General features: G+C 67.2%; 47 protein-coding genes. 25 read left to right on the top strand and 22 right to left on the bottom strand.

All coding sequences use genetic code 11. From position 1 onward, the window contains the following. Window positions 1–231, top strand: a 231-nt coding sequence (locus ACFRAU_RS23075; RefSeq protein WP_378001649.1) for a hypothetical protein, incomplete at its 5' end; no start/stop codon positions are given. 72 nt (window positions 232–303) lie between these two features. Here ACFRAU_RS23075 and ACFRAU_RS23070 read toward each other — a convergent pair. Beyond that, window positions 304–489, bottom strand: coding sequence for a YegP family protein (locus tag ACFRAU_RS23070; RefSeq protein WP_377993398.1), 186 nt, complete (start codon window positions 487–489; stop codon window positions 304–306). A 142-nt stretch (window positions 490–631) separates the two neighbouring features. Between ACFRAU_RS23070 and nboR the strand changes: the two genes are divergently transcribed. Next, window positions 632–1,252: a nicotine blue oxidoreductase gene (nboR, locus tag ACFRAU_RS23065; RefSeq protein WP_378001648.1), complete on the top strand. Its 621-nt coding sequence runs from the start codon at window positions 632–634 to the stop codon at window positions 1,250–1,252. An 18-nt stretch (window positions 1,253–1,270) separates the two neighbouring features. On the opposite strand, the gene ACFRAU_RS23060 is transcribed toward nboR, so the two are convergent. From ACFRAU_RS23060 to ACFRAU_RS23030, 7 genes are all read right to left on the bottom strand, one after another. Then, window positions 1,271–1,921, bottom strand: a complete 651-nt coding sequence (locus ACFRAU_RS23060; RefSeq protein ID WP_378001647.1) for a uracil-DNA glycosylase — start codon at window positions 1,919–1,921, stop codon at window positions 1,271–1,273. Continuing rightward, a complete protein-coding gene (locus ACFRAU_RS23055; protein WP_378001646.1) occupies window positions 1,921–2,901 on the bottom strand; it encodes an aldo/keto reductase in 981 nt (326 codons plus the stop codon). The genes ACFRAU_RS23060 and ACFRAU_RS23055 overlap by 1 nt, the downstream gene beginning before the upstream one ends. Window positions 2,902–2,958: 57 nt before the next feature. Further along, window positions 2,959–5,829 (bottom strand): molybdopterin-dependent oxidoreductase, encoded by a 2,871-nt coding sequence (locus ACFRAU_RS23050; RefSeq protein WP_378001645.1) that lies wholly within the window; start codon window positions 5,827–5,829, stop codon window positions 2,959–2,961. A gap of 2 nt (window positions 5,830–5,831) precedes the next feature. After that, window positions 5,832–6,752 (bottom strand): FAD binding domain-containing protein, encoded by a 921-nt coding sequence (locus tag ACFRAU_RS23045; RefSeq protein ID WP_378001644.1) that lies wholly within the window; start codon window positions 6,750–6,752, stop codon window positions 5,832–5,834. Then, window positions 6,743–8,131 carry an XdhC family protein gene (locus tag ACFRAU_RS23040; RefSeq protein WP_378001643.1) on the bottom strand — a complete coding sequence of 463 codons (1,389 nt, stop codon included), beginning with the start codon at window positions 8,129–8,131 and terminating at the stop codon, window positions 6,743–6,745. The genes ACFRAU_RS23045 and ACFRAU_RS23040 overlap by 10 nt, the downstream gene beginning before the upstream one ends. 177 nt (window positions 8,132–8,308) lie before the next feature. Then, a complete protein-coding gene (locus tag ACFRAU_RS23035) occupies window positions 8,309–9,865 on the bottom strand; it encodes an NCS2 family permease (protein WP_378001650.1) in 1,557 nt (518 codons plus the stop codon). Between the two features lie 15 nt (window positions 9,866–9,880). Next, complete coding sequence (locus tag ACFRAU_RS23030) at window positions 9,881–10,375, bottom strand: nucleoside deaminase (protein ID WP_377996729.1); 495 nt, start codon at window positions 10,373–10,375, stop codon at window positions 9,881–9,883. 434 nt (window positions 10,376–10,809) lie between these two features. On the opposite strand from ACFRAU_RS23030, the gene ACFRAU_RS23025 reads away from it, so the two are divergent. Next, window positions 10,810–12,204 (top strand): 8-oxoguanine deaminase, encoded by a 1,395-nt coding sequence (locus ACFRAU_RS23025; protein WP_378001642.1) that lies wholly within the window; start codon window positions 10,810–10,812, stop codon window positions 12,202–12,204. A gap of 101 nt (window positions 12,205–12,305) precedes the next feature. Continuing rightward, on the top strand, window positions 12,306–13,544 hold the full coding sequence (ligD, locus tag ACFRAU_RS23020; protein ID WP_378001641.1) for a non-homologous end-joining DNA ligase: 1,239 nt from the start codon (window positions 12,306–12,308) through the stop codon (window positions 13,542–13,544). 97 nt (window positions 13,545–13,641) lie between these two features. Here the strand turns inward: ligD and ACFRAU_RS23015 are convergent, their stop codons facing one another. Continuing rightward, on the bottom strand, window positions 13,642–13,815 hold the full coding sequence (locus ACFRAU_RS23015; protein WP_377996726.1) for a hypothetical protein: 174 nt from the start codon (window positions 13,813–13,815) through the stop codon (window positions 13,642–13,644). Window positions 13,816–14,192: 377 nt separating this feature from the next. Between ACFRAU_RS23015 and pucL the strand changes: the two genes are divergently transcribed. After that, window positions 14,193–15,101 (top strand): factor-independent urate hydroxylase, encoded by a 909-nt coding sequence (gene pucL, locus ACFRAU_RS23010; protein ID WP_377996725.1) that lies wholly within the window; start codon window positions 14,193–14,195, stop codon window positions 15,099–15,101. 256 nt (window positions 15,102–15,357) lie between these two features. Next, complete coding sequence (locus ACFRAU_RS23005; RefSeq protein ID WP_378001640.1) at window positions 15,358–16,839, top strand: nucleobase:cation symporter-2 family protein; 1,482 nt, start codon at window positions 15,358–15,360, stop codon at window positions 16,837–16,839. A gap of 173 nt (window positions 16,840–17,012) precedes the next feature. Here ACFRAU_RS23005 and ACFRAU_RS23000 read toward each other — a convergent pair whose 3' ends face one another. Continuing rightward, on the bottom strand, window positions 17,013–17,768 hold the full coding sequence (locus ACFRAU_RS23000) for an IclR family transcriptional regulator (RefSeq protein ID WP_377996723.1): 756 nt from the start codon (window positions 17,766–17,768) through the stop codon (window positions 17,013–17,015). A 212-nt stretch (window positions 17,769–17,980) separates the two neighbouring features. Between ACFRAU_RS23000 and ACFRAU_RS22995 the strand changes: the two genes are divergently transcribed. The 6 genes from ACFRAU_RS22995 to ACFRAU_RS22970 all read left to right on the top strand — a co-directional run bounded on the left by ACFRAU_RS22995 (window position 17,981) and on the right by ACFRAU_RS22970 (window position 24,275). Then, window positions 17,981–19,438, top strand: coding sequence for an NAD-dependent malic enzyme (locus ACFRAU_RS22995; RefSeq protein ID WP_378001639.1), 1,458 nt, complete (start codon window positions 17,981–17,983; stop codon window positions 19,436–19,438). A gap of 23 nt (window positions 19,439–19,461) precedes the next feature. Beyond that, complete coding sequence (gene aceB / locus ACFRAU_RS22990) at window positions 19,462–21,060, top strand: malate synthase A (RefSeq protein WP_378001638.1); 1,599 nt, start codon at window positions 19,462–19,464, stop codon at window positions 21,058–21,060. Window positions 21,061–21,063: 3 nt separating this feature from the next. Further along, window positions 21,064–22,338 (top strand): DUF6986 family protein, encoded by a 1,275-nt coding sequence (locus tag ACFRAU_RS22985; RefSeq protein WP_378001637.1) that lies wholly within the window; start codon window positions 21,064–21,066, stop codon window positions 22,336–22,338. A 10-nt stretch (window positions 22,339–22,348) separates the two neighbouring features. Further along, window positions 22,349–23,161, top strand: coding sequence for a bifunctional allantoicase/(S)-ureidoglycine aminohydrolase (locus ACFRAU_RS22980; RefSeq protein WP_378001636.1), 813 nt, complete (start codon window positions 22,349–22,351; stop codon window positions 23,159–23,161). Window positions 23,162–23,329: 168 nt separating this feature from the next. Continuing rightward, a complete protein-coding gene (locus ACFRAU_RS22975) occupies window positions 23,330–23,686 on the top strand; it encodes a VOC family protein (protein ID WP_377996718.1) in 357 nt (118 codons plus the stop codon). Between the two features lie 316 nt (window positions 23,687–24,002). Next, on the top strand, window positions 24,003–24,275 hold the full coding sequence (locus ACFRAU_RS22970) for a hypothetical protein (protein WP_378001635.1): 273 nt from the start codon (window positions 24,003–24,005) through the stop codon (window positions 24,273–24,275). Between the two features lie 2 nt (window positions 24,276–24,277). On the opposite strand, the gene ACFRAU_RS22965 is transcribed toward ACFRAU_RS22970, so the two are convergent. Beyond that, window positions 24,278–24,964 carry an HAD family hydrolase gene (locus ACFRAU_RS22965; RefSeq protein ID WP_378001634.1) on the bottom strand — a complete coding sequence of 229 codons (687 nt, stop codon included), beginning with the start codon at window positions 24,962–24,964 and terminating at the stop codon, window positions 24,278–24,280. A gap of 35 nt (window positions 24,965–24,999) precedes the next feature. Beyond that, entirely contained in the window at window positions 25,000–26,805 is a 1,806-nt protein-coding gene (locus ACFRAU_RS22960) for a glycoside hydrolase family 15 protein (protein ID WP_377996715.1), read from the bottom strand. 186 nt (window positions 26,806–26,991) lie between these two features. Between ACFRAU_RS22960 and ACFRAU_RS22955 the strand changes: the two genes are divergently transcribed. Together ACFRAU_RS22955 and ACFRAU_RS22950 are read left to right on the top strand one after the other, a co-directional pair. Then, a complete protein-coding gene (locus ACFRAU_RS22955; RefSeq protein ID WP_378001633.1) occupies window positions 26,992–27,729 on the top strand; it encodes a DUF72 domain-containing protein in 738 nt (245 codons plus the stop codon). 52 nt (window positions 27,730–27,781) lie between these two features. Further along, the gene (locus ACFRAU_RS22950) at window positions 27,782–28,855 is read left to right on the top strand and encodes an App1 family protein (protein ID WP_377996713.1); all 1,074 of its coding nucleotides are present in this window, start codon (window positions 27,782–27,784) and stop codon (window positions 28,853–28,855) included. 35 nt (window positions 28,856–28,890) lie between these two features. On the opposite strand, the gene ACFRAU_RS22945 is transcribed toward ACFRAU_RS22950, so the two are convergent. After that, on the bottom strand, window positions 28,891–30,444 hold the full coding sequence (locus ACFRAU_RS22945; RefSeq protein WP_378001632.1) for a GH1 family beta-glucosidase: 1,554 nt from the start codon (window positions 30,442–30,444) through the stop codon (window positions 28,891–28,893). A 59-nt stretch (window positions 30,445–30,503) separates the two neighbouring features. After that, entirely contained in the window at window positions 30,504–30,902 is a 399-nt protein-coding gene (locus tag ACFRAU_RS22940; RefSeq protein WP_377996711.1) for a VOC family protein, read from the bottom strand. Window positions 30,903–31,040: 138 nt separating this feature from the next. On the opposite strand from ACFRAU_RS22940, the gene ACFRAU_RS22935 reads away from it, so the two are divergent. After that, window positions 31,041–32,633, top strand: coding sequence for an AAA family ATPase (locus tag ACFRAU_RS22935; RefSeq protein ID WP_378001631.1), 1,593 nt, complete (start codon window positions 31,041–31,043; stop codon window positions 32,631–32,633). Window positions 32,634–32,667: 34 nt separating this feature from the next. On the opposite strand, the gene ACFRAU_RS22930 is transcribed toward ACFRAU_RS22935, so the two are convergent. Together ACFRAU_RS22930 and ACFRAU_RS22925 are read right to left on the bottom strand one after the other, a co-directional pair. Further along, window positions 32,668–32,973 carry an MmcQ/YjbR family DNA-binding protein gene (locus ACFRAU_RS22930; protein ID WP_377996709.1) on the bottom strand — a complete coding sequence of 102 codons (306 nt, stop codon included), beginning with the start codon at window positions 32,971–32,973 and terminating at the stop codon, window positions 32,668–32,670. Window positions 32,974–32,978: 5 nt separating this feature from the next. Then, entirely contained in the window at window positions 32,979–33,755 is a 777-nt protein-coding gene (locus ACFRAU_RS22925) for a phosphatase PAP2 family protein (RefSeq protein ID WP_378001630.1), read from the bottom strand. Window positions 33,756–33,908: 153 nt separating this feature from the next. Here ACFRAU_RS22925 and ACFRAU_RS22920 point away from each other — a divergent pair, with 153 nt between their 5' ends. The 3 genes from ACFRAU_RS22920 to ACFRAU_RS22910 all read left to right on the top strand — a co-directional run bounded on the left by ACFRAU_RS22920 (window position 33,909) and on the right by ACFRAU_RS22910 (window position 36,161). Next, window positions 33,909–34,130, top strand: coding sequence for a hypothetical protein (locus tag ACFRAU_RS22920; RefSeq protein ID WP_378001629.1), 222 nt, complete (start codon window positions 33,909–33,911; stop codon window positions 34,128–34,130). 113 nt (window positions 34,131–34,243) lie between these two features. Next, a complete protein-coding gene (locus ACFRAU_RS22915) occupies window positions 34,244–34,441 on the top strand; it encodes a hypothetical protein (RefSeq protein ID WP_331575395.1) in 198 nt (65 codons plus the stop codon). A gap of 133 nt (window positions 34,442–34,574) precedes the next feature. Further along, complete coding sequence (locus ACFRAU_RS22910; RefSeq protein ID WP_378001628.1) at window positions 34,575–36,161, top strand: alkaline phosphatase D family protein; 1,587 nt, start codon at window positions 34,575–34,577, stop codon at window positions 36,159–36,161. A gap of 83 nt (window positions 36,162–36,244) precedes the next feature. Here ACFRAU_RS22910 and ACFRAU_RS22905 read toward each other — a convergent pair whose 3' ends face one another. After that, window positions 36,245–37,117 (bottom strand): NAD-dependent epimerase/dehydratase family protein, encoded by an 873-nt coding sequence (locus ACFRAU_RS22905; RefSeq protein ID WP_378001627.1) that lies wholly within the window; start codon window positions 37,115–37,117, stop codon window positions 36,245–36,247. Between the two features lie 288 nt (window positions 37,118–37,405). Here ACFRAU_RS22905 and ACFRAU_RS22900 point away from each other — a divergent pair, with 288 nt between their 5' ends. Beyond that, window positions 37,406–38,149, top strand: a complete 744-nt coding sequence (locus tag ACFRAU_RS22900; protein WP_377996704.1) for an ANTAR domain-containing protein — start codon at window positions 37,406–37,408, stop codon at window positions 38,147–38,149. 30 nt (window positions 38,150–38,179) lie between these two features. Here the strand turns inward: ACFRAU_RS22900 and ACFRAU_RS22895 are convergent, their stop codons facing one another. Further along, window positions 38,180–38,716: an Hsp20/alpha crystallin family protein gene (locus tag ACFRAU_RS22895; protein ID WP_378001626.1), complete on the bottom strand. Its 537-nt coding sequence runs from the start codon at window positions 38,714–38,716 to the stop codon at window positions 38,180–38,182. A 373-nt stretch (window positions 38,717–39,089) separates the two neighbouring features. On the opposite strand from ACFRAU_RS22895, the gene ACFRAU_RS22890 reads away from it, so the two are divergent. Further along, window positions 39,090–39,551, top strand: coding sequence for a hypothetical protein (locus ACFRAU_RS22890; RefSeq protein ID WP_378001625.1), 462 nt, complete (start codon window positions 39,090–39,092; stop codon window positions 39,549–39,551). Window positions 39,552–39,638: 87 nt separating this feature from the next. On the opposite strand, the gene ACFRAU_RS22885 is transcribed toward ACFRAU_RS22890, so the two are convergent. After that, complete coding sequence (locus ACFRAU_RS22885; RefSeq protein ID WP_377996701.1) at window positions 39,639–40,253, bottom strand: TetR/AcrR family transcriptional regulator; 615 nt, start codon at window positions 40,251–40,253, stop codon at window positions 39,639–39,641. A gap of 142 nt (window positions 40,254–40,395) precedes the next feature. On the opposite strand from ACFRAU_RS22885, the gene ACFRAU_RS22880 reads away from it, so the two are divergent. The 3 genes from ACFRAU_RS22880 to ACFRAU_RS22870 all read left to right on the top strand — a co-directional run bounded on the left by ACFRAU_RS22880 (window position 40,396) and on the right by ACFRAU_RS22870 (window position 41,982). After that, window positions 40,396–40,632 carry a hypothetical protein gene (locus ACFRAU_RS22880; protein WP_378001624.1) on the top strand — a complete coding sequence of 79 codons (237 nt, stop codon included), beginning with the start codon at window positions 40,396–40,398 and terminating at the stop codon, window positions 40,630–40,632. A 154-nt stretch (window positions 40,633–40,786) separates the two neighbouring features. After that, window positions 40,787–41,260, top strand: a complete 474-nt coding sequence (locus ACFRAU_RS22875; protein ID WP_378001623.1) for a sensor histidine kinase — start codon at window positions 40,787–40,789, stop codon at window positions 41,258–41,260. A 56-nt stretch (window positions 41,261–41,316) separates the two neighbouring features. Continuing rightward, window positions 41,317–41,982 (top strand): nucleoside/nucleotide kinase family protein, encoded by a 666-nt coding sequence (locus tag ACFRAU_RS22870; RefSeq protein WP_378001622.1) that lies wholly within the window; start codon window positions 41,317–41,319, stop codon window positions 41,980–41,982. Here ACFRAU_RS22870 and ACFRAU_RS22865 read toward each other — a convergent pair whose 3' ends face one another. Genes ACFRAU_RS22865 through ACFRAU_RS22855 form a run of 3 tightly spaced genes read right to left on the bottom strand, consistent with a single transcriptional unit; the run spans window position 41,983 to window position 44,099 of the window. Then, the gene (locus tag ACFRAU_RS22865; RefSeq protein WP_377996697.1) at window positions 41,983–42,228 is read right to left on the bottom strand and encodes a hypothetical protein; all 246 of its coding nucleotides are present in this window, start codon (window positions 42,226–42,228) and stop codon (window positions 41,983–41,985) included. 51 nt (window positions 42,229–42,279) lie between these two features. Continuing rightward, entirely contained in the window at window positions 42,280–43,011 is a 732-nt protein-coding gene (locus ACFRAU_RS22860; RefSeq protein WP_378001621.1) for a DUF4386 family protein, read from the bottom strand. A 41-nt stretch (window positions 43,012–43,052) separates the two neighbouring features. Further along, on the bottom strand, window positions 43,053–44,099 hold the full coding sequence (locus ACFRAU_RS22855) for an LLM class flavin-dependent oxidoreductase (protein ID WP_378001620.1): 1,047 nt from the start codon (window positions 44,097–44,099) through the stop codon (window positions 43,053–43,055). Between the two features lie 142 nt (window positions 44,100–44,241). Here ACFRAU_RS22855 and ACFRAU_RS22850 point away from each other — a divergent pair, with 142 nt between their 5' ends. Continuing rightward, complete coding sequence (locus ACFRAU_RS22850) at window positions 44,242–45,078, top strand: alpha/beta fold hydrolase (protein ID WP_378001619.1); 837 nt, start codon at window positions 44,242–44,244, stop codon at window positions 45,076–45,078. 323 nt (window positions 45,079–45,401) lie between these two features. Beyond that, a complete protein-coding gene (locus ACFRAU_RS22845) occupies window positions 45,402–45,917 on the top strand; it encodes a hypothetical protein (RefSeq protein WP_378001618.1) in 516 nt (171 codons plus the stop codon). Window positions 45,918–45,981 lie beyond the last annotated feature (64 nt).

Raw genomic sequence — 45,981 nt, 5'->3', positions numbered from 1 at the left:
ATCCCGAACGAGTTCGCCACCCTCGGCGCCGACGGCTTCGGCTTCTCCGACACCCGCGCCGCCGCCCGCCGGTTCTTCAAAAACGACATCCACTCCATCGTCGTCAAAACCCTCCAATTGCTGGCGGCGAGGGGCGAAGTGCAGGAGGGCGCGCCGTCGTACGCCATGGACCGCTACAAGCTCCTGGACGTCACGGCGGGAACAACAGGAGGAGCCGGCGGCGACGCCTGAGCACCGGAGCACAAAAAACGACGGCGGCCCGCACCTGATGGTGGGGCCGCCGTCGTGGTTTTTTTAGTTAGGTCAGGGACGCCGGCGGTCGACGACGAAGCCTGTGGCTGCACTCTCCCTGACTGCCGTGATTCCGGCGGTGACTGCCTTGATGTTGGAAAAGCTGGGCGAAACCGCAACCACGGTCCCGTCGTCAGCTGTCAGCCTGAACCGGTACTGTCCTGCGCCCGCCGTCTCGATTACGAATGATCCTGCCATATACGCTCCTTCCGCCAGCTGCACCGTTGCAGCTGCCATTACGACCCCCAATTGCCAACACGACATATCCGAGGTTAGCCGCCATTCACTGGACGAACCACCCCTACTACCGGGTAGCCTTTGCGCCCCTAAGGTGGTGACCATGGCTTCCCTACTTCCGTCCACCACGGGCGTCCTGCTGGCGGCGGGCGCAGGCACCCGCCTGGGCCACGGCCCGAAGGCGCTGCTTCCGTTCCGGGGACGAACCCTCGTGGAGGTACTGGCGGACATACTGCTCGACGGCGGCTGCCGGGAAGTTGTGGTGGTGCTCGGCGCGGGGGCCGGGGACGTCCGCGGCCGGACTGACCTCGCCCGGCACACCGTGGTGGAGAACCCGGGGTGGGCCGGCGGAATGGGCAGTTCGTTCCGGGCGGGGCTGGACCGTGCGCGCCCGGAAGACCATGTGCTGGTGGCGCTCGTGGACCAGCCCGGGCTGACGGCGGAAACCGTCACCCGGCTGCTGCGGGCGCACCGGCCGGGCCGGGTGACGGCCGCCGCTTACCGGAACACCACAGGGAAGCTCCGGCGCGGCCATCCGCTGCTGCTCGACGCCACGCTGCGCGCGGAAGCAGCGGCGTCGGCGGGTGGCGACGCCGGTGCCAGGCTCTTCCTGCAGGCCAGCCCGCAGCTGATCGACCTGGTGGACTGCACTCTGCCACCCGGTTCAGGCCAGTCCGGCGGCGAAGACCTCGACACCCCGGACCAACTGCACCTGCTGGACTAGTTCGGGCGCGGCCGGCACCTACTGAACCATCCCCGCCGCGAGAAGCTCCTGCAGCCCATGTTTGAAGCGGGCCCGCCCGCCGTGGGCCGGGTGCCTGATTTTCGGCACGTCCAGGCCACTGCGGCGGAGGCTGGTGTGCGCCACGTTCCCCACGGCCACCACGGTTTCGATGGGAAAGATCCCGCTGAGGGCCTGCCAGAACGGGGTGCCCAGCACCGCTTCCGCGCGCGTTGGCGTGCGGTTGGACAAAGGCTGTCCCGGCACATGGGTATGCCACGGGCAGGCGCTCCACAGCAACGGGAGGAAGCCGAGCTCGGCCAGGACCTCCCACATCACCGTGGCCGTCGGCTCGGCAGCGACACCGGCGGCCTCCGGCGGCACCACATACCCCGCCCCGGAACCGAACAAACCGAAGGGGTTGGCAGCCCCCTGGAACATGGTGCGGTTGGTGAAGGGAACGCCGGTAATACGCATGCCCCGGAAGCCGGGCGCCTCCCCCACGAGCAGCACCTTCGGTTCCCGCTCCAGCATGTCGCCGAGATAGGCGGCCAGGTTCTGCCGGCGCAGGGCGTTGGCGGGAACCGAGTGGTCGAAGAAGTTGTTGCATCCCGGAGGCGTTTCCACGGCGGCGAGACGGTCAATGAAGTCTTCGATCGACGGTGAGGTCATTACCAGCGCGGGTGGACAGCCTCGCGGAAGTAGTGGTCGTAGATCCAGCGGACGCCTTCGTCGAATTCCGGCGTGAGCACCGTGCCGGCTGCGGCGGCGTTGGCCCTGGCCTGCTCCACGGAACGGGCACCGGGAATGACCGACGTGACGCCGTCCTGCGCGGCGACCCACGCGATGGCAGCCTGCGCGGTTCCCGAGCCTTCGGGCACCAGCTGTTCGAACTCAGCCACGGCCTTGAGCCCCAGCTCAAAGTCCACCCCGGAGAAGGTTTCGCCGACGTCGAAGGCATCGCCGCCGCGGTTGTAGTTGCGGTGGTCGTCTTCGGCGAAGACGGTCGCCTTGGTGTACTTCCCGGACAGCAGCCCGGAGGCGAGCGGAACCCGGGCGATGATGCCCACCCCGGCGCTCTTCGCAGCGGGGAGCACCTCCTCCAGCGGCTTGAGCCGGAAGGCGTTCAGGATGATCTGCACTGACGCGGTGCCCCCGTGCAGAAGGGCTTCGAGGGCTTCATCCGTTCGCTCGACGCTGACGCCGTAGTTCCGGATGGCACCCTCGGCCACCAGGGTATCCAGGGCGTCGTACACCTCGGCCCGGCTGTACACGGCGGTGGGCGGGCAGTGCAGCTGGACCAGGTCCAAAGTTTCGGTCTGCAGGTTGCGGCGGGACCGGTCCACCCACTCGCGGAAGTTGGCAAGGTTGTAGTTTTCCGGACGCTGCTCCAGCCTGCGGCCCATCTTCGTGGCCACCGTGATGCCCGTGCCCGGGTTCTCGGCGAGGAAAGCCCCGATGGCCTGCTCGCTGCGGCCGTCCCCGTAGACGTCCGCAGTGTCGAAGAAGGTTACGCCGGCCTCCGCGGAGGCGGCGAGGATGGCCTGGGCCTGCGCCGGGTCAACGTTGCCCCAGTCCGCGCCGAGCTGCCAGGTTCCCAGTCCAACGACGGAAACGTTCCGTCCGGTCTTGCCTAAGATGCGCTGTTCCATCCCCCGACTATATGTTGCCAACACCACGCGGGGTCACTTCACGCCCTCCGTCGCGGTTCACGGGGCGAAAAGTGACTCCGCATTGCCTGGACCTGCAGGAACGCTGTCGGGAACAAGTCCCGCCTCCTTCAGGCCCAGGTAGATCTTGTCCCGGGCGATCGGCAGCTCCGCGAATCGCACGCCGGTGGCATTCCGGATGGCATTGGCCAGCGCGGGCGCCACGGGATTGAAGGGGCTTTCGCTCATGGACTTGGCACCCAGCGGACCCAGGGCGTCGTTGGTGCTGGCGAAGTACACCTCGCTGCGCGGCACGTCCGCGAAGGACGGGATGTGGTACTGCCGGAGGATGTCCGTGGTGACCCGGCCGGCGTCGTCCACCCGCACCTCCTCGTAGAGGGCGGCGCCCAGGGCCTGGGCAATCCCGCCCTCGATCTGGCCCCGGCACTGCCGCGGGTTCACCACCACACCGGCATCGGCTGCCTGCACGCTCTGCAGGATCCGCAGCTCACCGGTCCCGGTGTTCACGGCCACGCGGAAACCGTGGACGTTGAAGGCCACCGAACGCGGCGTGCCGCCCCAGCGCCCCTCGGCCTCAAGTTCGACGCCGGCCCGCCGGGCGGCGTCGAACAGTTCAGTAAGCGGCACCCTGGTTCCCTCACAGACGACGGCGTCGCCGTCGAGCACGCACCCGGAGGCCTGGATCTGCCGGACGCCGGCGGCGAAGGCCCGGATCCGGACGGCCAGTTCCTCGGCGGCGGCCAGCGTGGCCTTCCCGGCCACCACGGTGCCGGCCGAGCCGAAGGCACCGGTGTCGTGCTCGATCAGATCCGTGTCGGACTGCCGGACGGCGACCCGCGCGGCCACGGTGGACAGCGCCGTCGCCGCCAGCTGTGCGTGCACAGTGGTGGTGCCGTTGCCGAATTCGGCGGTTCCGACGTCGGCGGCGTAAGTTCCGTCAGCCAGGAGCCGGAGCTTGGAATGGGCGAAGTGGCCCCGCGGCGGGACGGTGTCGATCATGGACAGCGCCGTGCCCTCACCGGTGACCCAGTCCGGTCCCAGGTCGTCGAGGCCGGCGGCCCGGTAGCGTTCGCGGCCCCGTTCCAGTGCGTCCTGCACCAGGCGCGTGCACTGGTCCAGCCCGTAGCTGCCGTAGTGGACGTCCTCCTCCGGCTCGGAATGGGTGGAGAGCATGTCGTCGCCCTCGCGGACCATGTTGCGGCGGCGGAACTCCAGCGGGTCCATGCCGATGCCCGTGGCCAGTTCGTCGATGGCCGATTCGATGGCGAAGATCGTCTGGCTCAGCCCGTAGCCGCGGAATGCGCCGGACGGCACGGTGTTCGTGTAGGCCGCCACCGCGTCCACCTTCTTGTTGGCGCACTTGTAGACGGCCAGGGATTCGCCGCAGCCGTGGAACATGACACCCGGGGCGTGGTTGCCGTAGGCGCCGGTGTTGGTAACGACGTCCAGCTGCAGCGCCGTGAGCCTGCCGTCACTGCTGGCGCCCGCCTTGAGCTTGATGGTGAACGGGTGCCTGGTGGTGCTGGCGGTGAACTGCTCAGTCCGGGTGAACTCCAGCTGCACGGGGCGGCGCAGCTTCAGGGCCGCGAGCGCGGCGATGTCCTCCGTCAGCACCTCCTGCTTTCCGCCGAAGCCGCCGCCCACCCGGCCCGCCACCACGTGGACCTGGTCCTCCGGCAGCCCGAACACGCGGCAGAGCGTGCGGCGCACCAGGAACGGGACCTGGCTGGAGGTACGCACCTGCAGGCGGCCGTCGTCGTCCACGGAAGCGATGGAGGCGTGGGTCTCCAGCGCGACGTGCTGGACGCGCTGGGTCCGGTAGGTCTGTTCATGGATGAAGTCGGCGGCCGCGAATCCGTCGCCGGCGCTGCCGAGTTCGGAGTGCAGCTCGGCCACGATGTTCCGCTCCGGCCGGGCGATCCGGGCCGTGCCCGCGTCCTTGTCGCCGTGCACGGCGGGGGCGCCCGGCAGGATCGCGTCCTGCGGGCTGAACACCGCGGGCAGTTCCTCGTACTCAACGCGGACAGCGCGGACGCCCGCTTCCGCGGCGGCCACCGATTCGGCGACGACGGCGGCCACCCGCTGGCCCCGGAACCTCACCACGGTGTCCAGCAGCCGGGTGTCGTCGGGATCGTCGGTGTAGAGCTCGTGCTGGGCGCTGGAGTACAACTGCTCGGGGGCGTCCTCTGCGGTGAGCACGGCCACGACTCCCGGCACCCCCATCGCCGCCGCGGTGTCGACGGACAGGACCCGGGCGTGGGCATGCGGCGAACGAACGAGCTTCATATGCAGCAGGCCGGGCAGCGCCTCGGCCGGGACGTCCAGCGTGTAGCGTGCCTGCCCCGTGACCACCGCGCGGCTGGCGGGCGCCGGAACGTCGTCACCCAGCCGGCCGGGCTCCGGGGCGGGCTGCCCCTCGCCGGCAACTCCCGAGCCGGGGCCTTCCGGAGCCGGGTGGCCCTCGTGGCCGCAGACCGCATCCGCGATGGCCCGGTACCCGGTGCAGCGGCACAGGTTGCCCTTCAGGTTGCGGGGCAGGTTTTCCTTCTGGGCGTCGTCGAACGTGGCCGCCGTCATCACCATGCCCGCGGTGCAGAAGCCGCACTGGAAGCCCTGGCGGTCCAGGAACTGCTGCTGCACCGGGTGCAGGTCAGCTCCGTCGCCCGTGGCGGCCGGCCGCGTGGCTGCGAGGCCCTCGATCGTGGTGACCGCGTGGCCTTCGGCGCGCACGGCCGGGTAGATGCAGCTGTGCACCGGCGTGCCGTCCACGTGCACGGTGCACGCACCGCAGTCGCCGCCGTCGCAGCCCTTCTTCACGCCGAAGTTGCCCTGCTCCCGGAGGAACGTGCGCAGGCACTGGCCGGGCCGCGGCTGCGCCTGCACCGGTGCGCCGTTGATTTCCATGGCCATGCTCAGGCCCCTCTCTGCGTGTGCTGTGTCTTTTGCGGCGGCTGCGGCGGCCAGAAATCACCGGAAGCCGGCGCCGGCGCTCCGGCCGGCAGGCTGAGTGCCGCCCGGATTTCCTCGGCCAGGCGGTGCGTCATGTCGCGGCGCCAGTCGGGCAGCCCGTGGATATCGTCGTGGTACAGGCCCGCCGGGATGGCGGTTTCAAGTTCACCGGCCAGCTCCGGCGCGTCGGGCAGCGATGCGAAACGCAGCTGCACGGGCCGTTTGGTGGCGGCGGTGACGGTCAGCGTGAACCGGCCGCCGCCATCGAGCCTTCCGATCAGCAGCACCCCCGACCTGCCGAGGTTGCTCAGCGAGAGGCGGCGGAACGCCGCCCGGGAGGACAGGGCCGACGCCGGCAGGCTGATGCTGCGGAGCAGCTCGCCGGGTGCCAGGGCGTTTTGCCCGTCCCCGGTAATGAAGTCGGCCACCGGCACCTCCCGGCGGGACCCTCCAGGGCCGAGGATGGTGGCTGTGCCGTCCAGTCCGGCGCACAGCGAGATCATGGGGCCGGCGGGCAGGGATGTGCACAGGTTGCCGCCCACGGTGGACATGTTCCAGACCTTGAAGGACGCCACGAAGGAGTCGCAGCAGGGCCGGATCAGATCCAGGCCGCGCCAGTCCGTGCCGTCTTCCGCCAGCTTCTCCGGGAGCGCGTACAGCTCGGCGACGGTGCAGGTGGCGGCGAGCTCGATGCCGTCCGCTGTCACGGTCACGGGCTGCCAGCCGGCAGAGCCGAGATCCAGCAGGCGCCGCAGCGGCTCGGGCCCGAAGGCCGTGCTGCCGTAGGAAAAGAGGACGGTGCCGCCCGCGAGCCAGGCGTCGCCGTCGCGCCAGTCGGCGGGGTCGGTGGTGCGGACCACCGCCTCGATGGTGTTCATGTCCATGCGGTCTCCTGGGATGCCTGTTCTTTACTGAATGCCGGGGAAGTGCCGGCTGCCTTTGTGCCGGCGTTCCCGCCGGCGGGAAGGGTATGAATGGGTCCGGCGCCGTCCCGCAATGGAGTGCAGGCGGCGGCACCGGTGCGGGCCGCGATCAGCTCCGCGGTGATGGAAACCGCCACTTCTGCCGGTGTGACGGCGCCAAGATCCAGGCCGATCGGCGAATGCAGCCGGGCCAGCCGTTCCGGTGCCACGCCGGCCTCGAGGAGCCCGTCGATGCGCTGCCGGTGGCTGCGGCGCGAGCCCAGGGCGCCGACGAACGCAACGTCCAGCTCCAAGGCTTCCTGCAGCAGCGGAATGTCGAACTTGGGGTCATGCGTGAGGACGCAGATGACCGTGCGGGAGTCGGTCCTGCCCGCGGCGGCTTCCGCAGCGAGGTACCGGTGCGGCCAGTCGGTGGCCACCTCGTCCGCGGCAGCGAAACGCTCCTGCGCCGAGAACGCGGGCCGGGCATCGCACAGCGTGACGCGGTAGCCAAGCAGCTTCGCAGCAGGAACCAGCGCCGCGCCAAAGTCGTTGGCGCCGAACACCAGCAGCCGGGCCGGCGGCAGACGGCTCTCCACCAGCAGGGTCACGGGCTCCGGCCACGTCACCGCGCCCTCGGTACCGTGGGCGCCCCGCTCCGGAATGCCGTTGCATCCCTGCGGCGGCGCCAGCCGGACCAGCCCCGTCCTGCCGCCGCGCAGCAGCGGTTCGAGCTGGGCCGCCGCCGCCAGGAGCGCTTCCCGCCTGCCGTCAGAGTCCAGATCCAGAGCCTCCAGCCCCAGCAGTGCCGCGAGGTCGGCCGATCCCGCAACCTCAAAGGTGCCCGGGTCCGTAACCACGACGACGGAAGCCGGCTGTGAGGCCACAACACCCCGGGTTCCGGCAGCCCCCAATGCGCTGCCGGTCACGGCCCCGCCCGTCACGGCTCTGCGCGTCACGCCGTCGATGCGCCGGATCAGTGCCAGTGGCCGTTCCGGGTCCCCGGCGGCGAACTTCCGGAGGGCCCCAAGCCCCGCGGAACTGCCGTCCAGCGGCTGGATATGGACCTCCAGCTCACCGCCGCAGGTGAGCCCGACGGCGAACGCGTCCTCGGGACTGAAACCGAACGCCTCAAGGCGGGTGCCGCCGTCGGCCATCACCTCCAGCGCCGAGGCAACCACGGCCCCTTCAACACAGCCGCCGGAGAGGCTGCCGAGGATCTCCCCCGATTCGGACACCAGCATGGAGGTTCCGGGCGGGCGCGGCACGGAACCGCTGGCGGTGATGATGGTGGCGACGGCGCACCGTTCCCCGGACGCCGCCGGGCGCCAGCCGGCCAGAGAAGGCATCAGATCCAGCATGGCAGCACTCCCTCTTCCCGTGCGATGGTGCCCATATTCTCGTTCCTATCGTTGATGGTGGAAAGCGTACGACGCCGGCCTGGCCGAGCGACGCGCAAACGGTCCGGGGATGCGCGGATTCCCGTGTCCTCCGGCCGTTTGCGCGTCGCGGGGCAGTTTCCGCGTCCTGGCCGGGTCCTACGCCCCGAGCAGTGTGCTGACCGGACCCCGCGCGAAGTAGATCACGAAGCCCACCGTGACCACCCACATCAGCGGGTGGATCTTCTTCGCCTTGCCGGAGGCTGCGCCGATCACCGCCCAGGACACGAAGCCCACGCCGATCCCGTTGGCGATCGAGTAGCTCAGCGGCATGGTGACGATGGTCAGGAAGGCCGGCAGCGCCACCGCGAACTTGGTGAACTTGATCTCGCGGATCTGCGCCATCATCATCGCGCCCACCACCACCAGGGCGGCGGCAGCCACCTCGAGCGGCACCACGCTGGTGAGCGGGGTGAGGAACATGGAGCCCAGGAACAGCGCGCCGGTGACCACCGAGGCCAGGCCGGTGCGCGCTCCCTCACCGATTCCCGCGGCCGAGTCGATGTACACGGTGTTGGAGGAACCGGACGTGGCGCCGCCCACCACCGCGCCCACGCCTTCGACGATGAAGGCGGACTTGAGCCGGGGGAAGGTGCCGTCCTTGTGCGCCACGCCGGCGCTCTTCGCGAGCCCGGTCATGGTGCCCATGGCGTCGAAGAAGTTGGTGAACACGAGCGTGAACACCAGCATCGTCGCGGCCAGGCCGCCGATCCGGCCGAAGGCGCCGAACAGGTCGAACTGGCCCACCAGGCCGAGGTCCGGTGCTGAGACCAGGTGGCCGGACAGCACCGGCGTGTTCAGGTGCCAGCCGCCGGGGTTGGTTTCGCTGGCCGGTCCGATGTGCAGGAATGCCTCGACGACGGCGGCGAGCGCCGTGGTGGCCACGATGCCGATGAGCAGTCCGCCCTGGACCTTCCGTGCCACCAGGATGCCCATGACCAGCAGGCCCACGATGAACACCATGGTGGGGATGGAGGTGATGGAGCCGTTGTCGCCGAGCTGGACCGGCGGCCCGCCGGCGGTGGCCTTGACGAAGCCCGAGTCCACGAAGCCAATGAATGCGATGAACAGGCCGATGCCCACGGTGATGGCGGCCTTGAGCTCCTTGGGCACGGCCCGGAAGATCGCGGTCCGCGCGCCGGTGACGCCGAACAGGACGATCAGGATTCCGTTGATGACCACCAGGCCCATGGCTTCGGCCCAGGTGACCTCGTGAATAACCGCCACCGCGAGGAAGGAGTTGATGCCCAGTCCCGCTGCCAGGCCAAACGGCAGGTTGGCGATCAGGCCGAACGCGATGGTCATGACGCCGGCGGTCAGCCCGGTGACCGCGCCGACCTGCGCGGCTGAAAGCCAGCCGCCGGCGACGTCCGTCGGGGCGTTGTCCGCGCTGAATCCGCCCAGGATCAGCGGATTCAGGATGACGATGTAGGCCATCGTGAAAAACGTGACCAGTCCGCCGCGCACCTCACGGGCCACGGTGGAACCGCGCTGGGTGATGTGGAAGAAGCGGTCAAGGAAAGAGTTCGACGCCGGGGGCCTGGGCCCGCTGCCCCGCCGCGTTTTGCCGGTCTGCGGGCTCTGTTCGAGTGCCGCTGTCTGCCCTGCGCCCAGAAGCGCAGCCTGCTTTTCAGCGGTATTGTCCAGGATTGTCATCTCAGCCACCGGGCCCTAGTAGTCAATCCTGGAGTCGAGCGTGTTCCAGGTGTTGAACGGTTCCAGGATGGCCGGGGCGTCGGGGTGGCCCAGCTCGAGCTTGGAGACCGGCATCAGGGCGTGCCGGTCCTCGTTGTCGAAGTACTCGTAGAAGACGGCGTCGTCGAAGCCGACGGAGGCGGCGTCGTGCCGGTCCGCGGCGAAGACCACACGGTCGATGCGGGCCCACAGCGCCGAGGCCAGGCACATGGGGCATGGCTCGCAGCTGCTGTAGAGGGTGGCTCCGCGGAGGTCGAAGGTGCCAAGACCGCTGCAGGCGCGGCGAATGGCCGTGACCTCGGCGTGGGCGGTGGGATCGTTGTCGGCGGTGACCCTGTTGACGCCGTCGAACGCCTGACCGTCGGCGGTGACGATCACGGCGCCGAACGGGCCGCCGCTGTTAAGGACGTTGGCGGTTGCCAACTGGATGGACCTGGCCAGGTATGCCTCGGCCGTGACGGTGGTACTCATGATGCGACTCCCTTTGCTGTGGAAGCCGGTACCCCGCGGACGGAACGGAAGGACCAAGTGCGACGGTTACCAGGCTTCAGCATGTGCTTTTGAAGGTTAAGTTGCGCCTGGTAGATAGCTTCCCGGAGTCCGGGTGCCCGCCTTTGGCAGAATCGAGATTAGCACCGGAATGTGGCCCGCACCATAGTTTTCTGGAAATTTAATTTCGCAATGTGAAATGCGTGTTACGCGTGGCTCACGTCCGGCGTCCACCGCTGCCGGTCACAATCCGCCTCCCTTGACCGCCCTCCGGCGCCCGCCCTACGCTGGTGCCGACTCGCCGCCCGGTCGTTCCTGTCACCGGTCGTTCATGTTATAGGGCAGCGTGTCCCCTGGATCAGCAGACAGGACCACTGAGCTGGAAAGTATCAGCACGCTCAGACAAGGACCACCCCATGACCCAGCCCCACAACCTTCCGTCATCATCAACGGCGCCGGCCGGCGAGTCCCGGCTCTGGATCCGCAACCCGCTGGCCGCCTTCACCGCCAACAGCCTCGACGCCTCGGGCGGCCTGGTGGTCAGCGGCGGCACGATCGTGGAGGTGCTTGGCGCCGGCCAAACGCCCTCCGCACCCTGCGCACAGACCTTCGACGCCGGCAACCACGTGGTGCTGCCCGGCCTGATCAACACGCATCACCACTTCTACCAAACACTCACCCGCGCCTGGGGTCCGGTGGCCAACGCTCCCCTGTTCCCGTGGCTGCAGAACCTTTACCCGGTCTGGGCCAAGCTCACGCCGCGGGATCTTGAACTGGCAGCCACCGTGGCCCTCGCCGAACTGCTGCTCTCCGGCTGCACCACCGCCGCCGACCACCACTACCTCTTCCCCGCCGGGATGGAGGACGCGGTCGACGTCGAAATCGGCGCCGTCCGGCGCCTCGGCATGCGGGCCACGCTGACCCGCGGCTCCATGACTTTGGGAGAGGACGACGGCGGCCTGCCGCCGCAGTCGACGGTGCAGGCACCGGATGTGGTGCTGGCCGACAGCGAACGGCTGATCCGCGAATACCACGAGCGCGGCGATGGCGCCGTGATCCAGATTGCGCTGGCGCCCTGCTCGCCGTTTTCCGTCACCAAGGAGATCATGGCCGAAAGCGCAGCCATGGCGGACCGGCACGATGTCCGGCTGCACACGCACCTCGCGGAGACTCTCGACGAGGAGCAGTTCTGCCTCGAGACATTCGGCCTGCGCACCGTTGACTACCTGGACAGCGTGGGCTGGCTGACGGACAGGACCTGGCTGGGCCACGGCATCCATTTCAGCGACGCCGAAATTGCCCGGCTGGGAGCGGCGGGAACCGCCGTCGCCCACTGCCCGACGTCGAACATGCGCCTCGCATCCGGCACCGCCCGCGTGCTCGAGCTGGAGGAAGCGGGAGTGCCCGTAGGGCTGGGAGTGGACGGATCGGCGTCGAACGATGCCTCCAACATGATTCTCGAGGCGCGGCAGGCGCTGTACCTGCAGCGCCTGCGCTACGGCGCTCACGTGCCGGTGGAGCGGGCGCTGGGCTGGGCCACTCGCGGGTCGGCGGCGGTGCTGGGACGGCCAGACCTGGGCCAACTGGCGCCCGGCCTGCAGGCGGACCTGGCCCTGTTCCGGCTGGACGGCCTGCGGTTCTCGGGCAGCCACGATCCGCTCGCCGCGCTGCTGCTGTGCGCCGCCGACCGCGCGGACCGCGTGATGGTGGGCGGCCAGTGGCGCGTGGTGGACGGGCAGATTCCGGGACTGGACGTGGCCGGCCTGGTGGCGGAGCATTCGGCGGCGGCGCGGCGGCTCGTGAACGGCTGACGCCCCGCCGTTTCGACGGTTCCCTGCGCAGACGACGTTCCGCAACGTCGAGTGCGCACGGAACCATCGAAACGGGGCCGGTCAACTGCTAGCGTGGCGGCATGACTCCGTCGAAGACGCCGGCCGAGATCCTGGACATTGCCGGCACCGAGGTCCGCATCTCGAGCCCGGACAAGGTGGTGTTTCCGGAGCCCGGGCTCACGAAGCTCGACCTGGTGCGGTACTACCTGGCGGTCGCGGATGGCGCGCTGCGGGGTGCCGGCGGCCGGCCGATGGTGCTCAAGCGCTTCCCGAAGGGTATCGACGCGGAGCCGTTTTTCCAGAAGCGCGTGCCGGATAACCACCCCGAGTTCATCGACACGACCACGCTGCACTACGCGTCGGGGACGTCGGCGGAGGAGGCAGTCATCCGGGATGCGGCGGGCCTGGCGTGGGTGGTGAACCTTGGGTGCCTGGACCTCAACCCGCATCCGGTGCGCGCCGAGGACCTCGAGCACCCGGACGAACTCCGTGTGGACCTGGATCCGATGCCGGGGGTCGACTGGTCGCAGATCGTTGACGTCGCCTACGTAGCGCAGGAGGTGCTCGACGACGTGGGGCTCGTGGGGTGGCCGAAGACGAGCGGCTCGCGGGGGCTCCACATTCTGGTGCGCATCGCCCCGCAGTGGCAGTACCGAGAGGTGCGGCTCGCTGCCGAGACGCTGGCACGGGAGGTCGAAAACCGTGCCCCCGGCCTCGCCACTGCGCGGTGGTGGAAGGAGGAGCGCGGCGAGAGCGTGTTCGTCGACTTCAACCAGAACGCGAAGGACCGCACCGTGGCCTCGGCATACTCAGTGCGGCCCTTGCCCGACGCCCGGGTCTCGACGCCGCTCACCTGGGACGAGGTCCGCTCCATCCGGCCGGAACAGTTCACGGTGCTCACAGTGCCGGAGCGGTTCGCCGAGGCGGGTGACCCCCATGCCGGGATCGACGACGCCGCCGGCTCACTCGAGGGGCTGCTCGCCCTGGCCGCCGAACTCGGCCCTGCTGAGAAGGCGCCGCGCGCCGGCAACGGATCCGGCCGCCGCCAGTCGGTGATGCCGCTCATTGAGGTGGCCCGCACCAGAACCAAGCCCGAGGCACTCGCCGCACTCGACGAGTGGAAGTCCCGGCATGCGGACGTGGTCCCTGCGCTGCACCCGGCCGATGTGCTGGTCGACGGCATGCGGGGGTCGAGCTCGCTTTGGTACCGGGTGCGGGTGAATTTGCAGCATGTCCCGGAAGCGGAGCGTCCACCGCAGGAGGAGCTTATTGCCGACTACGACCCGTGGGCAGGCAGGGAGTGGCCGGGAACTGCCTGAGGACGCAGAAAATGTCCGGCGACACCGAAATGGTCCGGCGACACCCGAATGTGGGTGTCGCCGGACCATTTGCGCGTCCTGCGGCGAATAATGCGTCTTACGCCCTCCGGCCGAAGACCGGGAGCGCCCGCAGCCAGCGCGACAGGCCGCCGGAGCGCCGGTCGCAGTCGGCGGGGATGTAAAAGTCGGGATCCGTGGCGCCGAACGGCAGGTACAGCTCCTGGCCGGGTGCCGGGAATTCCGCGACGTTGTTCTTATCCTGCGAGTCCATCTGTTCCTCCTCGTTTCTTGCGCTGATCCGCTCAGTAGTTTCGCAAAGCGGAAAATAGTTTTTGATATGTGAAATCTTACGAATGCCCCCCGCGCCGCGTCAAGACCTCCGCAGCCCCGCCACCCGCCGTCGTTGGTCACAATCCGTTTTTTGAATTTGTGATGTACACCACCGGAATGCTGCGCTACGCTTTAAGGCAATTCGTGGCGCACGTCACGTAACCTGGGAGCAGCAGGCAGGGTCGTAATGAGCTGGCATCACAACTGATGTCGGCTCATTTTTTGTTTTGGGTCGACGCCACAGGAAACGCGTGGGAAACACGCACTTAATTTCTATGTGGGACTTTCGTTCCACATACCGGAAGTTGGGAACAGACCATGAGCAACAAGATCGTCCTCGGCCACAACCAGTACGGCAAGGCCGAAGTCCGCGTCGTCAAGATCACCCGCGACACCGACCGCCATGAGATCGAGGACCTGAACGTCACCTCGCAGCTCCGCGGGGACTTCGAAGCCGCCCACCTCGAGGGCGACAACGCCCACGTGGTGGCCACCGACACCCAGAAGAACACCATCTACGCCTTCGCCCGCGAAGGGGTCGGCTCCCCGGAGGCTTTCCTGCTGCGCCTCGGGGAGCACTTCACCTCCAGTTTCGAGTGGGTCACCGGCGGCCGCTGGGAAGCCGAGTCCTACGCCTGGGAGCGCATCCAGGCGCACGGCAGCGCGCACGATCACTCCTTTGTCCGCAAGGGCCAGGAAGTCCGCACCGCCGTCCTGGTCCGCGACGGCGCAGCCACCCACCTGATCTCCGGACTCAAGGACCTGACCGTCCTGAAGTCCACGCAGTCCGGTTTCGTCGGCTACCCGAAGGACAAGTACACCACCCTGCCGGAGACCACGGACCGCATCCTCGCGACCGACGTCTCGGCCCGCTGGCGCTTCAAGTCCGGCACGGACTTCAGCTCGCTGGACTTCAACAAGAGCTATGAGGACGTCAAGGGCCTTCTGCTTGAAGGATTCACCGAGAAGTACTCCCACGCCCTCCAGCAGACCCTGTTCGACATGGGCGCGAAGGTCCTGGAAGCGCACAGCGAGATCGAGGAAATCAAGTTCTCGATGCCCAACAAGCACCACTTCCTCGTGGACCTCTCGCCGTTCGGGCTCGACAACCCCAACGAGGTCTTCTACGCGGCCGACCGCCCGTACGGACTCATTGAGGCCACCGTCCTGCGCGACGACGCCGAAGCAGCCGACGCCGCGTGGTCGGGTATCGCCGGCTTCTGCTAAACCCCAGCCGATAAGGCCCGGCCGGCCCGCGGACGCCACCGCCCGCGGGCCCGCCGGCACCCCCAACAGCACCACCACAGAGTTTTTGTCCATGTATCGCGACTTAAACGCCCCTAAACCCCCAATAAGTGGACAAAAACTCCAAGCCCCGGGGGTCAACAACCGGCCCCGGCCCGAGGCGTCTACAAGACCCAAATTGTTAGCCAGACATTGTTAGCCAGACGAAGGCGTCTGCCATGAACCAAGAAAGTCTGCCATGAACATCACCAAGAAAAGCCGCCCAGCGGCAACCCGCCCGGAAGATCAGCGCCTCTCCCTCGGCAGCACTTTCGCCTACGGGTTCCAGCACGTCCTCACCATGTATGGCGGCATCATCGCCCCGCCCCTGATCATCGGCGCCGCGGCCGGCATGTCGTCGCAGGACATCGGCCTCCTGATCGCCGCCTGCCTCTTCGTCGGCGGCCTCGCCACCATCCTCCAGACCGTCGGCATCCGCTTCTTCGGCTCCCAACTACCGCTTGTCCAGGGCGTCTCCTTCGCCGGCGTCTCCACGATGGTGGCGATTGTCCACGGCGGCGGCGGAATCCAGGCGGTCTTCGGCTCGGTGATCGCGGCATCGCTGATCGGCCTGCTCATCACTCCGCTGTTTTCCAGGATCATCAAGTTCTTCCCGCCGGTTGTCACGGGCACGGTGATCACCACCATCGGCCTCACGCTGATGCCGGTGGCCGCCAACTGGGCCATGGGCGGCAACAAGGCGGCCCCCAGTTACGGCAGCATGGCCAACATCGGACTGGCGGCCGCCACCATGGCGATCGTCCTGCTGCTGAGCAAGGTGGGCAACGCCGCCATCTCCCGGCTGTCCATCCTGCTCGCGATGGTTCTTGGGACCGGCATCGCCTTCGCCTTCGGCATGGCTGACTTCTCCAAGGTGGGCACCGGCGAGATCGTCGCCTTCCCCACCCCGTTCGCGTTCGGTCCGCCCACGTTCGAGATTGCCGCGATCATCTCGATGCTCATCGTCATCCTGGTGACGCTCACCGAGACCTCCGCCGACATCATTGCCGTGGGCGAGATCGTGGGCACCAAGGTCGACTCCAAGCGGATCGGCGACGGTCTGCGGGCGGACATGCTCTCCAGCGCCATCTCGCCGCTGTTCAACTCCTTCACACAGAGCGCCTTCGCGCAGAACGTGGGCCTCGTGGCCATCACGGGCGTCAAGAGCCGCTTCGTCGTCAGCGCCGGCGGCCTCATCCTCGTCATCCTCGGCCTGCTTCCGGTCCTTGGCCGGGTGGTGGCGGCGGTGCCGACGCCCGTCCTGGGCGGTGCCGGCGTCGTACTCTTTGGAACTGTTGCCGCCAGCGGCATCCGGACACTCTCCAAGGTGGAGTACCGCAACAACATGAACCTGATCATCGTGGCCGCGTCCATCGGCTTCGGCATGATCCCGATCGCGGCACCGGCCTTCTACGACCAGTTCCCGTCCTGGTTCAGCACCATCTTCCACTCCGGCATCAGCTCGGCAGCGGTCATGGCCATCCTGCTGAACCTGCTGTTCAACCACCTCAAGGCCGGCAACTCGGAGAACCAGTCCGTGTTCGTGGCCGGCACCGGGCGCGTCGTCAAGGAGGAGGAACTGAAATGCCTGGCCGACGGCGACCGCTTCGAAGGTGGGAAGCTGATCGACTGCGACGGCAAGGAAGTCCCCATCCAGGCGTCATCCAACTCGGACCACTAAGGACCCAGCAAGCGCGAACGAACACTTAAGGGCCCCGTTTCTGCAGAGAAACGGGGCCACAAGTGTACGTTCGCGCTCCAACCAACCGAGTGCGAACTGGCAGCTAATGACCCCAAACGTGACTTTTGAGGTCATTAGCTGCCAGTTCGCGCCAAGAGAACGACGGCGGGAGGTCAGTTTTGGTTGAGCTCGTCCGAGATCGCCTGGGCTGCTTGGCGGAGGAGCGGGACGGCGCGGTCGGCGAAGGCCTGGTCCACACGGGAGACGGGCCCGGAGACGGAGATGGCGGTGGGCGTGGGCGCGTTGGGCACGGCCATCGCGAAGCAGCGCACGCCGAGCTCCTGCTCCTCCTCGTCGATCGAGTAGCCGCGTTCCCGGATCCGGTTCAGGTCCGCGATCAGGGAGTCGAAGTCGCCGATGCTCTTGGCCGTGGGCGTGGGCATGCCGGTGCGGGTCACGATGCCGCGCACCACCTCGTCGTCCAGTTGCGCCAGGATGGCCTTGCCCACGCCGGTGTCGTGGGTGTGGGCGCGGCGGCCCACCTCGGTGAACATGCGCATCGAGTGCAGCGACGGCACCTGGGCCACGTAGATGACCATGTCCGAGTCCAGCACGGCCATGTTGGACGTCTCCCCCAGCCGGTCCACGAGGGACTTCAGCTGCGGCCGGGCCAGGGCACCAAGCTGCTTGTTGGCGCCTTCACCCAGGCGGATCAGCCGCGGGCCGAGGGCGTAGCGGCGGTTGGGCAGCTGGCGGATGTACCCCAGCGCCACGAGCGTGCGCAGCAGCCGGTGGATCGTGGGCAGGGGCAGGTCAGTGGAGGAGGAGAGCTCGCTGAGCGTCACGTCGCCGCCGGCGTCGGTGATCAGTTCCAAAAGTTCAAAGACGCGCTCAACGGACTGCACGCCTCCGGAGGCCTTCTCAGCCATGTAGCACTCTCCTGTTGCCTCGAATACGACAACTCTTATCCGCATCGTGAAAAAAGTTGCTTAGACAGCCAAAGATACAGCACAGCGCCGGGCCGCGTCGATGAAAGCAGCAAGGGCTTGTCTTTCCATAAAGTAGATAATAATATCCATAATACGAAAACATTCAGCCGAAGAGCCCACCCCTGCGATGGGCCCAATCAGGAGGACATTCAATGGCGAACCCGAGCCCCGGAAACTCAATCACCCTGCGCGTGGAGGCCCCGTCGAGCTTCAGTGCCACCAGCGAACTCGCGGCAGCCGTCGGTGCGGCCGGAGCGGCGATCACCGCGCTGGACGTCACCGAGTCCCACCACGAGACGCTGGTTGTCGACGTCACCTGCAACACCACCGACCAGGACCACGCGGACCGCGTGAAGGACGCGCTCAACGCGCTCGACGGCGTCACCGTGCGCAACGTCTCGGACCGCACCTTCCTGATGCACCTCGGCGGCAAGCTTGAGGTCGTCCCGAAGGTGGCGCTGCGCAACCGCGACGACCTCTCCCGCGCCTACACGCCCGGCGTCGCCCGCGTCTGCCTTGCCATCGCCGAAAACCCCGACGCCGCCCGGAACCTGACGGTCAAGCGCAACACCATCGCCGTCCTTACCGACGGTTCAGCCGTCCTTGGCCTCGGCAACATCGGCCCCGCAGCTGCCCTGCCCGTCATGGAAGGCAAGGCGGCCCTGTTCAAGCAGTTCGCCAACGTGGACGCCTGGCCGGTCTGCCTGGACACCCAGGACACCGAGGAAATCATCATGATCGCCAAGGCAATGGCCCCCGTGTACGGCGGCATTAACCTTGAGGACATCGCGGCCCCGCGCTGCTTCGAAATCGAAAACCGGCTCCGCGAGGAACTGGACATCCCGGTCTTCCACGACGACCAGCACGGCACCGCCATCGTCACCCTGGCTGCCCTGGTCAATGCCCTGCGTGTCGTGGGCAAGAAGCTCGCGGACGTCCGGATCGTGGTCTCCGGCGTCGGCGCCGCGGGCTCAGCGATCATCCAGCTCCTCAAGGCCCAGGGCGCGCAGCACATCATCGCCGCCGGCCGCTCCGGCGCCATCCACTCGGGTGAGCAGTACGACGACGAGCACCGCTCCTGGATTGCCGCGAACACCAACGAAGAAGGCTTCTCCGGCACGCTGCACGAGGCCCTCAAGGGCGCCGACGTGTTCATCGGCGTCAGCGCCCCGCACGTCATCGGCGAGGAACAGGTCGCCTCGATGGCCAAGGACGCCATCGTCTTCGCCATGGCCAACCCCACGCCGGAAATCGACCCGACGGTGGCCTCCAAGCATGCCGCCGTGGTGGCCACCGGCCGCAGCGACTTCCCGAACCAGATCAACAACGTCCTGGCCTTCCCCGGCTTCTTCCGCGGGCTGCTGGACGCCGGGGCATCGGACATCACACCGGAGATGCTGGTGGCCGCTGCCGAGGCGATCGCCAACCGGGTTGCTGACGACGAGCTGAATGCGAGCTACATTATCCCCAGCGTCTTCGATCCCCACGTGGCCGCCGACGTCGCCACTGCGGTCGCAAACGCAGCCCATGCGGCAGCGGGTGTCCGGACCGCACACGCAGCACCCGCCGCTGTTGCCGCGACCGCGGACGCAGCTCTCGCCAACGCCTGAATCAGCCCTGGAAAGGACCCACAATGGCTATCACAGTCACAGACCCCCGGCCGATCGAGCGTGCGGAGGAAATTCTCACCCCGAAGGCCCTCGCGTTCGTGGAGGAGCTCCACAAGCGCTTCGCCGGCCGGCGCGGCGAGCTGCTCACGGACCGCAAGGCCAAGCGTGAGCAGGTGGCCCGGACCGGCAGCCTGGATTTCCTGCCGGAAACCAAGAACGTGCGCGACGGCGACTGGAAGGTTGCGCCGGCACCGGCGGCCCTGCAGGACCGCCGGGTTGAGATGACCGGCCCGGCATCGCCGGCCAAGATGGCCATCAACGCGCTGAACTCCGGCGCCAAGGTGTGGCTCGCCGACCTCGAGGACGCCAGCACGCCCACGTGGGGCAACGTCATCGACGCGATCCTCAACCTCCGCGATGCCGCGACCGGAACGCTGGCCTACACCTCCCCCGAGGGCAAGGAATACCGGCTCCGCACCGACGCGCCGCTGGCCGTCGTGGTGGCCCGGCCCCGCGGCTGGCACATGGAAGAGCGGCACCTGCTGCTCGACGGCGAACCTGCCGTCGGCGCGCTGGTGGACTTCGGCCTGCACTTCTTCCACATCGCCAAGCAGCTGGTGCTCAACGGCCACGGCCCGTACTACTACCTGCCGAAGATGGAGAGCCATCTCGAGGCACGGCTGTGGAACGACGTGTTCGTCTATGCCCAGGACTTCCTCGGTCTCGGCCAGGGCACCATCCGCGCCACCGTCCTGATTGAAACCATCCCGGCAGCGTTCGAGATGGACGAGATCCTCTACGAACTGCGGGACCACGCCTCCGGCCTGAACGCCGGCCGCTGGGACTACCTGTTCAGCATCATCAAGTACTTCCGCGACGCCGGTGCCAGCTTCGTGCTGCCGGACCGCGCCACCGTGGCCATGACGGCACCCTTCATGCGGGCCTACACGGAACTGCTCGTGAAGACCTGCCACCACCGCGGTGCCTTCGCCATGGGCGGCATGGCCGCGGTCATCCCCAACCGGCGTGAACCCGAAGTCACCGCGCAGGCCTTCGAGAAGGTCCGCGCGGACAAGACCCGCGAGGCGAACGACGGCTTCGACGGCTCGTGGGTGGCGCACCCGGACCTGGTGCCCGTCTGCCAGGAGGTGTTCGACTCCGTGCTCGGGGCCAAGCCCAACCAGCTGGACAAGCAGCGGCCCGAGGTCTCCGTCACGGCCGGCCAGCTGCTGGACATCGCCTCCGCCGAAGGCCAGGTCACCGAGGCCGGCCTGCGCCTCAACCTCTACGTCGCCGTCGCCTACACCGCCGTCTGGATCTCCGGCAACGGCGCGGTGGCCATTCACAACCTGATGGAGGATGCCGCGACGGCGGAAATCTCCCGTTCGCAGGTCTGGCAGCAGATCCGCAACGAGGTGGTCCTCGCGGACACCGGCAACAAGGTCACCCGCGAGCTGGTCACCCGCATCCTCGCCGAGGAAACGGAGAAGCTGCGCGGCGAGGTGGGCGAGGAAGCGTTCGCCCGCTACTACCAGCCCGCCAGCGCCCTGATCGGCGACATCTGCCTCTCCGAGGACTATACGGACTTCCTCACCACCCCGGCCTACGAACTGGTGGGCTGAGGCATGGCGGTACCCGAAACATCGCTGACCGCGGCCGACCTGGCCCGGATCGACGGGCAGTTGGCGGACACCGACCGGTTACTCGAGCAGAACTACCCGGGCGACGACGGCTCACGCCAGCCCGTCCACACCGTCTACGTCCCCGCGGACCGTTTCACGCCGTCGCTCGCCGCAGACTGGGGAACCCAGGCGCTGGCGACGACGGCGGCCCACCGCGGGCTGGCCCGGCTCGGTTCGCTGCTGGGACAGGACGCCGAGCTCGCCGAGGCAGTCGCCTCCCGGGTGGAGACGAAGCTGGGCAGCGAGCCGATCGAGGACCTCCGGCTCGACTTCGAGGACGGGTTCGGAGACCGTGGCGACGACGCGGAGGACGCCGCCGCCGTTGCAGCGGCTGCCACCGTGGCCGCCGCAGTCTCGGCCGGCTCCGCGCCGCCGTTCATCGGGATCCGGTTCAAGTGCTTCGAGGCCGCCACCCGCGCCCGCGGGCTGCGCACCCTGGACCTGTTCGTCTCCGGCCTGGCCGCGGCGGGCGAACTCCCGGAGGGCCTGATTCTGACGCTGCCCAAGGTCACCACCGTGGCGCAGGTGCAGGCGATGGACTTCGCGGTCTCGCGCCTTGAGGAGATCCACTCACTTCCGGCCGGCCGGCTCCGGTTCGAGGTGCAGGTGGAGACGCCGCAGCTCATCCTCGGCCCGGAGGGGACGTCCCCGGTGGCACGCCTGCCGCATGCCGTTCCCGGACGGATCAGCGGCCTGCACTACGGCACGTACGACTACTCCGCCTCCCTGCAGATCTCGGCGGAATACCAGTCCATGGAGCACCCGGTGGCCGACTTCGCCAAGGAGGTCATGCAGCTGGCCGTGGCCGGGACCGGCATCAGGCTGTCGGACGGCTCCACCAACATCATCCCGGTGGGCGACAACGTGGAAAACGCGTGGCAGCTGCACGGCCGCCTGGTTCGGCGGTCCCTGGAGCGCGGCTTCTACCAGGGCTGGGACCTGCACCCGGCCCAGCTGCCCAGCCGTTTCGCGGCAACGTATGCCTTCTACCGCCAGGGCCTGCCGGCTGCGGCGGCCCGGCTGCGGAACTATGTGGAGCAGACGGAGGGCGGTGTGATGGACGAACCGGCCACGGCCCGCGCGCTTGCCGCGTTCGTGCTGCGCGGCGTCCAGTGCGGCGCGGTGGGTGCCGACGAGGTGCTGGCGCTTGCCGGCGTCGCAATCCCCAAACTCACCGGGCTGGCCCACCCACGGCTGGCCCAGACCACTTCAAAGTAAGGATCCAATGATGGGCAAGTACTACTCCCCCCAGGGCGGCCTGCCGCCGCAGACCCACCTGACCACGGAACGGGCCATCGTCACGGAGGCCTACACGGTCATCCCCAGGGGCGTCATGACCGACATCGTGACCAGCAACCTGCCTGGCTTCTCCAACACCCGCTCCTGGATCATTGCCCGCCCCATCGCCGGCTTTGCCACCACGTTCTCGCAGCTGATCGTGGAGATCGGCCCCGGCGGCGGCGCTCCAAAGGCCGAGTTTGAACCCGGCGTTGAGGGCGTTGTATTTGTCACCAAAGGCAAGGTCAACCTGACGCTCGACGGCGAACTGCACCAGCTTGAGGAAGGCGGCTACGCCTACCTGGCCGCTGGCGCCACCTGGGGCCTGGAGAACGTCTCCGACGACGTCGTCTCCTTCCAATGGATCCGCAAGGCCTACGAGCGGCTTGAGGGTTACGAGGCAAAGTCCTTCGTCACCAGTGATGCCGAGGTGGAACCCACCGCGATGCCGGATACCAACGGCGCCTGGAAGACCACCCGCTTCACGGATTCCAGCGACCTGGCCCACGACATGCAGGTGAACATTGTGACGTTCCAGCCGGGCGGGGTCATCCCGTTCCCGGAGACCCACGTCATGGAGCACGGCCTGTACGTCCTGGAGGGCAAGGCCATGTACCTTCTCAACAACGACTGGGTGGAGGTGGAGGCCGGCGACTTCATGTGGCTGCGCGCCTTCTGCCCGCAGGCCTGCTACGCCGGCGGTCCCGGAGAGTTCCGTTATCTCCTGTACAAGGACATGAACCGCCAGGTCCGCCTGACGTAGATCCTTCCCGGACCGCCCGACGCCGAGATCGCCGGAAGCCTGCGAATTCGCTGCAGGGAGCTCCCGGCGATCTCGCACGTTTCCGGCGATTTCGCGTCCGAATGCCACTCACCCGGCCAACGCGACCAACCCCTTGCATCGAAAGGGGGCGCAGGGAAGCATGGGGGCATGCTGACGATCGGAACGACAGTCCTTGGTGTCAACGACGTCGCCCGCGCCACCGCTTTCTGGTGCGACGCGCTCGGCTACATCCCGCGGGAGGACGGCGACGAAACGTGGGTGGTACTGGTCCCGCAAAAAGGCGACGGCGCCCGCCTCGCCCTCATGCTCAGCGAGACCCCCGTGCAGTCCCATCCGCGCCTTCACCTCGATCTCTACGCCGATGACCAGGCCGCCGAGGTGGAGCGCCTCGTCGATCTGGGGGCATCCCGCGTGGACTGGGATTCTTATCCGGATGACCCGGATTTCATCGTGCTGGAAGACCCGGACGGAAACCGCTTCTGCGTTGTGGATGCGGCAGCCTGAGGGCCTGACTTGGACCGCTTAACGGAAAGCGGCTGACGGGTGAGTCGCCCGCCAGCCGCCGTCCCGGACCCCGCTGCTAAAGCCCGGCGTCTCTTAACTTCAGTGTCCATAGATCAGGTGACGGGATGCCGTCCTGTCGCTGCACGTCACGTTCTTTCGACCGTAACGTGCCCGGGCTCCGATGTGAAGATCAGTATGCTTATCAATTTTTCGGGATTCAAGACCGGAAAGTAAGCATCCTTGCTTTTCTCTTGTTTAGGCCGGAAAACGCTCCTAGCGTAGGAACTGATCCTGCCCCCTAGGAAAGGCGTCCATCATGTCGCTCTACCAGCCCGAACCGGTGGAAATCTCCACGCGCATGCGTCCAGGCGAATGGACTGAGGCCAGCCTCGAGGAGCTGGTGACCACCTACCGCGCGAAGATCCTCGCCATGGGGGCGGCGGTTTCGGAAGTGCTCACCGACGTGGTCAGGAACGACGACGGCTCCGTTGCGGTTGCGGTGTCGTGGAACAAGGGCGCCTACGCCGACGAGCCCGAGGGCGGCGGGTTTACGAACAGCGGATCCGGGGTGGACACGGCCGAAGCCTGAGCCTAGCCCTCGAGCAGCTTTCCGATCGCGCTGCGGCCCAGGTTCTCCAGCAGCTGGCGCGGACCGTCGTAGACCTCAACTGCCCCTGCATCGCGCAATTCTGCCTCGCTGGTGCCGCCGCACGTGAAGGCGATGGTGGGCATGCCGAGCCTGCTGGCGGCCATAACGTCCCACACCGCATCCCCCACATAGACCGCTTCGGAGGCCTGAACTCCCACGGCCTCCAGCGCCGCAATCAGGATGTCCGGCTCGGGCTTGCTGTTCTCCGCATCGTTGGAGCTCGTTGCGGCGTCGATGAAGTCATCCGCCGACAGGGCCGACCGCAGCGCCTTGAGATCCTGCTCCCTCGCGGACGAGGCCAGCGCCACCGCCAAACCGCTCTGGCTGCATGCGGCCAGCAGGTCCCGGGCGCCGTCGAGGGCGCGAAGCGACGGCCAGTAGGTGCCGAAAACCCCGGAATGGGCCGACAGTATGGCCTCGTCAACTTCCATGTCCCGGGACTCCGGCAGCAGATTGTCCACCAGGCGCGCCCCGCCCATCCCCACACAGCGGTGGATCCGGGCCATGGGCACGTCGAAACCCGACTGGCGGAACGCCTGCCACCAGGCGAGCGTGTGGATGTAGGCGGAGTCGATCAGCGTCCCGTCAACATCGAACAGGACACCTTTATCCCTGCGCCGCCCAGACATTATTGCCCCTCCTTCTGCTCCACCGATCGTCCCGCTCACCCGGTAGCGGCCTTCGAGCGGAGCGGTTTGTCGCTTCGACGGGGCCTGCGCTGGTTCAGTTCCAGGGCGCTGGTCACCAGCGCGAAGTGGCTGAATGCCTGCGGCGTGTTCCCCAGGTGCCGACCGCTCTGGACACCCCATTCCTCGCTCAGCAGGCCGACGTCGTTGCGCAGCGAAAGCAACCGCTCGAACAGTTCCGTGGCCTCCCTGCGCCGGCCTGCCCCGAGCAGCGCCTCCACGAGCCAGAAGGAACAGGCGAGGAACACGCCCTCTCCCCCCGGCAGTCCGTCGTCGCTCACCTGGGGCCGGTAGCGGAGCACGAACCCGTCCTCGGTCAGCTCACGCTGGATGGCGTCGATTGTGCCGATGACCCGTGGATCGTCGGGCGGCAGGAAGCCCACGCGGGGAATCAGGAGAAGGCTGGCATCGAGCTCGGGCCGGCCATAGCTTTGCGTGAAGGTGTTCCGGCCTGCGTCGAATCCGTTGGCCATGACCTCGGCGTGGATGGTGTCGCGGAGCGCTTCCCACCGGTCAGCGGGACCCGGAAGCCCCGAATCCCGCACGCCTTTGACCATCCGGTCCGCCGCCACCCATGCCATCACCTTGGAGTGGGTGAAATGGCGGCGCGGGCCGCGCATCTCCCACAGCCCGTTATCCGGCTGGTCCCAGGCACCTTCGAGGTATTCCATCAGCGCCACCTGGACGTCCCAGGCCTCGTCCGTGTGCTTCAGCAAGGAGTTGCGGGTCAGGGCAAGGCAGTCCAGCACCTCACCCCACACATCCAACTGCAACTGGCCGGCGGCTGCGTTGCCCACCCTGACCGGCGCCGAATTCTCGTAGCCGGCCAGCCAGGGCAGTTCCAGCTCCGGCAGCCTGCGTTCGCCGTGGATTCCGTACATGATCTGCAGGTCGGCCGGGTCCCCTGCCACGGCCCGCAGCAGCCAGTCACGCCAGGCCGCCGCCTCGGAGGTGTAGCCGGCGGCGAGCAGTGCCTGCAGCGTCAGGGTGGCGTCGCGGAGCCAGCAGAAGCGGTAGTCCCAGTTCCGCGGACCGCCCAGCTGCTCCGGCAGCGACGTGGTCACGGCCGCAACGATCCCTCCGGTGGGCGCGTAGGTAAGGGCTTTGAGCGTGATTAGCGAGCGCTGGACGGCATCCTTGTACGGCCCGGACACCTTGCATTTATCCGTCCATTCCTGCCAGAACCGTTCGGTGGAATCGAGGACTTCCTCGGCGTCCACGGACCGGGGCCTGCGGACATGGCTGGGCGCCCACGTCAGCACGAACGGCACCCGTTCGCCGGCCTTCACGGTGAAGTCGCTGACGGTGTGCATGCGTTCGCCGCGCAGCGGGGCGGTGGTCACCAGGTAGGCAGAGTCCGGACCGGCGATGGCGTGGAGGCCGTGGCTATCCCGGCGCACCCAGGGCATGATGTGGCCGTAGTCGAAGCGCAGGGCGAGTTCGCTTCTCATCCGGACGTGTCCGTGCAGCCCCACGACGATCCGCACAATGTCCGCCACCTCGTCGCGGGGCGGCATGAAATCAATGACCCGGACGGCGCCGTCGTCGGTTTCCCACTCCGTTTCCAGGATGAGGGTGTGCCGGCGGTAGCGGCGGCGCGTGCAGCCGCCCCCGGCTGCCGGGGCCAGGAGCCAGCGGCCCGCTTCGGGGGTGTCGAGGAGTGCATTGAAGCAGGCCGGCGAATCGAACCGCGGCAGGCACAGCCAGTCAATCGACCCTTCAGTGCTGACCAGGGCCGCCGTGTGAAGATCCCCGACCACCGCATAATCCTCGATGCGTACCATGCCCTTACAGTGCCACAGCAGGACCCGCTGCACGAGGGGTGGCCGGGTGTAGCCTGAAGTTGGGTGGAGCGGCCGCCGGAGACTTGACCAGTGGGCATTGCCCAGTCGGCATTACCCAATCAGCTGCCCAGCCACCCGGCGTTGCCGGCGCGACGGGCGGAAGTGGAGCCCTTTGTGGATAGTCGGGTGAACATCCACATCGGCACGTCCGGTTGGAGCTACGACCACTGGGAAAATGTGCTGTACCCGCCCGGGCTTCCCACCAGGGACAGGCTGCAGCACTACGTGGCACGCTTCAGCACGGTGGAGCTGAACGCCAGCTTCTACCGCTGGCCGCGGGACACCACGTTCGCCGGCTGGCGGACCAGGCTGCCGCCCGGTTTTGCCCTGTCCGTCAAAGCCCCGCGCGGGCTCACCCACGCCAAGAAACTGTACGGCCCGGAAGTCTGGATCGAACGGATCTCGCGGTGCTGGCACGAGCTCGGCGACAAGCGCGCGGTGCTGCTGGTCCAGCTGCCTCCCGGCATGGCGAGGGATGACGCCCGTCTGGACTATTTCCTCGGCGCCATGCCCGAGTGGATCCGGGTGGCCGTGGAGTTCCGGCATCCGAGCTGGGAGCAGCCGGAGGTGTACAGCCTGCTGGAACGTCACCGGGCCGCATATACCGTCATGAGCGGCGCCAATCTGCCCTGCAACCTGCAGGCCACCGCCCCGTTCGTCTACGTCAGGCTGCACGGGCCCGACCACCAGTACCTGTACGGCGGCTCCTACTCGGACGGGGAACTGGGCTGGTGGGCGGACAGGATCCGGGAGTGGCGCAGTTCGGGACGGGAAGTGTTCGCGTATTTCAACAACGACGGCGGCGGCAACGCCGTGCGTAATGCCGCCACCCTGCGCGGCATGCTGGGAGACGGCGGCGAGTAACAGAGCGCAGGCGGGCAGCCCGTGGGCTGCTGCCCTGTGGCAGAGTGAAGGCATGGACATGGCGTCACAGGAATCACCGTTGTCGGGGACGAGTTTGTCAGGGACGCGAGTCTTCCGGCTGGCCCACCGGCTCTCGGATGCGATCAACACGGCGCGACTGAAGGTCGCCCGGCGCTGGAAGTTCGAACCCAAGACCATCGCCTACCAGGGCTACGGGTCCACCGAGTGGGTCCGGGTCCTGGGCCGTGTGGTCCTGGCCAGCAAGCCCGTGCCCGGCAGCCGCGCCGATCATGCCGCCCGGAACGGCACCGAGAATGTGCGCGGCTGGCGCGCCTTCACCAGCGTTCCCATTCCCGGCTCCGACTTGGAGATCGAGATCGGCGGAACAGTGACGAAGGTCAAGGCCGACCGCGGCGGGCTGGTGGACATCGATATCCCGGTGTCCCTCCCCCCGGGCCGGCACACCGCCGTCCTCCGCTCCGCGGGCACCGAAGCGGTGGAAGCCAGCATTTTTGTCATCGCCCCGGACACAAAGTTCGGCATCGTCTCCGACATCGACGACACCGTCATGGTCACGGCACTGCCCCGGCCGTTCCTGGCGCTCTGGAACACGTTTGTGCTGAGTGAGCGGGCCAGGATGGCCACCCCGGGCATGGCAGTTCTGCTGGACCGGCTCACCGTCGAGCATCCCGACGCGCCGGTCATCTATCTTTCTACGGGCCCCTGGAACGCAGCCCCCACCCTGGCACGGTTCCTGACCCGGAACATGTATCCGGCCGGACCGCTGCTGCTGACGGACTGGGGGCTGACCCAGGACCGCTGGTTCCGCAGCGGCCAGGAACACAAGCGCCGCAACCTTGAAAGGCTGGCTGCGGAATTCCCGCACGTGCGCTGGCTGCTGATTGGCGACAACGGCCAGCACGACGAGCAGATCTACTCGCAGTTCACGCAGCACAACGCGGACAAGGTCGCGGCCATCGCCATCCGGCAGCTGTCCGTCAGTGAGGCCGTCTTCGCCGGCGGCCACTCCGAAGACGGCGACCACAGCGCCTCGACGGTGCCCTGGATCTACTCGCCCGACGGCGCGGGCATAGCCCGCCAGCTCCGGGAGCTCGAACTGCTTTAGGGGCCTGGGCTGCCTCCGGGAACCTAACTGCCGCCCTAGGTGACCGGACCGCCGTCGGACATGCCGCCGTCGGACATCCCTGCGTCCGTCAGCGGGCCGTCCGGCCCCGCTGCCGCTGCGGCGACGGCGGCATCCGCCGAGGCTGCCAGCTTCCGTTCCTCCTGCAGTTCCTGGAACCAGTAGAAGGAGGCCTTCGGCGTGCGCACTTGCGTCTCGAAATCCACGTGCACCAGACCGAACGGCTGCTTGTAGCCGCCGGACCACTCGAAGTTGTCCATGAAAGTCCAGACGTAATAGCCGCGCAGGTCGATCTTCTCGGCCGCGCCGCCGGGGGCCGTGACCCGAAGGGCCGTTTCAATGTGGTCCGAAAGGTACCTGAGCCGCCGCTCATCGGGAACAAAGACCCGCTTCGTCGACTTGTCCCGGACTATGACGTCGACAAAGCTCGCCCCGCCCTCCGTGATGATCACCGGCGGAAGATTCGGGTACCGCTCGGCCATTTCCTTAAGCGCCACGGCCATATACTCGGGCTTCACGGGCCACCCGTAGGCAGTGGTTTCGGTGTCCGGCCACGGCTCAATGTGCAGCGGGGCTCCGGGCGTGGCGTCCCTGAGGTCATCCCCCATCGCCTCAGCCATGGCCGCCGGAACGGGGCTGTCACCGCCGCCGGCAGCCACGCGGGTGGGCATGTAGTAGTTGAGCCCGTAGAAGTCCAGCGGCTGGGAGATGATGGCCATGTCCTCGTCGGGGTGGTCGAAGGACGAGAAGAACTTCCCGAGGCGAATGAGGTCCGGATATTTCCCGGTGAGCACGGGGTCCGCGTAAAGCCGGTTCTGCGCAATGTCCATCGCTCCAGCGCTCATCCAGTCGAGGGGGTTGCCTGAGTGGGGCACCACGGGCGAGTACACGTTGGTCATGCCGATTTCGCCGGGCACCTTGGCGGCCCGCAGAGCCTGCAGGGCAAGGCCATGGCCCAGCAGCTGGTGGTGCACGGTGGGCAGGCCGTTGGCAAAGTCGGCCTTCCCCGGGGAGTGGATGCCAAGGGCGTAGCCGTTGGTGGTCACGGTGGCGGGTTCGTTGATGGTTACCCAGCGCGCCACCCGGTCGCCATACGCGGCCGCGGCGATGGCGGCGAACTCCCCCAACCGGTAGGCGGTGTCCCGGTTGAGCCAGCCGCCGTCCTCTTCGAGAGCCAGCGGCGTGTCCCAGTGGTAGAGCGTGACCATAGGCGAAATCCCATTGGCCAGCAGTTCATCCAGCAGGCGGTCGTAGAAGTCCAGTCCGGCCCGGTTCACCGCTCCGCGCCCGTCCGGCTGGATCCGGGGCCACGCCAGCGAGAACCGGTAGGAATCGATGCCCAGTTCCTTCATCAGGGCCACGTCCTGGGGCATGCGGTGGTAGTGGTCGCACGCCACCGCGGGGCTGTGGCCGTCAACAATGGTCCCGGGCCGTGCCGCGAAGACGTCCCAGCCGGCAGGTCCGCGGCCGTCCTCGTCGAGCGCCCCTTCAATCTGAAACGCGGCCATAGCCACCCCCAGGGTGAATCCCGTCGGAACCATGGCGGCCAATTCTTTGGCGGAACGATGCATCGCTGGACCTCTGTGATGTTGTCAGCGGCCGGTGGGCCGAAACTTCAGATTGCCGAATTCTACTCCCCGGGTGCTGCGCTGCCCGGGTTGATCACGGAAATCACGTTGCCGGCCGGGTCCTTGAACCAGGCGATGTCCGGGCCCATCCCCCGGGCTATTCCTTTTTCGTCCGTAGGCAGGTTGGGATCGTCGTAGATCCTGGTCTGGACGCCTGCCGCGTTGAGCTCATCAACGGCAGCCTCGACGTCGTCCACCACCAGGTTCAGGACGGTGAACGTGGCCGGCTCGTGGTTGTCTTTGGGGTAGACAAAAATCGTGTGCCCCTCGGGCATGGACAGCTCCAGCGTGCCCATCGCACCGTCGGACACGGCCAGGCCCAGCGTCTGCCCGTAGAAGTCCCTGGCGCGCGCCACGTCGTCGACGCTGAAGCTGGAAAACGAACCCTTGGGCGCAAACATGGCCTTCTCCTTCGATGGCTCGAGTCCTCCGGCAGGCCTGGCTGACTGCGGCACCTCCGGACTGCGGTACCTCCCAGAATGGCACACGCCGGGGCCGCTGACGAGGGCCCCTTGACCACCGCTGGTAGGGTCTGCGGCATGGATGAAAAATTGGGGAAGTTCATCGACGATTTCGCGCAGCTGGTGGAGATCGCGCAGTCCGGCCAGCACCGCGTCAAGGCCGGCACGCAGCTGCTGACGACCATCACCGAGCATCTGGCGGTGCCGGCCGAATCACTCGCGGTGGTGGTGGAAGAGGTGCCGGCGCACCGTTTCGTGGACGCCGACATCCTGATGGCCGAACTCGCCGGCGAGGATCCGGAGTTCCGGCTGGTGGGCATCGGCGGCGGCGACCAGCGCCACCACCAGTCGCTGAGCGACATGCTGCAGCAGTCGCAGTTTTTCCCGCAGTTCCCGTTGTCCCAGCCTGATTACATCAACCTTGCCGTGGGCCCTGACGAACAGCGGCAGGCCGTGGCGCTGGGTCTGTGGCTGTTCCGGCACGCGGGCGGCCCTGTTGCGGTCCTGCAGCGTGACGCGGCCCCGCGCTACGGGCGGCAAACGGCGTGCCTCGAGGTCCTGGCTGCGGACGCGAACAACGCGGCGGACTTCCTGGCGGAGTTCGGCAGGCGAATGCAGCGCGGCAGCATCCTGAAAGGCCAGGTCATTTCCCTGGTCATGGGCGAGTACGGTCCCAGCAGCGGCGGCGTGACGTTCCACGCGCGGCCCGAACTCACAGCCACCGACGTCATCCTGCCGCAAGGGCTGCTCCGGAAGGTGGCCGATCACGCCCTTGGCATCGCCGAGCACCGGGAGTCGCTGAAAGAGTACGGCCAGCACCTCAAACGGGGCATCCTGCTGTACGGCCAACCCGGCACGGGCAAGACCCATACGGTGCGCTACCTGCTGAGCCAGAGCGCGGGCATCACAGCGGTGCTGCTGTCCGGAGGTTCCCTGGCCAGGATTTCCGAGGCGGCCGCCATGGCCCGGGCACTGCAGCCTTCCGTCGTGGTGCTTGAGGACTGCGACCTGATCGCCGAGGACCGGAGCTTCGGGCACGGGCCGCAGCCGCTGCTGTTCGAGGTGCTCGATGCCATGGACGGCCTGGACCACGATGCCGACGTCGCCTTCGTCCTCACCACCAACCGCGTGGACATGCTCGAGCGGGCCCTCGCCCAGCGCCCTGGCCGCGTTGACCTTGCCGTGGATATTCCGCTGCCAGCCCTGGACGAACGCATCGGGCTTGTGACGCTGTATGCCCGCGGGATTCCGTTCAGCACGGACGCTGTCCGGGACGCCGCCGCCCGCACCGAAGGAACCACGGCATCGTTCGCGCGCGAACTCGTCCGCCGGGCCGTCGTGCGTGCCGCTTTGGAGGGCACCCCTGTCTCGGACAGCCACCTTCTCGGGGCGGTGGAAGAACTGATGGCCGACGGCGAGACGCTCACCAGGAGCCTGCTGGGCAGCGGCCCCGCCGGCGGCGGGGACGGGCAGGGCGGATTCGGCGGCCCCGGCTTCCCGGAGCATGGGTTTGGCGGACACGGCTTCTTCCCCGGGCCGGGCTTCTTCCCTGGGCAGGGCTTTCCCGGGCCCGGTTTCCCCGGCCACGGATCGGACGGCCCCGGGTCGGACGGCCCCGGGTCAGACGGCCAAGACTTTGGCAGCGTCGGCTTCGACGGTCCGGGCACCTAAGGGCAGCGCACGCGCGGAGGACTAAAACGGCCCGCTAAAGCCGGCCGCCTGCGAGCACGAAGGAGTCCTCGAGCAGCTCGGCGAGTTCATCGCCGTCGACCCTTGAAAGCCGGACCAGGACCAACTGCGGCGACCGCTCATGGTGCGGTGTCCAGAAGTACGTCTCCGGATCCGTTCCAGCCAGAGCCTCGCGCTCCGCGGTCTTGACCGTAAGCACGCCCGTCTCCCACATACGGGCCATCAGGGTCTTGGCGAACCAGGCCGGCTGGTTCCAGCTGGCGCGCTCGGTCACGCCCGGCAGCGCAAGGCAGATCCTGCGGACATCGGCTTCGGAGGCCACGGAGGTCAGTCCGGTGAATCTGCTTTGGACAGCTCTCCGGTAACCCGCTCGCCGGGCACGCGGGCGGTGCGCCAGGTGTCCACGGCAATCACAGCACCGAGCACCACCAGCGAGAGCGCAACGGAAGCCACGGCATCGCTCACCCAGTGGTAGCCGAGGTACAGCCGGCTGACGGAGGCCAGGATTACTCCGATGATGGCGCAGACAAAACCAATCACCGTTGTCTTTGGTTTCCGGCGGCGGGAAAAGATCAGGAACGCCGTTATCAGCAGGAAGTCAGACGCGCCCAGGACGTGGCCCGACGGAAAGGAAAAGGTGTGGTCTGCGCCGAACAGCATCTGGTCCACCGGAGGGCGGTGCCTGTCGACCGCCCTGCCGATGAGCTGCGCCAGTCCCACGCCGGTCAACATTGCCGCCGCCAGCAGAATCGGCCGCCAGGCATGCTTCGCCAGGATGCCCCATGCCACCGTGACAACGAGGACGATGATGGGCAGCGCTATGGGCCCGAAGATGACAGCCAGGACAATCATCACCACAGTCAGCAGCTGTGTGCGCGTGGTCAGGAGCCACCTCCATGACGCGTCATCAGCACTGGCCAGCCCGTCATGACCCTGAACACCTGCGAGAGCCAGGAAGAAGACGCCAGCCCCTACCGCAGCCAGGACGATCGCCGTCACGTACAGGCCCTTCCTGGCGCCGGGTTCCATGTAGCGCTCTTCGACCACAAACTTGTCGTGGAAAACCCGCCACCGGCTCTGCTTGCCTGCTGATTCTGCTGCCACCTGAAAGCCCGCCTGTGCGCTGAGGGAAACTGCCTAGAACTGAAGGTTATCCCCGTTCCGGGTCCGGCGGCGGAAAATCCTAAGCCCCCTTACGGATGCCATCCCCCGCTGTTACGGTAAAACTTCCAGCCCCACTAGGTCCCAGGAGACAGCATGAGCACTGAAGAAACCGGCCAGGACCGTCAGCAGACCGGCGACGGCGTCCCAAACGCCGACAAAGGCGTTGCCGTGGGGGCCGGCGAACCGAACACCTTCGAACCGGAGGAGGGGACGGGCAGCCTGGGTGCCACCGCCCCGAGCGACGATCAGATAGCCACCGCCGAGGACACCCCGGACGTCGAGGAAACTCCGGTGGACACCACCGAACCCAGCTGACCGGGGCCGCCCGGCAGAACCGATAGACCCGTTCCGGTAGCCCTGTCCGGAATGACAGGCACGGTGGATAATTAGTCACACATTGAAGTGGCAACGGGGCTACGGAGGCTGCCGTGAGGATCATCGGAACGCTTGTGGTCATCTGGCTCATCGTCGGCGTGTTCGCCGCGTTTCAGCGGGGCTACTTCAGCGGCTCTCCGGACTCCTGCACGGAGGCCGGAACCGTGGCGATCACCATCGCCGCCGGACCGCTGAACTACATGGGCGCCAACCCGAAGCTGACCTGCGAAGTGCCCCAGCCATCCAAGTAGTTACCAGGTAAGCGCGCCTGTCCAGGCCGCGGCCCTCTGCCGCACGGCCCTTCGCCTGACGGCGTGTTACCGTTCACTCGCGATTCACGCGCGCGTCCTCGCCTGTCCAAGCTGCCCCGTTAGGTTCGGGGCCATGGACATCACCCGCAGAACACTCATCACCAGCAGCCTCGGTGCCGGCCTCGTTATCGCACTGCCCGGCACCGCCGTCGCCGATCCCCGGACAGCAGAAGCGAGCCTCCCCACCGACCCCTTCACCCTCGGAGTCGCGTCCGGTGACCCCTGGCCCGACGGCTTTGTCATCTGGACGCGCCTGGCCCTCAACCCGCTCGCGGACGACGGACTGGGCGGCATGCCCTCGCGCGTGGTCACCGTGGCCTGGGAGGTGGCGGAGGACCCCGCCATGCGCAGGGTGGTCCAGCGCGGTGTGGAGCGGGCGGTACCGGAGGGCGCCCACTCAGTGCACGCCGAACTCCGCGGTCTGAAGCCGGGCCGCGAGTACTTCTACCGCTTCCGCGCCGGCCGCCACATCAGCGCTGTTGGCCGCACCCTGACCAGCCCGGCCTGGTACGAGACGCCAGCCACGCTGGCCATGTCCTTCGCCAGCTGCGCCCAGTACGAGCACGGCTACTTCACGGCCTACCGCCGCCTCGCCGAGGACCAGCCGGACCTGGTCCTCCACCTGGGCGACTACCAGTACGAGTACAAGAAGGGGTCCTACGTGACCGGTGGCGGTAACGTCCGCGACCACGAGGGCCCGGAGACGGTGACGCTGGAGAACTACCGCCAGCGCCACGCACAGTACAAGGCCGACGCCGACCTCCAGGCGGCGCACGCCGCCGCGCCGTGGCTGGTGGTCTGGGACGACCACGAGGTGGACAACAACTGGGCGGACGAGGTGCCGGAGAATGCGGACCCGGCCCAGCTGAACGACACGGCCGCCAACTTCAGGAAGCGCCGGGCTGCCGCGTTCCAGGCGTACTACGAGAACATGCCGCTTCGCGCGCCGTCCATGCCCTCGGGCGCGGACATGAAAATCTACCGCACGGTGCAGTGGGGCCAGCTCGCCAACTTCCACATGATGGACACGCGGCAGTACCGTGACGACCAATTGGCCGGGGACGGCTGGCGGAAAAACGTCCAGGAGCGCCTGGCCGAGGACCGGACCATCACGGGAGCCCAGCAGGAGCAGTGGCTGCTGGACGGCTTCCGGAAGTCCAAAGCGCGCTGGGACCTCCTGGGCCAGCAGGTGTTCTTCGCCGAGCGCGACCGCGACCAGGCTGCCGATATCGACGACATGTCCATGGACGGCTGGGACGGCTACGCGTCCTCCCGCCGTCGGATCACCCAGGGCTGGGTGGACGCGAAGGTGCGCAACGCCGTCGTGCTGACCGGTGACGTCCACCGCAACTGGGCCAACGACGTCAAAGTGGACTACAAGAACCCGGACGCACCGGTTGTCGGTTCGGAACTGGTGTGCACCTCCGTCACGTCCACCGGCAACGGGACTGGCTCCGTCAGCGATCCCACCATGGCCTGGAACAAGCACCTGAAGTTCTACAACGACCAGCGCGGCTACGTCCGGACCACGATCACTAAGGACTCCCTGTCGGCTGACTTCCGCGTGCTGGACTACGTCAACACGCCGGGGTCGGCGGTCAGCACCAAGGCGTCCTTCCGGATCGACGACGGCGTGCCCGGCCTGCAGCCCCGCGCCTAACAACCCGGCTTCGTCGGCTCAGCGCGAACGCACACTTAAGCCCCGGCCTCAAGTGTTCGTTCGCGCTCAGCGTCGGTGGGTGGTCAGTCCTCGGTGGGCGTCGTCCGATTGGAGTGGTAGTTCCGCCAGCTGTGTTCCGGCGCGTAGCCGAGGAGCCGTTTGGCCTTGTCAATGGACAGCAGGGTCTCGTGCTCGCCCAGCTCCTTGGTCACCGTCACCCGCGGGAACACCTCCTCCGCCAGGCTGGCACTGGAGCGGCTCATGACGGTGTCCTCGTTGGCGACGATGAAGGCCTCGAACCCTGGTGCGCCGTATTCCAGCGCGCGTGCCACCGCCTGGGCACCGTCTCGCGCGTCGATGTAGCCCCAGAGGTTCCACTTGCGCAGGGTGGCGTCCGAGTCAAAGGATGGAAACTCCTCGTAGTCCTCAGGATCCATGACGTTGGAGAACCGGAGGCCAACGATACTCAGCTCCGGGTCCCAGCGCGTCATCTGGATCGCCATCTGCTCCTCCAGATGCTTCACCAGCGAGTAGGTGCTCTCCGGGCGGGCCGGATATTCCTCGTCCACCGGGATATAGGGAGGGTCGACGTCGAACGGCAGTCCCAGCACCGTCTCGCTGGAGGCGTAGACGATTTTCTTGATGCCGGCCCTGCGGGCCGCCTGGAACACGTTGTAGGTGGAGAGCATGTTGTTTTCGAACGTTGCGGCGTCCGGCACCAGGCCCGGAGCCGGGATGGCGCCCAGATGGACGATCGCGTCAAAGCCCTGGTGCCGGTCATCCAGGCCCAGGATGACGTCGGCAACCTGCCCGTAATTACGCAGATCCACGGTGGCGAACTGTGGGCTCCGGCTGCCTGTCCGGTCCAGGTTGAGGACAGCATGCCCGTCCGCCACAAGCCTGCGGACCACGTTCCGTCCGAGCTTTCCACTGCCTCCCGTTACGGCAATTCTCACCGCGGCCTCCTCCTGTTGATTGGCCGGCCCTGGCCCGGGCGGCCGTGCTCCGATGGCCAGAGCGGCTTCCGCCGCCCGGCACCTTTCCCCCAGCCTAGGGCCCGCGCCTGTAACCGCGGTCATGGCGCGAGCCGAACTGGTGTATATTTTCCCGGTACGGTTTAGCAGAAGGCCGTTGGATTGTTGTTCGATCCGGCACCATGCTTGCTGCTACCGCCCCGGCCACGGGGTCCCCTGCGCTGCGCCCGCCGGTTCGTCTTGACCTGAGCGAAACGGTACCGAAAGATCGTGGCCAGCGAGTCGACCGCAAAACCTGAAACCTCATTCACGGAGCACCTCAACGAGCTTGTGCTCACCAGCTCCGACGTGGGCGAATTCCTCCACGAACTTGCCCGGATTTCCGCACGCAGCCTGTCCGAACCCGGCGACGAAGTCCTCTGCGGCGTGACCCTGCTGCGGCACCGCAAGGCAGCAACCGTGGCGAGCAGCAGCCCCGAGGCGCAGGCCATGGACGAAATCCAGTACGACTTCGGCGACGGCCCCTGCATGACGGCGTCGCGCGACCAGGTCACCATCCACATCACCGACCTCAAAAAGCACGACCGCTGGAACAGCTACGCGGAGAAGGTGCTGGGGCAGGGCGTCCGCTCCATCCTCGCCATCCCGTTCGTCCTCGAAGGCGAAACCAAGGCTGCCCTGAACCTTTACTCACACCGTCCGGGCCGTTTCGAGGGCCGCGTCCTGGAATTGGCGCAGGACTTCGTCAGCCAGACCTCCATGGCCCTGCGTCTGGCCGTGCGCTTCGCCCACTACAGCGACGCTGCCGCCAACCTCAAGGCCACGCTGGAAACCCGGACCGTCATCGACGTCGCCGTCGGGGTGATCATGGCCCAGAACCGGTGCAGCCAGGAGGAAGCCTTCGACCTGCTCAAGGCAGCGTCGAGTACCCGCAACATCAAGCTGCACAGCATTGCGACGTCGATCGTTGACTCCCTCGGCCAGGGCCCGGCGAGGACGCACTACGAGGGCTGAGCCCGCCGCCGGACCAGGGGCCAGCAGAGCCTAGGGGCCACCAAAACTCTGCCCTTCGGGCTCCTGCCCCATAGTCCGTGCAGTGCCCTCGGTTCCGGCACCGCTGGTTCCGGCACCGCCCGATCCGGCACCGCTGGTTCCGGCACCGCTGGTTCCGGCACCGCGGGAGACGCGGATCTTGTGGCCACCCGCAGCGTGCTCCTCGGCCAACGGAACGCGCACTTCCAGAACGCCGTCGGTGTAAGACGCCCGGATATCCTCCTGGTTCACCGGGGCAGGGAGGCTTACGGTCCGCGAAAACGTGCCGAAGCGGAATTCCGAGCGGTACCCTTCCTTTTCCTTGCGCTCAGGCTGTTCTTCACGGCGGACCGTTATCTGCAACTGGCTTCCGGCGAGGGTGATGTCGACGTCATTGTCAGGATCGATACCCGGCGCTTCTGCCCTTACCACCAGGGAGCCGGCCTCACGGTATTCCTCCACGCGCAGCCAGGCGTCAAGATCCCCCTCGAGGAAACGGCGGAAGGGCTCCGGGATGTCGACGCCGGCACGCCTGAATATGTTGGTCATCGCTGTTACCTCCTGTCAGCTTCCGGCCCCATTGCAGGATGCGGAGGACCGGAACGCGTCCCAACACCAACAAAGCTACGCTCTTGCAGAACGCATGTTAAGGCGCTGGTCACTTCGCCTGCCGCGGCACGAACCAACCGGCTTCCGGCACCCCACCCCCAACGAATCCTGAGAGTTTCCTTGTGAAAAACCGGGAACGGACCCCCCTATTTCCGCCCGTAGCGTTCCCATCGAGGGGTCCCCGGGCCGAGCTTTTCACAGGAGGCCTGCCGCACATTGGCACCATGCAAGAATCATGCCGCCAATGGAGGACCCGCGATGAAGAACGCAGTGAAGAAGCTGGAGGAAAACGCGAACTTTTCCGGAGGTTCCGATGGGCGCTGACGTCCCCACCCCTGCTGAGCCCGAATGGCTGACGACTGCCACCGAGCCGGCAAGATGCACCCAGGATTCAGCGGATGCGCTGGAGGTCTTCTGCACTGATTCCCTGAGGTCGATTGACCGGACCGTGATGCGCGCCCAGGTCATCGAACTCATCCTGGACATCCTCGCCACCACGGATATCCAGTCGGAAGCCCGGGGCCGGCTGCTGCAGCACCTGGCCTCGCATCCGGGGTCCCCCGAGCAGGCCCTGCTGTGCCACCTGAGCGAGAACGCCTGCCTGCCGGCAACGGGCGCCGGCAACCCTCCGGCGGGTGACTGCCTCCCGGCGGGCGGAGACTACTTCGCGGCCGGCACCGCGGAGCCGTTCATGGAGGGTGGTGAAAACAACGACGGCGGGCCGAGCCCGAAGTGGCTCCCGGCTCCGCTGCGGAACCTTCTGCGGCTCGACTGAAGAAGTCCGACGGCGGCCGGGGACCTGTGCGGCAGTTGTGGCCACCGACGGCGTCGGCTTAGGCGGCCGTTAGCTCAACCGGCCGGGTCAGCTCCGGTGGTGCGCGATCAGCCAGCCGGCCATCTGCTGCGCCCGCTTATTGGCGAGGAAGTCGCCTTCGGTCGCCGAAATGATGGAGCCCTTCATCAGGATGTGCCAGGAGCGGGCGAATTCGTCGGGGCGGTCCAGGCCCGCCTCCTCGGCGAGCGCCTGGATGTGGCCGCGGATCCTGGCGAGGTAGCCGATGCTGGCCTCACCCAGCGGATGCCCGGGACCCATCTCAAGGAGGACATTGATGAAGGTGCACGCCTCGAAATCGTCCCGCTGGAACCAGTCGCCGAAGACGTCGAAGATGGCCAGCAGGCGCCCTTCGGGCGTGGTTCCCCGGCGCCTGGCCTCGGAGACAATCAGGTCCACGGTCCATACCTGGTCGCGGAGTGCCAGGAATGCCAGAACCAGTGCGTCCTTGGACGGGAAGTGACGGTAAAACGTGGACTTAGCCACTCCGGACCGCTCGATCAGCTCGTTGATTCCGACGTCGCGGACACCGCGGTGGGAGAAAAGCTCGTAGGCAGTGGCCAGGATCCGGTCAACTGGTTCACTATGGCCGGTACGCACCTCTTCAGGCAGCAAGGCATCCCCGGTTGCATCAGGAGCACTCATTAGAGAATCAGTGTACCTTGGGACTGGCAGAGACAGACCTGTCTGTCTTATTGTTTTAGGAACATGACACTTCGTCCGGGGAGCAGTTGCAGCTCCCAGAGCCAAGGCGTCACTGCAATGGAGCAGAAACAGGAGGGTACCGATGGACGACGACATCCGCGCCGTGGAAGAGGCCGCAGCTACGCTGGAATCCGCAGCAGTAGAGCATGACCCCGCGGCCGCAAGCCTGCAGAGTGCAGTTGCGGCGGCCGTAACCCACGGCAAGCCGATCCGTGAAGTCGCGGCGGCCGCGCACATGACCGCGCTGGAGGTGCTCGACGCCGCCGACGCCGTGACGTATCCGCAGCACTCACTTCAGCCGTGGACAATGCTCCAGTAGTTTTCGCAACATCTTGCGGAAACTTGATTGGATCCCGGGGTAAATCTGCGGCAAGCCTGATCGGCCGGCGCCACCCTTAATGCATCAGCCCCTGGAGGAGCGATCCTTCCAGGGAAAGCATGCAACGAGGACCGCGAGGAAGCGGGGGGCCGCCATGAACCAGTCAGCAACTCTCGAGGAAGTCGTCGAAGTCGGCGGTGTCATCACCGACCGTCAGCCGCTGGACTTTTACCGGCTGGGGCTGGCCGGCTGCATCGACCGGCTCACGGTCCCCCTGCGCCGCCAGGGTACGTGCGTCCGCTGGGAGACGCCCCACCACGGCGTGGAGATCTCATCCGGCTGCGCTTCCCTGCTCTACCAGTCAGCGCGGGAAGCCCTGAGCAACACGTTCAAGCATGCGGACGCCACGGATGTGACTGTCCGGCTTGCCGCTGTCTTCCACGGCATCCGCCTCATGGTCGCGGACAACGGCACCGGCTTCGAGTCGGACCCGCAGGCGCCGGGAGAAGTCAACGGCCACGGACTGCGGACCATTTCACAGGCGGTCCAGGAGGCGGGCGGGACCGTGGACATCACCTCGGCTCCCGGCACCGGCACGGCGATCACCATCACCATTCCGCTCGACTGATTCTCCGCGTATCGCCGCACACGCCTGCACCACCGGGTTCGCCTAGGATGCTGTGCATGACCCTTCCAAACGTTGAGCCGCTGTCCGTCCGGGCTTTCGAATCCGCGGAAATCCAGCAGGCCGTCGCCCAGCTGCGCAGCCGGCTGACCTCCGGCAGGCGGCTTCTCCTCGGCGTGGCTGGCTCCCCCGGGTCCGGCAAGTCCACCTTCTCGGCCTGCCTCGCGGACGCCCTCGGCTCCGATACCGCCCTCGTGGTGCCCATGGACGGCTTCCACCTGGGCAATGCCATCATTGACGGCACCCCGCTGCGGCAGCGCAAGGGCGCACCGGACACGTTCGACGTCGGCGGTTACCTTTCGCTCCTTCAGCGGCTTGCGCGCCGGGACGAGGACGTTGTGTACGCGCCGGACTTCCGGCGGACAATCGATGAGCCGGTGGCCGCATCGCTGGCCGTTCCGGCCGCAGTCCCCATCATCATCACCGAGGGCAACTACCTCCTCAACGAAGATCCACGCTGGCGGCAGGTGCGGGCACAACTGGACGAGGTGTGGTTCGTCGACACACCGCATGAGTTGCGCCTTGCCCGCCTGGTTGAACGGCACGTGGTCTTCGGCATGGACCGTGCTGCGGCCGAGGCCTGGGCCAACGGACCGGACGCGGCCAATGCGCGCCTGATCGAAGCCACGCGTTCCCGCGCCGACAGGATCATCCCCTGGCTCTAGCTATCTGTCCCCGGCGTCCCACAGCCCGGATTCGCCGGCGGCTTCTTCGGGCTTGGGTTCGCCCTCCGGTGTTCCGCTGCCCACGTAGCTGGCGGGCACTGTGCCGCCCGCCTGTGTCATTTGTTCCTCACGGATGTTGCGTGCCGTGCCAGCCTGGGGCTGGGGCTGCTCCTGTTCGACGGCGTCCGGGTCGCCAGGGCCCCGAAGGTCGCCGGGCTCTTCCGCATTGCGTTTGCTGTCGGTCATGCCGCTGCCTCTCACTGGGAAATGCCGGTCGGTCCCAGTCTAGGCACACGCCTAGGATCGCCGCAGCGAGCTCGCCAGAAGCCAGAGCGTCCAGACCAGGACGAGCGCAATGCCGGCAAGCGTGGGCACGGTGTTGCTGCCGGAGAAGCCTTCTGCTCCGATGATCCACCCCTGCGCGAGGTAGGCGGCCCCGGACAGGCCCATGAGGTAACCCACCGGCCGCGGAAACCCGCGCGAGCTGCCCACCGCGGCGCCAATCAGGATGAGGGCTGCACCCAGCACGAAACTTTGGTAGCTGCGCATCCCCCATTCCAGCCAGCGCATGTCCTCCGCGGCCGCAAAGCGAACGGCTTTTCCGGCCCCCTCGGCAGCAGCCCAGGCATCGACGGAATGCTTCAGCGCCACGCCGTCCACCGCCTGCAGCGCCCCATAGATTGCCAGCGAAGCGACTGCCGCCCAGTTGCCAAACCGCGCCGCCCAGGCGGAGCGTCCGGGCACACCGCCGGCCACGGTTCCCAGCACCAGCAGCCCGCCGATGAGGACTGCCATGCCCACAAACTGCCCCAGGTGCACGCCGATCCACAGGTCGCTGCGGGCGTATTCGGCGAAAGAGGCAGCATGGTCGTTGGCATTCGCCCCTTCGGGATGCAGTGCCCCGGCGGCGAAGGACACCACGACGCCGGTCACCAGCAGGACGGCAGCCAGCCGACGGACGCCCGGGGCGCCGTCGCGGTCCGGGCCGCCGTCGGAATTCTGGCCTGCAGGAACGTGATTCGTGTCCATGGAAACCGCCGCCTTGGGAGGAGCCGTTCAATGCCAGTAGGTTACGCCTGTTCCCGCATATCGCGCGGCGCCCATCCCAGGGGCGGGGCTACGTGGCGGGCGATGTTTCCCAGCAGCTTGGCGTTGTACTCCACGCCAAGCTGGTTCGGGACGGTGAGCAGGAGTGTGTCCGCCGCCTGCACCGCAGCGTCGGCTGCGAGCTCCGCCGCAATGACGTCCGGCTCACCGATGTAGCTCTTGCCGAAGCGGGCCAGGGTGCCGTCAAGGGCGCCCACCTGGTCGCGGCCCTCGCGGAGGGCGCTCAGCCCGAAGTACTGCCGGTCCTCGTCATCGGTCAGCGGCAGGACGCTGCGGCTGACCGAAACCCGCGGCTCGCGGCGGTGCCCGGCCGCCGCCCATGCCTCACGGAACATCGCGATCTGCTCGGCCTGGAGCTCGTGGAACGGCACCCCGGTATCCTCGGTCAGCAGGGTGGAACTCATGAGGTTCATCCCGCGCTCGGCCGCCCAGACCGCCGTCTTCCGGGTGCCGGCGCCCCACCAGATCCGCTCGGGCAGGCCCTCGGAGCGTGGCTGGACAGGCAGCAGCCCGGTGGCCCCTCCGGCATACCGCGGATCGGCTTCGACCACGCCGGCGCCGGCGATGGCCCGCCGGAACTCCTCGGCATGCCGGCGTGCCATGTCGGCATCCGTCTCGCCCTCCCGCGGCGCATAGCCGAAGGCCCCTGCGCCGTTGCGTGCGGGCTCGGGTGAACCTCGGCTGATGCCAAGCTGGAGCCGGCCACCGCTGATGAGGTCCGTGGCCGCTGCCTCCTCGGCCATGTACAGCGGATTCTCGTAGCGCATGTCGATGACCCCGGTGCCGAGCTCAATCCGGCTGGTTCGCGCTGCGGCCGCCGCGAGCAGCGGAAACGGCGACGCCTGCTGACGCGCGAAATGGTGCACGCGGAAGAACGCGCCGTCGATCCCCAGCTCCTCCGCGGCCACGGCCAGTTCTATCCCCTGCAGCAGCGCATCACGCGCCGTCCTGGTGCGGGAACCCTGCACCGGGCCGTAGTGGCCGAACGACAGAAAGCCAATTCGTTTCATGCCCTGCACAACATCCCGGTCCCTGCTGCCATTCCTGCAGGCTACGCCCTGTGACAGGCCGCGCGCACCGGACCGCGATCCCGATAGGTTGGTAACACCGTTTGAGGACGTCCGTTCTCACGAGACCGAAGGGAATGCTGACATGGCTTACATCACCGTTGGACAGGAAAACAGCACCGACATCGAGCTCTACTACGAAGACCACGGAACCGGGCAGGCTGTTGTCCTCATCCACGGCTACCCCCTGGACGGATCCTCCTGGGAGAAGCAGACCGCCGCCCTGCTGGAAGCCGGCTACCGCGTCATCACGTACGACCGCCGCGGCTTCGGCAAGTCCAGCAAACCCACCACCGGCTATGACTACGACACCTTCGCGGGCGACCTCAACACCGTCCTCAGCACCCTGGACCTCAACGACGCCGTGCTGGTTGGCTTCTCGATGGGAACCGGCGAGGTGGCCCGGTACCTTTCCACGTTCGGGTCTGCCCGCGTGGCCAAGGCCGCCTTCCTCGGATCGCTGGAACCGTACCTCCTGCAGACCGACGACAACCCCACGGGAGTGCCGCGGTCCGTTTTCGACGGCCTTGCCAAAGCAGTGAAAGCCGACCGTTACGTCTTCTTCACCGAGTTCTTCAAGAACTTCTACAACAGCGACACGTTCCTGGGCACGCCCCGGCTCAGCGAGGAGTCCGTCCGGGCCAGCTGGAACCTCGCCGCCGGCTCCGGCGCGTTCGCCTCGGTGGCCGCGCAGCCCACCTGGATCACCGACTTCCGCGCCGATATCCCGAAGATCGACGTCCCGGCACTGATCGTGCACGGTACGGCGGACAACATCCTGCCGATCGACGCCACCGGCCGGGAGTTCAGCAAGGCCCTGCCGGAGGCTGACTACGTGGAGATCGACGGCGCCCCGCACGGCCTGCTCTGGACCCACGGGGCAGAGGTCAACGAGGCCCTGCTCGCCTTCCTGGGCAAGTAGCCCGGCGCAACAGGAGCGCAGCCGGCGTCGGGCCACCCCGACGCCAGCCGCTTCGGCGGGCTACTTTCGCTACCGTTCAAGGGCTTGAAAGCAACCACGACCGGTTGACAATTTTTGAAAGTAAGCGTTGACACGCACTTCCAGGGGTAAAATTTGAACACCGGATCCCGGCTGTTGCAGTCGAAAAAGGATCCGGTTCCAGGCCCACCCGGCAAGTCCGGGTGGACGATCATAAAGCGGACATAAGTGGTTGATGGGTCTCCACGCGTCACGTGATCGGCCAGTGATGCCCGAACACACACAACGCGGGAGCAACAATGACTATGACTCCGCCAACAAAGTCCCGCCTGTCGGCCCGGCTTGCGTTGGTTTCCACTGTTTCGCTGGGCCTGCTAGCCGGCCCGATCGCCATGGCCGCCCCGGCCTCAGCTGCAGAGACCTCAAAGCGGGACAACTGCAGCGTCACGGCCTATAAGCCGCACGCTGACAACGGGAGGGGCTGGAAGAACGACCGCAAGTCCGTCCGTGTCAACTTCGCATTCAAGATCCACTGCGACAAGGGCACGCGCGTCTACTTCAACCAGAAGATGTTCCAGGAAAAGGGTCGCTGGGATGTCAAGCGCATCGGACACGTCGACGATTCTGTATGGGTGGACGGGACCGAGTACATCGTCAACGACGAGAGGGTGTCTGCGGACCGCCACGACAAGTTTGTAAAGGTGTTCCATACGGTCAGGATCGAATTCAAGGACAATGACAGGTCCAAGAGGTCCTCCTGGTCGTCCGACTTCGACAAGAGTCCCACCGCCTACATCCGCGTCGACAACGGGCACAAGTAAAGATTGAACATCGCTATAAGCAGACCCCCTAGGTAACAGGAGGCCGACGGCGGCACGAAAGTGC

Source organism: Arthrobacter sp. NPDC056691 (genome assembly GCF_042791415.1).
Classification (GTDB): Bacteria; Actinomycetota; Actinomycetes; order Actinomycetales; family Micrococcaceae; genus Arthrobacter.
Note: the sequence above shows the minus strand (reverse complement) of the source record. Positions and strands in the feature narration are given on the sequence as shown.

Coding starts and splice junctions, on each gene's coding strand:
- ACFRAU_RS22865 (WP_377996697.1), bottom strand. CDS start 42,228: ATGACCGACAGCAAACGCAATGCGGAAGAGCCCGGCGACCTTCGGGGC.
- ligD (WP_378001641.1), top strand. CDS start 12,306: ATGACTCCGTCGAAGACGCCGGCCGAGATCCTGGACATTGCCGGCACC.
- ACFRAU_RS23025 (WP_378001642.1), top strand. CDS start 10,810: ATGACCCAGCCCCACAACCTTCCGTCATCATCAACGGCGCCGGCCGGC.
- ACFRAU_RS22910 (WP_378001628.1), top strand. CDS start 34,575: ATGGACATCACCCGCAGAACACTCATCACCAGCAGCCTCGGTGCCGGC.
- ACFRAU_RS23050 (WP_378001645.1), bottom strand. CDS start 5,829: ATGGCCATGGAAATCAACGGCGCACCGGTGCAGGCGCAGCCGCGGCCC.
- ACFRAU_RS22970 (WP_378001635.1), top strand. CDS start 24,003: ATGTCGCTCTACCAGCCCGAACCGGTGGAAATCTCCACGCGCATGCGT.
- ACFRAU_RS23000 (WP_377996723.1), bottom strand. CDS start 17,768: ATGGCTGAGAAGGCCTCCGGAGGCGTGCAGTCCGTTGAGCGCGTCTTT.
- ACFRAU_RS22885 (WP_377996701.1), bottom strand. CDS start 40,253: ATGAGTGCTCCTGATGCAACCGGGGATGCCTTGCTGCCTGAAGAGGTG.
- ACFRAU_RS22945 (WP_378001632.1), bottom strand. CDS start 30,444: ATGCATCGTTCCGCCAAAGAATTGGCCGCCATGGTTCCGACGGGATTC.
- ACFRAU_RS22890 (WP_378001625.1), top strand. CDS start 39,090: ATGGGCGCTGACGTCCCCACCCCTGCTGAGCCCGAATGGCTGACGACT.
- ACFRAU_RS23005 (WP_378001640.1), top strand. CDS start 15,358: ATGAACATCACCAAGAAAAGCCGCCCAGCGGCAACCCGCCCGGAAGAT.
- ACFRAU_RS22995 (WP_378001639.1), top strand. CDS start 17,981: ATGGCGAACCCGAGCCCCGGAAACTCAATCACCCTGCGCGTGGAGGCC.
- ACFRAU_RS22960 (WP_377996715.1), bottom strand. CDS start 26,805: ATGGTACGCATCGAGGATTATGCGGTGGTCGGGGATCTTCACACGGCG.
- ACFRAU_RS22940 (WP_377996711.1), bottom strand. CDS start 30,902: ATGTTTGCGCCCAAGGGTTCGTTTTCCAGCTTCAGCGTCGACGACGTG.
- ACFRAU_RS22895 (WP_378001626.1), bottom strand. CDS start 38,716: ATGACCAACATATTCAGGCGTGCCGGCGTCGACATCCCGGAGCCCTTC.
- ACFRAU_RS23040 (WP_378001643.1), bottom strand. CDS start 8,131: ATGCTGGATCTGATGCCTTCTCTGGCCGGCTGGCGCCCGGCGGCGTCC.
- ACFRAU_RS22985 (WP_378001637.1), top strand. CDS start 21,064: ATGGCGGTACCCGAAACATCGCTGACCGCGGCCGACCTGGCCCGGATC.
- ACFRAU_RS23035 (WP_378001650.1), bottom strand. CDS start 9,865: ATGACAATCCTGGACAATACCGCTGAAAAGCAGGCTGCGCTTCTGGGC.
- ACFRAU_RS22965 (WP_378001634.1), bottom strand. CDS start 24,964: ATGTCTGGGCGGCGCAGGGATAAAGGTGTCCTGTTCGATGTTGACGGG.
- pucL (WP_377996725.1), top strand. CDS start 14,193: ATGAGCAACAAGATCGTCCTCGGCCACAACCAGTACGGCAAGGCCGAA.
- nboR (WP_378001648.1), top strand. CDS start 632: ATGGCTTCCCTACTTCCGTCCACCACGGGCGTCCTGCTGGCGGCGGGC.
- ACFRAU_RS22850 (WP_378001619.1), top strand. CDS start 44,242: ATGGCTTACATCACCGTTGGACAGGAAAACAGCACCGACATCGAGCTC.
- ACFRAU_RS23070 (WP_377993398.1), bottom strand. CDS start 489: ATGGCAGGATCATTCGTAATCGAGACGGCGGGCGCAGGACAGTACCGG.
- ACFRAU_RS22845 (WP_378001618.1), top strand. CDS start 45,402: ATGACTCCGCCAACAAAGTCCCGCCTGTCGGCCCGGCTTGCGTTGGTT.
- ACFRAU_RS22975 (WP_377996718.1), top strand. CDS start 23,330: ATGCTGACGATCGGAACGACAGTCCTTGGTGTCAACGACGTCGCCCGC.
- ACFRAU_RS23060 (WP_378001647.1), bottom strand. CDS start 1,921: ATGACCTCACCGTCGATCGAAGACTTCATTGACCGTCTCGCCGCCGTG.
- ACFRAU_RS22920 (WP_378001629.1), top strand. CDS start 33,909: ATGAGCACTGAAGAAACCGGCCAGGACCGTCAGCAGACCGGCGACGGC.
- ACFRAU_RS22855 (WP_378001620.1), bottom strand. CDS start 44,099: ATGAAACGAATTGGCTTTCTGTCGTTCGGCCACTACGGCCCGGTGCAG.
- ACFRAU_RS22875 (WP_378001623.1), top strand. CDS start 40,787: ATGAACCAGTCAGCAACTCTCGAGGAAGTCGTCGAAGTCGGCGGTGTC.
- ACFRAU_RS22860 (WP_378001621.1), bottom strand. CDS start 43,011: ATGGACACGAATCACGTTCCTGCAGGCCAGAATTCCGACGGCGGCCCG.
- ACFRAU_RS23045 (WP_378001644.1), bottom strand. CDS start 6,752: ATGGACATGAACACCATCGAGGCGGTGGTCCGCACCACCGACCCCGCC.
- ACFRAU_RS23055 (WP_378001646.1), bottom strand. CDS start 2,901: ATGGAACAGCGCATCTTAGGCAAGACCGGACGGAACGTTTCCGTCGTT.
- ACFRAU_RS22950 (WP_377996713.1), top strand. CDS start 27,782: ATGGACATGGCGTCACAGGAATCACCGTTGTCGGGGACGAGTTTGTCA.
- ACFRAU_RS23015 (WP_377996726.1), bottom strand. CDS start 13,815: ATGGACTCGCAGGATAAGAACAACGTCGCGGAATTCCCGGCACCCGGC.
- ACFRAU_RS22980 (WP_378001636.1), top strand. CDS start 22,349: ATGGGCAAGTACTACTCCCCCCAGGGCGGCCTGCCGCCGCAGACCCAC.
- aceB (WP_378001638.1), top strand. CDS start 19,462: ATGGCTATCACAGTCACAGACCCCCGGCCGATCGAGCGTGCGGAGGAA.
- ACFRAU_RS22935 (WP_378001631.1), top strand. CDS start 31,041: ATGGATGAAAAATTGGGGAAGTTCATCGACGATTTCGCGCAGCTGGTG.
- ACFRAU_RS22870 (WP_378001622.1), top strand. CDS start 41,317: ATGACCCTTCCAAACGTTGAGCCGCTGTCCGTCCGGGCTTTCGAATCC.
- ACFRAU_RS23030 (WP_377996729.1), bottom strand. CDS start 10,375: ATGAGTACCACCGTCACGGCCGAGGCATACCTGGCCAGGTCCATCCAG.
- ACFRAU_RS22880 (WP_378001624.1), top strand. CDS start 40,396: ATGGACGACGACATCCGCGCCGTGGAAGAGGCCGCAGCTACGCTGGAA.